A 57671-nucleotide genomic window follows, 5' to 3' on the forward strand; every position below is an offset into this window, starting at 1 on the left:
TTATAGAGATGAATGGATATGTATTTAATATAAAATATAAGCGAGATAGCTAGAGGGAAAAATGTGACAAATGCCTATTAAACAAAGTTAAATGCTATTTATATATGACTTCGACGACTATAGTACGCCTCTTTTTTTTGGGGGGGGTAAAATGTCAGCATCAAATTATTTTTCATCAGTTAAAGTATTTCAATTAATCATGGCTACAATGCTCATGCTTAGTACATCTTTAGCTTGTGCTAAAAATGACGATAGGGATGATATTACGTTAGGTCGCAACATTTTGCTTGGCATAGGTGAACATGCAGCAACTATCCCATTAATCATATGCAGACAAGCAAAAGAAATTAGTATTAAAGCAGAGCGTGATGTGTTTATCGAACGTGTAGTGGTCACTTATGGTGATGAAAAAACTCGTACTATCAACTTTGACACTGATATTGGGAAAGACAAATCCAGTAAATGGAAATCGCTTGGCTCGCGACGTTGTGTAAAGAAAATTGAAGTCTATGGCAATTCAAACCGCAGTAAAGCGGGAATTAAAGTCATGGGGCGAAAATAAATTTTTTGATGATATGAACTTCTACTCCTTATGAGGCTTAGCTTGAATATTTTCCGCTTGTTGTGCATGTTTGGATTCATGATTGTGAATCTAAGTGGTTGTATCACTTTCCCAACCGATGAATCTTTGCATGTTAAAATATTATGGGATAATCCTTTGGCCGTTAACTCTTGTACACACAAAGGAACGATTATTGGTTCACAGGGGCATTTTTATGACTATTGGCTTCATAGCGATAAAGATATGGTTTGGGGTACATTAAATGAAATGCGTATCAAAGCCCACCAATTGAATGCTGATACTGTGTACCTTTATGAGCATTTTAGTTTTTTAAGTTCTGTTACCTTGATAGGTAATGCCTACGATTGTTCACAGCTCCCCATTTTGGGAATCACATCAGTTGCTCCAGCTAATAATTAAAATGGATCGATACCAGTATCAGCAAGCACTTATGGCAGAGACAAGTAAAATATCACTGCGGCAAAGCTGTTCTGCCGCCTGATCAGCATGCGCATTCAGCTCAATACCAAGGTGTTGAACTGCACGATTTATGATTTGAATTGATACAACGTGAGTCAGACTTGCCTAGTCTGGTTCTTTTATTAAATCCCGCCATTTTGCGCTGGCTAAAGGCTAACGCGTATTTGCCGTAAAACTTGTTAGAACACCTTTGGTCAATCGCAAATTGACGGATGAGTTGCCTAAAAATCTCATCTATTAACCTTGCATTTAGCGCATTATTTGATTATTTGATTGTTTGAAACTGGATAGGTTTACAGCCGTATTAAAACCGAATGGGTTTTGAGTGTTTTTAAACTCATTAATTTACGCGTTTTGTCAGCCTAACATTAACAACATTCTTAAAAATCATTTGAACATACTTTCCCCAAATTAGTTAATAGGTTTTGAAAGCGCACATGCAGCACTAGTAAAATGTTAAGCTGTAGGCACAGTTCCTCCGTCAATTACAAACTCTGCACCAGTAATAGATGCCGCGCGTGGAGATGCAAGAAAAGCGATTAGATTTGCTACTTCCTCAGGTTTTGACGGTCGCCCAAGCGGAATGCCACCAAGTGATTCCATAATGATTTGCTTGCCGCCCTCGTAATCGGTGTCTGCTTGCTGGGCAAGCCGTTCGGCTAAGGCCACAGATGCCTCTGTTTCAACCCATCCTGGCGACACGCGGACAACCCGAACGCCTTTTGGTGAGACTTCTTTAGACAAACTTTTGCTATATGTTGACAGTGCTGCTTTAGCGGCAGCATAGGCCGTGGTTGACTCTGGTAAAGGAAGTGTATGTTGAATGGACGTAACATGAATAATAACACCTTCCCCTTGCTCCAGCATGGCGGGTAACAATAAGCGGTCTAAACGAACTGCGGGAAAAAGATTGAGATTTAACTCATGTTGCCATACGTCTTCGCTAAGCGCCGCAAAACCACCTGCAGGTGCAGAAGAACCGCCCAAAACATGGACAATTACGTCTGTGCCGCCGAGACGTTTATTGACGGCATCAACAACAGTATTACACCCTTGTGTTGTTGTAAGATCTGCGGCGACAAATAGCTCTTCGGGAAATGAGGCTGGACGGGTTCGAGCTGTCGCAAGTACGTTCGCGCCACTGTCTCTAAACAGCTTCACAACAGCATTACCTATTCCTTTCGTACCGGCAGTCACCAACACTTTTTTGTCTTTTAGATCTAAATCCATAACCATTATGAGATCTCCAGTGATTGAATTTTTCCGTCGTTAAGTACAAAGACATATTTCAGTTGTATTGGGCTGCCTGTAAAATTGCCGCTGACTTCTGCAACTACGATTTCTTGGTGACCATTTTTGGCAATACTTATAGGCTTTGAGTTGAATTGGTACTTTTTCCGAGTTTCTTGTAACCACGACTCAATAGCCGCGAGACCCTGATAAGTGCCACCCTCATCATGTACAGTCGCGCTCTGTGTGAAACAATCATTTACCCGAGCAGTCTCTATGCCATTGCTGATATTAAAATAATTGTCGAGGGATTCAGCTAACTGAATTTTCATTTATGATTCTCCGGTGCAATATTGTTTAACAGGAAGTTTCTGCTTACGATTACAAATAATCAAGAACGCACCAAAAAGTAAGTCACATACCTATGAGAAAGATTTATACGCCTGCTAGTGCAGCGGCTGAAGCGCTTGAAGCAATTAAATTACTAGATGGGCGTTGGAAACTGATTATCCTTTTCCATTTGTTTGACGGAAAAGTGCAACGGTATTCTGATTTCGAGAAGCTTATCCCTGGCATCTCGCAAAAGATGCTTGCCCAGCAGTTGAGAAAGCTGGAGACGGACGGGATTGTGCATCGCACAGTATATCCTCAGGTGCCACCTAAGGTTGAATATCGGCTAACTGAATGGGGGCAGGCTCTGTGTCCTGCTTTGGATGCGCTTTTAAATTGGGCGGAGCAGAAAGGGCCCCTTGGTGAACATGCTTAACAAACCGTTGCACCGGACGAGCCGGTGAACGGAGCGTTAGCTACCCAATAACTCACTTGGTTTGAAAGGTTATGTATGAGTGACAAGAAAACATCTAATGAGCAATTAACTAGCCTAAAAATCTTTGGCTCTATTGCCCCAAAATTCTCGCAATTAAGTGATGATGGGCTTTTTGCCGATGCATGGGAAAGAGTGGAACTATCAAAACGGGACCGCAGTTTAATTACCATAGTCGCTCTAATTTAAATGTACCGTTTGGAGCAATTACCTTTTAACCTAATGCGCGCACTCAATAACGGTTTAACAAAAGAAGAGCTTGTTGAGGCGACCACTCATTTAGCGTTTTATGCTGGTTGGCTGCGGTAGCATCCGCTTTAAATTAATAGAAAATTTAACTATTACTGAATAAGGAATCATTATGCCATATGTCCGCATTTCACTTCTTAAGGGTAAAGACCCCGAGTATATAAAAAATCTATCTGACGGCATCCATCAGTCTTTAGTCTATTCTTTCGAAGTGCCATTAGATGATCGCTTTCAGGTAATCCATCAACATGAGCCTTATGAGTTAATTTTTGATAGGAATTACATGGGAGGGCCTCGCTCAGAAAACTATGTACTTATTTGCATTACGGCGGGTCGCTTGCGAAGCACAAAAGTCAAACAGGCTTTTTATATGAATCTTGTGGAGCGGCTTAATACCCTAATAGGTATAAGACCTGAGGACGTTATGGTCGTTATAAATACCACTCAAGCAGATGAATGGTCTTTTGGTAGTGGTAATTCAATTGTGCCACTAGCCTAATCACTGGTCTCATGTAAGAAAAGCTATAGCTAACAAGTTACATCATTACGCCGCCAATCGTGGGACGCTCGTAAACTCGGGCCCATGCGCGCGGCGTTATAAACAACAAGGAGAGTTTAGTTGAATATTGGAGTTAGTAGCCAAACATATCAATGGTTTAGCCATTATTTGCAATGAAACCGTGAGCAAGTGGTGAAAGCCATTTTTTACTGGCTTTGCTAATGATTACGCATTAACACCTCGTCGGTGAGGGGTATACCCAAATTATCTTGGTATGATGTTGTTATTAATAAGTTACTCAGCAATAACCGTAATACTTCAGTTTGGTTCGAAGCTTCGTTCATGCGGCCTAGATAATCCCAAGATCTCCTTAAAAAGTTGGGAGCACTCAAATCCATGCAACAGCAACCTTAAAAGAGTATGCAACGGCATTTTTTTGATGCTTTTGTGTTAATTTTTCCGCTCGAAAAGCTAAGAGGAATTGCGAGATTTTGAGCTGTCTTGTGTGAGTTCCAAGCGCTCAAGCTCCACTCGACACCACACTTTGGGACACTTCCGAGTTACTACGAGATGGAGAGCCTTCTTTTTCAGATAAATTTTTCTACTCCAAACCACACTAGTCGCCTACAAATAGCAGATCAAATTCACTAACCCACTACAACCTTGTTTGTAAAACAGTAACTGCGACAAATGGCTCTCTAGCAATTTAATTTGCTTACTCACTGCTCCGTGAGTGATATGAAGTCTTTCTGCTGCCTTACTGTAACTCGATGACTCTGCCGTAATATGAAATACATAGAATGCTTTTAAATGTCTCATCTGTGACTTTTTCTCACATCTGAAGATCCCGAAAGATCGATGTTAGGCGAGTTATAAATGAAATGAGTTTTGAGTGATGCAACATCACTCAAGCTCACAATCGACCAATATAATTCAAAATGTTAGTTTTTTTCGATTTATTCCAGAGTCCTAGCACCCTCAATATTTATCATCTCGTTAATACAAATTTTAAACGGATGTTAAAAGTATGATGCGAATCAAATAATAATCATTCTCATTAATGTATTGTGGCACCACTTTCTATTTTACGGAGAAACGAGAGTGAAACCTACTTATCTGGCCACCATTTTAGCCATGCTACTCAGCCCACAACTGGTGGTCGCTGAAGAAGTTGATAGCGCTGAAACAGCAAATATTGAACGTATGAGTGTTATCGGAGTAAGGCAGCGGCTAGAACAAGCGGGAACACTAGCCAATACGATAATGAAAACTGAGGTCATTAACGCAACCACGATTGAAAACAAAAACGCTGTTAATTTATCAGAAGCTATAGATAATTCGCCAGGCGTCAAGGTTTCTAACGAATGCTCAATGTGTGGCGTTAAACGCATTATGCTTAACGGCATGAAAGGGGAGCAAACTACGATTTTAGTCGATGGTTTACCTGTGCATACCATGATCTCGGGCTACTATGCCGTAGATGCTATCCCTACCACAGGGATAGAACGTATTGAAGTCGCCAGAGGTGCGGGCGCGTCATTAATTGCCCCTGAGGCTATTGGCGGTACCATAAATATTATCAGTTACGAACCTACGGAAAACGGCGCAGAACTCGATGTATCAGCGGGTGAAAATGGTTACCGAAAACTGGGTTTTCTAGGAAAGGGGGTAAGTGAGGATGGCAGTACCCGTGCCACTTTAGTAGCTCAATATGATGATAGGGATCAGTTTGATGCCGATAATAACAAGGTCAACGAAGCACCACTGCAGGAGAACCGCAGCCTGACTGCCAGAGTGTCGCAGGATGTCACAGATACCGACAATCTCGTGCTACGTCTTGCCAATATTCAATCAGAGATTTTTGGGGGACCTATGTTAGGGAGTACCTTTGCTGATGGCACAGCATCAAGCATTGGTAATGTATTGTCCGGTTTTGACGATCAATTTAGCGAGCCTCAACAACTGTTTGAAGATGGCGATGTTCGCAAACCGTTTACTGGCAAAACATGGGAAACCACCGAATGGATCAAAACTGAGCGTAACGAGGCCTCATTAGCTTGGCTTAAAGAATTTAGTAATGACTGGAATATGCATTTGGCTACAAGCTATGCAGAACATAAACAAGATTCATTCTATGAAGGATTTGACTATACCGCTGAAGACAAAATGTGGTTCTTTGATGCTCGTTTTAACTACCTACTAAGCGAAAACCAACTACTTACCTTTGGTGCCGATTTACGCACAGAGGAAATGCGCTCTCATTCTAGAACTGGCAGTGCGAATCCAGATTATGCATCTGACTCCTTTGATTATGATGTGAAGGGCATTTATCTACAGGATACGTGGCAAGCAACTGACGCTCTCGAAGTCGCCATGGCCCTTCGTTACGATACGATCACCGCCGATTTTACCGATCCTAAAAAACCGGGTACCGAACTCGATGAATCTATTCTATCCCCACGGCTTGATATACGCCTGCGCCACAATGATGAATGGACATCACGCGTCTCAGCTGGGCGAGGTTATCGAGCCCCGCTTTCCTTCTTTGAGACCGATCATGGCATATTAGACGGTTCCCTTGGTTTTAATATAGATATTGATGAACTGGAACGCTCTAACTCAGCCAGTTATGCGTTAAGTTATGAGGGTGAGAAACTCACCTCTACAGCCTCTATCGCATGGACAGAAGTGGAGCATCTTGCGGCATTAACGACTAATGACCATGGTATTCCATTGCTGACTCAGCTCGACGAAAAAGCAACAGTAATCACCAGTGATATCACATTTGGTTACCGCTTAACCGAGGATATGACATTAAGTCTAACGGCTGAACATTTCGATTATGACTCAGTATTCAAATCATCGTATGCCGTTGCCCCAATTGAGGAAAGGGTAACACTCTCTTTAGATTGGGATGTAAACGACTGGGAGTTCTTCGCTAATCTTGTCTGGGTAGGTAGTCGTGATTTATCTGAATATGGCTACGATGGTTACAACCGCTTAGATGCTAATGGTCAAGTCGATCTCGATTCTAAAAAGACCACTGATGCGCCTGCTTACCTCACCCTCGACTTACGTGTTAGCTATGAGATAAACGAATATATGTCTCTTTATAGTGGTGTCAGTAATTTATTTGATTACACTCAAGCTGGCGATGAAGAAACACCGCTGTTTTACGATGCTGAAGGTGCCTTTGACGTAGGCTATATCTACGGTCCGCTGCGTGGGAGAGAAATCTACGCAGGCATGAAGTTAACCTTCTGATGTTACGTCAAATCGTATTAGTTTTAGTTTGCTGCGCTATGCCTCTACAGGCGGCGCAGCTTACTCGCGACTATCAGTTTCAAGCCCTGCGAAGCCAAAAACTGACCAACCTCTCGCATCTTGAAGGCCAACCGACTGCAATCATGTTTTTTGAGCCTGAATGCCCTTGGTGTATCAAACAATCTGTGGTGCTCAAAAAAATACATAAAGATTGCAGTCAATCTATTCACCCCGTCGCCTTGGGCGTTAATGGTGATAACTTAACACTAAAGCGCGCTTTATTTCGGCTTGATTTTCCCTTTGAAGCCTACCGCGCACCGCCTAAATTACTCAAAGAAATGGGAGGTATACCTGCGACTCCGATCTTACTTTTATTAAATGCAAACGGGGAGTTAGTGAAGGGATATCGCGGCTTTACTAGTGAAGGTGAGCTAAAAGCGCAACTTTGTCCTACGGCTTAAATCATAGCTTCGTAAATAAGGAGAACACTCATATTTGTAGCAGTATGATTGCCAACTGAAGCGATTAAACATTGATTAGTGTGAGACGTTATTGCTTTACCATATATTTCTTATGAGTGTGCCCCCAATCATAATGTACTTTAACTCCAAATTTTTCCCATGAATTACTCTAAGTGAGATTGTTTCAGTGAGTCAGACTTACCTAGAGTGATTCACGTATAGAATCCCGCCATTGTGAACTGCGACCACCACACGACTCACTTCGGGACAGAAGTGATTTAAAGCAACCTGTCGGATCTAACGTCATCGTGATTTGAATATTGATAAGTTAAGTCTAGACTAATCTAGTTCAATTGTGCGTTCAGTTTTACTTATTCTTAGACTGCTCTCTTCACCTGTAGACTTTTTACCCGATCAGGTAACGCCTCATTGCCAGTAGTTCGTTTGGTTCGACGTGCTATTGGACCGCACTATCTTCACCTGCAGACCTGTTACCTAATCCCAATGTACATCATAGTTGTGGGCAGTAATACGCTAATGCCGGTGGTCGATGATGGCCGGTTCCTAAGAGTGTTGTGGTCCTATGATCCTTCTGTGTTTACCGGCAGGTGTGTCCGCTAATCTCACGCCGGCAAATCGTTTGTTCAGATAAGGGATGGATAGGACAGATATAGACGTGCCGTGTGACGGTGGCGAGTGAGAATAGCGCACGTTTTCTCAGCCTAGTTTGTTTCTTAAATGTTGTATTTCGATAGAGGTATTACACCATTATGGTTCGCTAGTGTTTCGATGCGGCCTAGATAATCCCTAGATAGCCTCAAAAAGTTAGGAGCACTCAAACCCATGTGGCAGTAAGACTACAGGCATATCGTTGCATCAACCCTACAGGAGGATGCAACGACTCGCTTTTGTTGCTTTTGTGTTAACGCCTGAGGGCGTGAAGAGTTGGGCAAAATGCGAGGTTTTTGGCTGTTTTGGGTGAATTGATGGCGCCCAAATGGATCCTTCTATTCGGCTCACGGTTTCGGTCGTTGCCTCATCCTGCTTGGGTGCTATCCGCTCGCCGTTTTTGGTCATTAAAAGCAGGCAAAGTGGGATGATCTGCACACTGTTTCTGAGTGATTGAACGCGTTTTTAGGCTCATGCTGCCTCAACTCGAATTGTTATTGATATGTTTCAATTCAATGGGTGTTATTCAGTGTGTTGCACCAATATGGTTCAACCGTTTTTCGATGCGGCCTAGATAATCCCTAGATAGCCTCAAAAAGTTGGGAGCACTCTAGCCCATGCAGCAGTAGGGCTACAGACGAGTCATTGCATCAACCCTAGTGGAGGATGCAATAGCGTGCATTTGTTTCTTTAATGTTAATTGTTGGCGATGGGGTGAAGAGGCTAAAAGCCAAGGTTTTAGACGGTTTTAGGTGAACAGTAGCTGTCTAGGCCTAGGCTTACTTTAGCCGAGTGCCAGGCTCGTTCTCTTTACCTATATTAGTCATCCTGCATGTATAGGAATGGAGCGATGATCATGTGCAATTATGATGAATTTAGATTTTCAGATGGGCGGATTTTGTGCCTCGCCGATGCTCACGGTTTGATTGAAGCCGAACGCGACACCTTATGGTGACGAGAATCACTATCAACTCGATGTGGATGCGAACCATTATCATCACGGGTCCTTCTGGCGCGGTTGATTGCGGGGGCAGTGACGCGCAGTGCTTCACTACATATGAGGATTTTAGAGGGCTTGGTTGTTGTTTTATTAGCGGGCTTTTAAGGGACGTTCATAATTTTGAACGCTATATATGGCGTTGATTTTATTTGCTTATTACTCTAATTTTCTCAGAAGTTAAAAAAAAAGGTGTGCTCGGATATACCAACTTCAACAGATCGATTTTGTGATCCTTTGATCTTTGCTTTATGCGCCAATGTTATATCTCCATTTTTTACTTCGCAGGATGAGGTAGTGGCGATATAAGTGGAGCAAAGAGGGCTAAACCACCTTCTTAGGAAGGTGGTTTATTTCAATTTGGCTTATTTTTTAAAGAATGCTTCGTTTGTACCGTATGGGCCTAGGTTAAGATCACGTTTACGAATGGCATCAACACGATCAAAGGCTTCTTCAGCCACTCTCAAGTTTTTCACATCTTTGCGCCAATAGTATTTAAAACCATCAAAATGAGCATTATTCGGATACCAATAGAACACGCCTAAACCCTCTTTGTTTAAAATTGGCGTGTTGTGGATATGAGCCCCAGGTATGTAGAAGTATTGACCTTTAGCTAGGGTTTCAAATTTATTGTTTGCTAATGTTTTACTTGTGCCATTTACGACGTAATAACACTCAGGTTGGCCATGAAAGTGCGGCTCATGATCTGACTTGCCACCATTAGTAATACCGATAACAACTGGGCTGTCAGACAATTCTTTCCAAATATAGCCAACGGGAGAGTTTTTAGGGTCGCAGTTTTTTGCTTCTAGGACATTGCCATTATCATCCAAGGTTTTACAGAAACGTTGATCCGCGGCGATGCTGTCGTTGGGTTTAATGGTATTAAAATCGATTTTGCCTGCTTCCCAATCAGTAATATAAGCTTCAATTTCTGGGTTACGACATTGCTCAGGCATAGTATCTTGTGGGACATAAGGAGTACTGTCCGCTGGCACCGGTGTCATTTGTTGGTATGGAAGTTGTGCATGGTTACATTGTGGGCCTTGCGCCATAGCTGCCGTTGATGCAAATGCGGCGATTCCAAAAAGCATTTTTAATTTCATCATTATCTATCCTATTGTCTTAATTTTTAAAATGGCGGTATTGTGTTGGTATTATTGTTCTGTCACTAACAATAAAGAGATTGGTCTATCGCAAAGGTGAAATGGATCACGTCATGTTTTCAGTGGCAAACTTATTCGTGACTCTGCTCGCGAATAATCTTATCTGCGACCCTAGCATTAGAAATGGAATTGCAGACTGACTTGTGCATAGTTGGAGGCTCCCTGAGTTGTCCTTGGCTGGGATACTGTGGGCACAAGAGAAGTGATATTGTCTTGCATTTGATAACGACCTATTTCAGCGCCTAAAGTGAGTGATTGGGTTAAATTGGTGAATAAGTTAACCCCAAAATGACTGCGATCTGTTTGTTCTACTTTTGTGGATGTGTGCCCATAAAAGATACTTGAACGTGTGTGTTGGGTCCAAAAGTGCCTATAGGCGAACATGACGGATAAAGAATTTTCTAATTGCCCATCTGTGATATCTCTAGCTGCATCGGTTCCTACATAGCGCCCTAAATGACCATAGTGCAATTGAATACGAAGATCATCTTTCCCTATGGAATGTATTTTTGCCGCTATTGATGTACCACCACCCCATTGGGCTGTATCGGCGGAGTCTAAATATCTTAGTAAACCTGATATCGACACATTACCCCAGTCACCCGATTGGTTGTAACGAACGATCATGTCTGGCAGATAATCATGGTTGGTATCAATCCATAGCGGTTCTGTTGACGTGAGTGCTGTGGCGAATTTAGTTTGTGCACTTGCTTGTTCTGGTGCTTGAGTTCCGTAGGTGTAGGGGTTTTCTAGGGCAAACTGCCAATGGGTTGTGTCATAACGTACCAGCGCTTGTCTTATCATGGCTTGACCAACTAATGGCCCGCCTAAATCGGCCGTTTCAGCAAAGGTGCTGGTATTGACTAAGGTGGACCAAGTTTGCCCAGCCGTTACGCCTTGGTAGGATATAAATGCGTGCCTTAGGCGGGGGCTGTAGGAATTGGAGATGATCGGATTCCCCTGCGCCGAGCCAACAAAGTCGATTTCAGCAAAGGCTTGAACTTCATTTGAGGTGATCGTCATATTTACGCGACTTTCTTGCGCACTGAATTGAGTACGTTTAGTGTTATCAGCGAAAGAACCTCCACCTGTCCAACTGTCTTGAAACTTCAGATTACCTTCAACATAACGTGCGTTTGCCTTAATAAATCCCCCCATTTGTAACTCTGTTCCATAGAGTGGTGAAAACGGAATAAAAAATAGGGATAAGGCGAGTAAAGTGTGTTGCTTCATGGTTGGCTAAATCACATTGAAAAATAAAAAATGCCCTAATAAATAGGGCATAAAAAGAACGGTCGATCAAAACGGCAGGAACGTCCTGATCGACTTGATTATTACAAACAAGAGTTAGAATGGAGAGTTAGAAATAATAGCCAAAGTTGATGTTAATGCGTTTATCCCAATCATTACCGACTTCAGGTAATCCAACATGGTCGTTATTGGCGGTAGAGAAGGTCATATTTTTACCCATAACAAAGTCGATCATTGTGTAGGTAGGGCCTGCAGAAATCGCCATACCAGTGACGTTTTGCATACTGTTATCGTAGCTATCATCATCAACATCTGGCGTCATTAAACCAAAGTCGTTGTAGAACTTAATGCTACCCCAATCTGTGTTTACGGTTTTGGCAATGTTGATGTTATAGGCTTGGCCCTTAGAGGCAATTTCATACTGCCAGCTTACTACTGACACCCCAATTTTATTGGAGTCGATAGCATCTGCAGCATCGTATTCATATTGCATGGCTTGCATTTGTAAATTCCAGCCTTTGTAACTGCTGTCTAAATGCAATGCTACGGCATAGCGATCGCCATTGTTGCCCGTCTCGCTGTTGTAGATTTGGCCATACTGCACAGAGCCACCAAAGGTAGTCGAGCCGCCTTCGTATTCTGTTGTATAAGTTTGGCGCACGTTTAACTGGTTAGTCTCTTCATTGTGATACTCAGTGCCATTGATGGTACCGGTATACAAATCGGTCGAATAACGCTTGTTCTCGGTCGCACCATATTCAGCATTTTTGTAAAAGGCTAAATCAGTATGCCAGCCATTTTTTTCGTAAGTGGCTTTAAGACCGATATCATGATCATCCTCAAAACCTAAGTAGTAAGGTAGACCAAACCACCAACTGTTAGAAATAAACTCGCGATTACCAAAGGGTACCTTGTTGATACCAAATTGCAGTTGCCAGTCTGGATCAATGTTGTAGTAACCATAACCGTACTTGATATAGTTAGTGCCTGAAGTAAAACGGTATTCTGCGGCTAAACCGAAGTCGCCTTTTTTACCATCAAATTTAATTGCGGCCATATCAAAATTAAAATCGCCGCCTTTGTCTTTTGAGGCTTGGTCATAATCTTTATAACCATAGTTAACACGCACTGCACCGCCAACGTTAATACCATCTTCTTGTTGTTCTGCAGCAAAAGCGGCTGAACTCGACATGGCGATTGCAGTTGCAACCATGGACAGCATAAACCGAGTGGATTGTTTCATCATCGTTACCTTTTATTTTAGTATTTGAATTTTAATAATTAATTTACATTTCTTTGAACCAAGTACGGTGGCATTCAGCACAAACGGGGGCCTTTTTTTCGTGTTCAGCGTGGCAGGCTAAGCAGCTTGCACCTTCGTTGTAGTGCAACGATTTGTGCGGATGAGCCTCTGGGATCGGTAGCTTTTTCTCGTCAACGGGGATACTGGTTATGTCACCGTGACACTCAACGCATGCAGCGTCGGTAGCATTTTGCTTACCTGAACCTTGGTGACAGCTTTTACAGCCTTCTTGATAGAGAGACTCATGATTTACTCGGCCTTGAGTGCTGCCTTTCATTTTGACCAGCTCTCCGGCGTTTACATTGCCAGCAAATACGAATCCAATAAGGAGTGTGAGTAGTAATTTATTCATAATATTTAAGCCTGCATGTCAGATTTGATGGTTTCAGATACGATAATTCCCATCGTCAAGCACTCTAGGCATGCCGTTGAACTTAAACGTGTTCCACCATGTGTACCACCGGTCGCTTCACCAACTGCATACAGTTTCTTAATTGTCGTTAACGATTGACTGTGCATAACACGGGCACCTAAATCGGTTTTTAATCCTCCCATGCAGTAATGCACTTTTGGCCAGATCCGCGAGACGATAAAGGGCGGTTTCAGCTGTACAGCCGTATCCATCATGCGGCCAAAGAGTGGATCAACACCTTTAGGCACTTGTTGGTTGTACTCCGTAACGGTTTGTTTTAAATCATTTAGTGGGATATTAAACTGCTTAGCTAATTGCTCAAGGCTATCGACTTTCCAGGCAATTTGGTCACGCACGGCACGGGTGACGCGTTCATCGCCAACATGGTCATCATGATTAAAAAACACGACAGGATAAGCGGGGGAACCATCTGCATTACGGTTTTTCATTATGGCGTCAGAGCAGGTTTTTCTGTCGGCACGTTCATTCATAAACCGTTTACCATCAAGAACATTGACGGAAATGCCCTTATGGAAACCAATCGATAGTAACGCATTTGACCAACCGAAGCCGCCTTCATCAGGCGAACCCCAGTGGCCAGTTTGAATAAAGCTCATATGTATAGGCAGTGCACCGTGTGCCATGGCTGTAAGGGTGACTTCTCCAGTCGCTCCTAGCGCATTGGTGCAATCGAGTGTCTTATCAAGCGATGGATCAACCAGCTCACGCAGTTTTAAATTTCGAGAAAAACCACCGTGGGCAAGGATAACGGCCTTGTTAGCTTTGATATAGATTGTTTTGCCAGTTTTGAGATCGGGGAAACGATAATTTTGGCGAACTTTGAGGCCGATAATTTCCTGACCATCCATGATGAAATCTTCAACATAGTGTTGCAGACGATATTCAACTCCTTCTTTTTTACCCATTTCATAAAGTTTAGTGGTGATATCGCCGCCCACACCGTGTTGGGTACGAATCGCTCGTGCTTTATTATGGCCACCCACTTGCTGATTAAATCCTTCGCGAAACTTTACTCCTGCATTAATACACAGGTCATAGGCATCCAGTGCGCGATTAGCCATTTGGCGCAACATGTCAGTATTTTGCATACCGCGGCCAGAAATGATCTGATCTTTAACCAGTTCCTCTGGCGAATCATCTTGAATGCCTTGGGCTAATTGGATTGGATTTTTGGGAATGGCTAGCCAACCGCCATTAATCGCAGAGTTACCGCCAATGACTTGCATTTTTTCCAGTACAAGTACGGAACCAAGACCTTGGCGTTTAGAATTGAGTGAAGCAGATAAACCCGCGAAACCTGAACCCACGACGATAACATCGCGTGTTTCATCCCATTTTATGTTTGATGCGCACTCGTTAGCTGATGCTGCACTTGGCAGTGCGGCTGCAATACCGCCAATAGCTGCACCTGCACCCAGTTTTAAAAAGTTTCTTCTATTATGCATGTTGTTCACCCTCTACTTCAGTATGCAAGCAAGATAGAGGCTATGGGGCAGGCTAAAGGTGAACTAAGTCACGGCTTTTTTGGAGTGGCAAACTTATTCGTGAGTTATGTCTAGAATAATCTTTTTTGAAAATGAAAGTTTTTTGCAACAAAAATGTAAGTGAAGGGATTTTAATCTATGAAAAAAACTTGTTGTTGCAATGTATGCTTGAGGTAACTCACAAAGAACATAAATAAAATGCTCACTTGCGTGAGCTTCATCCCGATTAGTCATCCTTACCCTATAACAGGCATAAGTTAACAACGCATAATTCACGCTTACTTAGCGTTTTATTCGGGTTTAGTGCATGAAATGTCCTTCTGACACACTATCTATTTTAAGGTGCAATCAAATACTGGATGCAGCTGAGCTGTTGATTGAGTCGCAAGGCATCGTCTCTTTTAAGTTTTCTCAACTGGCCAAAGAAGTCGGTTGTTCTACTGGCACCTTGTACAAATTTTTTGAACGTAAAGAAGACGTTTTAGTTTGTCTGTTCCTAAGAAGTGCAACCTCTAATCACTTGCCAATTTTTATTAATAAAAATCCTGAATTAACGGCTAAAGAACGAGTATTGTTGCCAATTCTATTTACCTTTGAAACGATAAAACGCAGCAAAAGCTTTGCAACGTTACGTTCTGTTTCTGTTAATACCATGGTATGGCAACTTGCTAGTGATGAAAAAGTCGAACGCTTTAAAAAGCGCATCAATGCGTTCTGGGGCTGGTTTACTGACTCGCTCAATCTAGCAGTAGAAAAAGGGGAATTAGAGGCGACACCATTACAGGTAAAGGAGTTAGTACAGGGCATCACCTTTTATTTAACCGGGGCGTTAACTCAATTTGAGAGCCAGCTTATCGCGCCAGAATACCTTTCTAATCGTCGCGAAACCTGTTACCGACATTTGGCTAAATTGATGGGGCAATATAAGTGGAAAATGCCCTTAACCCCAGAATTATATGATTCTTTAGAGGCCAGAACGATTAAGTTCTTCGACCAACATTATCGTGATCATATGAGTTGTGCTGCATGTAGTGCGCTGTCTTGTACAAATGGTGTTGAGGGTTAACGGTGATTGAAATCAACAAAGCTCTGTTTCAGTAGACTTTATACTTGTGCCCAAATTCAACTCAGAAGTAATGGCTTCTTTTACGAATAATTTATCAAACTAGTGTGTTGCGGCTCTTCATAGCAATCTAATTTTTGATCAAACTTTATTATGCTCTTAGATAAAGTTGGTGAGACGTTGGCCTGAATAAAGTCATCAGGCTAGGTATGCCTGCAAATAATTCGTTCGCTGTTCATATTTTCAGCATGAAATATTCGTTTAAAAAAGTAGATTAGATTTGCTTGTGCTAAAAATAGTGCAAATTGTACGGTCAAATACAGTGTAAGCTATTGAATACACAGGCTGCACATTTCGCATTTGCATGTAAATGCACATAAATTATTAGGGTAATTAAAACGTGCAAAATTACATGATTTATGTTTAAATTTAGCAGGTTATGATTAAACGGTTCACTGTCATGGGGTGTCAGGGGTCGGAGGTTCGAATCCTCTCATACCGACCAAATTCCTCTTTTTATAAGAGTTAAAAAGCCTGCAAACTTAATAGTTTGCAGGCTTTTTATTTTTATGCGATTTTAAAGTTCTTATTAAGCATGCCAAAAGACTTAGGTATATGCATGGTAAAGTGTACTAGCTTGAATCATGAAAAAACATAACAAATATGGGCAGGCTGCGCGTAGCTACGGCTTTATTCCAGTGCTGAATCATCCCGAGGTTTGATTGGTAGGGGTGGGGTAATGGATAAGTTGTATAGTTAAATAGAAATTTGCTGAAAGCTTTGGGTAGTGCTTAGAAGATTCAGGAGTGGCATTTATTGGGAGTAAAAAATTAGTTGGACACATTTTTTGTTCCCATCTTATGGTTGAATAAACTGCATTAAAAAACCAAAATACCACGCCAACAATGAAGCCCAAGTATAACCCCAAACTGCCATCAATAGAGCTGCGGAAGCCAATCTTGGATGAAAAGCACTGGCGATAACCGGTGCTGATGCAGCACCACCAATATTACATTGGCTCGCGATTGCTAAGTACATAATAGGTAAGCGGAGAAGTACAGTAAAAGTAAATAGGATGACTATGTGTATAGCGAACCATATAAGACCAATACAGACATAATAGGGTGCGACACTTAGAGCGCTAATATCAAAGTTTAATCCCATTAGCATTATCATTATATAGATAATAAAAAGAGCTATATGCCGAGTTTCTTTGACTAAGACATGCCTTGCATTTGTCAGTGAAAATGATAACCCTAAAAAAGTAACAATTAGTACAGACCAAAAAAAATCAGAGGTGAGATTATATTTAAACAAGTATGGGAAGCTGTTAGCGATGCTGTTAGCAAGGAAAGACGATAAATTTTCACTAAAAAAAATCACAGTTAAAAAAGTACAGCTCAATATCATTATCCAATAATAGGTTGTTTGCTTATCTAATGGCTTACTCTTGATGTCATTAGGAAATATTGGTTTATAGGCTTTATTTGCTTTTAGGTATTCATCGATTTTATCTTGGCGTTCAGCAATGAAAAGTAATATGACCATCCATAAGCTGGAGAAAAGAATATTAATTGCCATCATTACTGCAAATACGGCATCACCAACATCGTGTATTTCTTTTATTGCCAATTGATTCGCGGTTCCTCCAAGCCAGTTTGCCATCAGTGTTGACATGCCTTTCCATGCCGCGTTGTCTCCCTGCCAAACGAGTTCGTATGGGAAGAATATAGAACCTAACCATAGGCTTAATGGGCCGCCAATACAGATGCTGACAGCACCTAGTACATACATGCCGAGAAGTTTTTTTCCTACTAAACTTAGAGCAAAAAAATCAGTTCCTAAAATTAACAAAAATAAACAACCGGGCATTAAATGTGTTTTTGCCATTTCGCTAAGCTGACTATTACTCGCATCTATAAAATGTAGCGAACTAAAAATGGCAGGTAGGGCATAACACATTAGCATTAAAGGAAAAATTCGATAAAAATGCTTAAAAAAATTTATTGAGGATGTATGCGTGTAAAATAAACCGCATAGTAAAAATCCTAAAAAAAGTCCTATTTCAAGATCTGACGAAATCACTTTAATTCACCGTGGGAGAGTTGTTTGCATGTGCTATTTTACAGTAGCTTGCTAAAGGCTAAGAAGTTCATGCTTAATGCAGATAATTCTTCCCCTTCACGCTGAATTGACCAATAATTTCTTTTGTAATCCCATCCATCAATCGGTAACAAGATAAGGTCTTTTCGTGCTAATTCGGCATCAATTGCTAGCAGAGGTAGCACGCTCAAGCCTATACCCGTTCCAATTGCTCTTTTAATTGCACCAATTGTTGACATGCAGATTTCATCGCGAACGTGAATATTTAAGCTTTTTAATAACTGAATTGCACGAATTCGAGAGAACGATGATTCATGGTCGAATATCCACAATTGTTCACTAAGCCAAGATTTTGTATTTAAACCATTCGCAGCAGGATGAGTTACACCACTCACAATGCAAAGATTATCTTGTAACCAATGCTCACAAATGAGATTTTTACTCGCGGGTTTAGCATCAATAAAGCCTAAGTCTAGTTCTCTTTCTGAAACCATTTTTTCAATCACTAAACTATTATCAATGACTAGTTTTATTTTTACATCGGGATATTGCTTCTTAAATAATGGAATTTTTTTAGATAATACATAGTTACCAGCAGTCTTACTGCTCCCGATAGTTAATGTCCCTTTAATACCATGCTCAGGGAATGAAAATATATTTTCTAATTCTTTTCCTTTAGATAGCATTTCATTAGCATAAGGTAATATTATTTCCCCGTGCGCATTAACCACTAAACCACCTGAGATGCGCTCAAATAATCTACAGCCTAAAGAACTCTCTAATTCTTTAAGCGCCATACTTACTGCCGGTGTTGACATATGAAGCACTTTTGCCGCTTTTGAGATCTGTTTCTCAGAATGTATGGTTTTAAAGATCATCAATTGTCTTAATGTTATCCGCATCATATGCTCCGCGAGGGGGAAGTCAGTTTACAAGCAGTATAATAGTTTGAATTGATGAATAATTAACATGATGAATGTCTAATTTTCATAAGGCGGCCAAAATGGCCGCTTTCTTTGGATAGGTTAAAATAGATATTTTGTGGATACAGACATTAGAGTGTCATCAAACTTAGTATGCCCTTTTGCATCCGTGTAATAACCATCAAAATAGGATATGCCTACTCCAAAAGTTAAATCCTTCTGAGCCTTGAAATCTACACCTAGAGAATATTGATTAGCATCACTCTCTTTTAGTGTTTTTAGATCTGCTCCAGCATTTTTTGTGATTTTACCAAGCCCTGCATCATCTTTTAAATATTGAAGCTTTATATCATATTTATCAATAGGAACGTTCAAACTTAATAGATAGGAATTCCCTTTAATATTATCATAAACACTAGACTCTGAATGCTGGTACATGGCTCCCAATTTTACTGATGAAATAGCAACACCACCAACCAGTCTTGTTGCCTCTAGCTGATTTAAACCATCTGCATAGGCTATTGAGATGTAATGATTATTACTTTTAAGTGATGCGTCGCCGAGGGATAAGCTAACTGCATAATTGTTCTGTTTGTCAGATAGTTCAGGATTCTTTTTATTGAAATCCTTATCAAAAACATAACTAACACCCATAGTCATACCTGCAACTTTGGCACTTTTTAATGTTACCGAATCACCAAGTCTATCGTTGCCTGCAATGAGCATATTCATATCGCTTGAGGTAATGTTAAATAAATCCACTTTCCCTTCAGCACTTTTAAAAACGGTATCATTTCTTCCGAAAACAGCCGAACCATAGCTAGTTTTAAAACCTAAGTAAGAGTTTCTAGGTTTAAAAATGTTGGAGTCATCATTGTCAAAACTTTCTATCCCTGCTTCAAATTTATATAACAGGCTAAAATTCTCATACACACCATACTCACCTTTAACACCTAAATATGATGCATAGTTTTCAAGGGAAACCCCATCAACTTTTTCATTACCAGAAAGACCGTTGTTCGAGTTCGCAACACCAAGCCATAGTCTTCCATAGAAATCTAGTGGCTCAGATAAAACCTGATTTGAACAAATTAAAATAAGACCAAAACCAATATATTTAGCTGTTTTCATTAACATCACCTTTTTAGAATGTAAAAGCAATGTCATGTTAAAGATTTAATGGGACACGTCTCCGCTTTGGATCACATCCAGTCAACAAATAAATCGAGTTAAGAATAATTTAATGTCTGTTAAGTTGTTCTTAATTAATTCAATTTATTGCGTAGTATCACTATTTCAAATGAATAAACAACTATCATCATGGGAAATCTTACCAAATAAAACTGGAGAATTGTATGAAGGTAAAATGCTTGAGTGTTATTATTTTTTCTATGTTAACATTTTCATCATTAGCTGCGGATAATAAAAATGATTTGGCTTCATTTCATAAAAGCATGAATGGTTGTAAAACATGCCATGCATTACCCAATAAAGTAAGCGATAGTGAGACATTTGAAAATAAACAATGTAAATCTTGCCATGGTGATTATGAGAAGTTGGCGAACCCCAAACTAGAAATTGACCCACATTCTTCCCACTTAGGTGATATTAATTGTACGTCTTGTCATAAAGGGCATGAGCAACCAAAGTTATATTGTAATGAATGTCATTCATTTAAAGGGCTCGATATGCCTTTTAATAAAGCAAAATCCAAAGAACCGTGGGACAAAGGTTGGGATAATGAAGCAATAAATAAAGCGATAGCTGCAGGTCCTAAAGAAACAACGGATGTGATTGTTGTTGGAGCCGGTAGTGCAGGATTTAATGCTGCGATTGCAGCTAAAAAGGCGGGGGCGAACGTTATATTGCTTGATAAAGCACCATTTAGTGGTGGTAACTCTATGCTCGCTGCAGGTGGATATAATGCAGTAGGGACTGTCCAGCAAAAAGACCATAAGGTCGATGATAAAATCGAATGGTTTGTTGAAGACACTATGAAAGGTGGACGTTACGCGAATGATCCAAAGTTGGTGCAAATACTCGCTGAGCAATCTGCCGATGGTATTAAATGGCTAGAATCTTTAGGCGCCAATATGGATGATTTAAAACGCTCTGGCGGCGCTAGAGTCGATAGAACACATCGTCCATCTGGTGGGTTAAGTGTTGGTCCACATATTATTGATGTACTTAGAAAAGCATCGGATAAAGAAGGGGTTGATACAAGACTCAACTCTAAAGTTGTAAAACTTGTCGTTGATGAAGACCAAAACATTGTTGGTGTTGTCATCCACGGTAAACACTCTGGTCACTATATGGTTGCAGCTAAGTCGGTTGTTTTAGCCACAGGTGGTTATGGATTTAATAAAGAAATGGTTGCATTTTATCGCCCAACATTTAAAGGAATGACCAGTTCGAATAATATCACTTCTACAGGTGATGGCATTGAACTTGCCAAAGCGATTGGAGCGAGTATGACTGACATTGACTGGATACAAGCTCATCCTACTGTTGGAAAGGACAGCCGTATTTTAATCTCGGAAACGGTTAGGGGAGTAGGGGCCATTATGGTGAATAAAGATGGCAATCGTTTTATCAGCGAATTAACGACTCGCGACAAAGCATCTGATGCCATTCTAAAGCAACCTGAACAATATGCTTGGTTAGTCTTTGATAATGAGCTTTATAAAAAGGCAAAAATGGTTCAGGGGTATGACCATTTAGGCATGCTGGAAAAAGCAAATACAATTTCAGAGCTTGCAAAAATCACAGGTATGAAAGAAAGCGCGTTAGAAAATACGGCTTCAAACTACAACCGTTACTTTAAGCAAGGGAAAGATGAGGAGTTTGCCCGCGAACAAATGCCATTACCACTGGCGAAAGCTCCTTTTTATGCAGTAAAAGTGGCTCCTGGTATTCACCATACTATGGGTGGTGTTGCAATTGATACAAAGGCAGAGGTGCTGGATATTCAGAGTAAACCATTGATAGGTTTATTTGCTGCTGGCGAAGTAACGGGTGGTGTGCATGGTTATAATCGTTTAGGGGGGAATGCCGTCGCAGACACCGTTATTTTTGGTAAAATTGCAGGTGCAAATGCTGCCAAGCATGCTCTAAATACAAAGTAACGCTAAATCAGTGAGAGACTCGTTATTGTCTCTCACAACATCTCAAGTTTTATTCATCGTAAATATTAGCAATAAAATTATTGCTTGAGTTAAAGTGCTCCCCTGCTATTTTTTGAGAGGCTAATTTAGCCTCTCTTTTTTATTTTTCGGCAGAATTAGATTCGATGGATTTTGCTCACTTTTCGATGGCTTCATCTTTTTAGATCGCGCGAATATTGGCGAAATGTACTTACTCTTTCCATGAATCGAATAATACACTGTCGGCGAGTCCAGCATCGCACGGCTTCTTAGAGAACCGATTACAGATATGAGCGTCGGAACCATAAGCCGGATACGCAGTAACGATTACTATCACTGAACCTATATTTCCAGTGTTTAAAATTATTACACATATATTGATCAGCTTTAATGCTCAATAGGATGGTGTTGTTAGACTTTCCTACAGAGCATCAAAGCGGGTGAGGCTATTTGGCAGTATTACGCCGCGCAAGCCTGGCACTCAAGCGCTCTTGTGTGCCGATGACAAAGACAAAAAACGCCGGTACGAAGAATATTGCCAGCAAGGTGCCACTGAGCATGCCACCAAATACGCCAGTACCGATTGCATGCTGAGTTTCGGCGCTGGCACCGCTCGCAAGCATTAAGGGCACCACTCCGAGAGTAAATGCCAGAGACGTCATCAGAATGGGACGTAGACGCAAGCGTGCAGCTGTCACTGCAGCATCTATCAGCGTATGGCCCTCGGCGTGCAATTGGCGGGCGAACTCGACGATGAGAATGGCATTTTTTGCCGATAGGCCGATGATGGTGATCATTCCCACCTTGAAAAACACATCGTTAGGCATATCACGCAACATTACAGCCGCTACCGCGCCTAGCTGCCCCAGCGGTACGACCAACATCACCGACAGTGGGATCGACCAGCTTTCGTACAATGCAGCGAGTACCAGAAATACTACCAGAGCGGACAACAACATCAGCAATGGTGCCTGTGCCGCCGATTGGCGCTCTTGCAATGATGCCCCCGTCCACGCTACCGCGAACCCTTGCGGCAATTGCGCCACTAAGCGTTCCATCTCGGTCATCGCTGCGCCGCTGGAAACGCCAGCTGCAGCACCCCCGGAAATACGCATAGCAGGGAAGCCCTGAAAGCGCATCATTTGCTGTGGCGACTCTTTCCATTCAGCTGTCACTACTTCCCGTAGAGGCACCATGCCACCACTTGAATTACGCACGCGGAGGCTGAGCACATCGTCCAATTGCATTCGTGCCGTAGCGTCGGCCTGCAGGATGACCTGCTGCATACGTCCATTATTTGGGAAATCATTGACATACAGTGATCCCATGGCCGCCGAAAGTGTGCTGCTTACCGCGGCGAAGGACAGACCCATAGCCTCGGCTTTTGACCGATTGATATTCAGGCTAATGCTCTCACCGGGCGGCAGGCCATCTGGGTAGACATCGCTGACCACCTTGCTCTGGGCAGCTAGTGCCAGCAATTGTGCCTGTGCAGCTATTAATGCAGCCTCGCCCCGATTGGCTCTATCCTGCAGGAACAGAGTGAAACCGGAGGATGTGCCCAACTCGTCAATGGCTGGCGGCATCATGGTCATCACTGTGCCTTCAACGTTATCAGCCATTGCTTGCTGCGCCAGTGCCGCTTCTTCGGCAGCTGTGGCGCCATTTCGTTGATCCCAATCTTTGAGCATAGTGAAGGCCATGGCTGCATTGGGGCCGGAGCCTGCAAAGCTAAAGCCCAACACTACCATATTTGCATCCAGCGTTGGGCGCGATGCGACGTGCGCCTCGTAGGCCTTGACCACATCCAGCGTGCGCTCGCTGGTAGCGCCTGTGGGTAATTGGATGGAGGTCATGAAATAGCCTTGATCCTCTTCTGGTAGAAAGGATGACGGCAATTGCCCAGCAGCGAGGATCAGCACTGCGCAGAGTACGGCAAATGCCGCCATCATGCGTCCACTGCGTCCAACTAATCGTGCTACGCGTTCACTGTAGCCTGCGGTGAGTTGTTCAAATCCACGGTTGAAGGCGCCGAAGAAACCGCCTTTTTGATGGTGATCAGCACTAACTGGGCGCAGCAGCGTGGCGCATAGTGCTGGCGTTAGGGTCAGCGCGAGGAAGGCCGAAAACAGAATCGACACCGCCATCGACAATGTGAATTGCTGGTAGATCACTCCCACTGAGCCGCTACCGAAGGCCATGGGAATGAATACGGCAGTGAGCACTAAGGTGATACCGATCACCGCGCCGGTAATTTCCTTCATCGCCTGTGAGGTTGCCTCCCGCGGCGACAGTCCTTGGGTAGCCATCAGTCGCTCAACGTTTTCCACCACCACAATAGCATCGTCAACAATAATGCCAATGGCCAGCACCATGCCGAACATGGTCAGCGAGTTGATTGAGAAGCCTGCCAGTAACATCACCGCGAAGGTACCGAGTAGCGCTATGGGCGCGACGATAGCTGGTATAAGTGTGTAGCGCAGGTTCTGCAGGAACAGGAACATCACCATAAAAACCAGTGCCATAGCTTCAAACAGGGTATAGATTACTTTTTCGATAGACACTTTGACGAAGGGGGCGGTATCGAATGGCACTGAGTAGTTCATGCCAGCAGGCATACTCAGCGCCAGTTCGGCTAGACGTTCACGTACCGCAGAAGCCGTGCGTACAGCGTTGGCTCCTGGCGAGAGCTGGATAGCAGCACTGGTCGCCGCCACACCATTTTCACGGTTAGAAAAACCATAGGACTGAGCGCCAAGCTCGACCCGTGCCACATCAGAGAGCACCAATTTTGCGCCATCGGCACCGGCACGTAGGACGATAGCAGCGAACTCCTCGGGTGTGCTGAGTTGTCCTTGCACTGTTAAGGGAACCGTCAGTCGTTGTCCCTGTAAGACAGGTTCATCACCGAGTCGCCCTGGGGCTATTTGTGCGTTTTGCTGCTCAATAGCGATAGCAAGGTCGTTCATTGTCAGACTATAGGCGGTGAGTTTATTCGGGTCTACCCAGACGCGCATGGCTTGCTCGGCACCGAATAATTGCACGCGACCAACACCGTCGATTCGGCGCAGTTCCTCGACAATATTGCGTGCTAAATAGTCGTTTAGCGCGATTTCGTCGAATTGGCCGTTTGGAGATGTCATACCAATCATCATCAAAAAGCTTGAAGCGGCCGACTCAACCTGCAGACCGCTCTGCCGTACAACTTGAGGTAGGCGTGGTTCAACAGCCTTAATACGATTTTGCACATCAACTTGGGCCATTTCCGCATCAGTGCCTGGTTTGAAGGTGGCGGTTATTTGTGCACTGCCCGAGCTGTCCACCGATGATTCGAAGTACAGTAGGTTTTTTACCCCCGATAGTTCACGCTCGACAAGGCTTACTACAGAGTCATTAAGTGTCTGTGGCGTGGCTCCAGGATAAGCGGCATAAATGCTCACCGACACGGGTGCCACTGATGGGTAGCGGGAGATGGGTAATTTGGGAATGGCGATGACGCCAATCAGTACGATAAATAAGGCTATCACCCAAGCAAATACTGGGCGGTTGATGAAAAACTGGGGCATGGCGACTTCTCCAAATTCAGTGCACGACGGCGCTAAGTTGCTGAGGAACGACAGAGGGTTGCCAAGGTCGCGCATTCACTTGTGCTGCAGGGCTTAGGCGTTCGATACCTTCAACAACTATCTGCTGCCCAGCACTAAGGCCGGATACTACGTGATAGCGACCTGCCACCAATTCATCGACCTTAACGGCCACAGGTTGCACTTTAGCTTGCTCATCAAGCACCCACACTTGGGATTGACCAGCCTTGCGAGTCACTGCCTGCTGAGGCACGTTCAGAGTCGTAGGATAGTAAGCTTGTGGAATGCGAGCTTTTACAAAGAGACCGGGCAACAGACGATGCTGCGGGTTATCTACCAGCACGCGCAGCAGTACATCGCCTGTACCTGCATCTACCTGAATACCTGAAAATAAGATATGCCCTTGCATGCCAAGAGGCTCGCCACCACTGCTTAGGATCTCAACAGCCAACTCTGGGAGCCCTGAGCTTGCCAACTGACGCATCGCTTCCAGCATTGATGCTGGAAGACGTACATCAACGTACACTTGGTTGATTTGTTGGATCCTCGCCATGGGTGTGGCATCGGTGGGTGAGACCAATGCACCTTCACTCACTAATGCTTCATCTATACGTCCAGAGATTGGGGCCTCGACGCTGGCAAACTGTAGATCTAACTGACGCTGTGCCAGCGTCGCTTTGGTTTGGGCTACATCTGCGGCAGCCTGATCGCGCAGGGAAATCGCATCGTCATGCATTTGTTGGCTGACGGCCTTGGTTTGTATCAAAGAGGCTAAGCGATCGGCTTCTTGACGAGCCCGAACCCATACTGCTTCGGCACGCTGTAACGCTGCAGCAGCAATATCGACATCCGCTTTAAATGGCGCTGGATTTATTTGAAATAGCACAGTGCCAGATGTTATCTCGGCGCCCTGTTCGAAGAGACGACCTTGCACTATGCCGCTAATTTGCGCGCGGATCTCAGCGCTGCGAACCGCAGCGACACGACCGGGCAGATCTTTAGTCACCAATAGTGCTTCATTTTCTAATGTCATCACTGACACTTGAACCGGAGCGGTTGTCTCTTCATCCTGTACTGCTGAATCACAACCTACCAATCCCAACACGGCAATTCCTACAAATAACACAAAGCTTAAGTGCCGCTGTTTGATGTACATAACCTACTCTCCTCAATGTACAGCGATCTCACTAATGGCGTTTTATCAAACGCTAGAGAACTAATGCTGAATTATGACGAGTCAGTATTGCGAATTATTCGAGACATTGTGGAGAATGTATGGAGGGGATGATAAAGTTCAGCCATTTTAACGTTGGGGCAATCCATGGCTAATCTCAATGAGCCCGTAAGTTCTATGACTTCGGCACTGGTGTTAATTGCAGAGGATGAAGCAGAGATTGCCGATATCCTTATCGCTTATTTGCAGCGCAGTGGGCTACGAACCCAACATGCTATCGATGGTATCCAAGCGCTAGCTATGCACCAAGCATTTAAACCCGATCTATTGCTGCTCGATGTACAGATGCCGAATCTCGATGGCTGGAATGTACTGAATGAAATTCGCTCCCGTGGTGACACGCCGGTGATCATGCTTACCGCGCTTGATCAGGATATTGATAAATTAATGGGATTACGCCTCGGTGCTGACGACTACGTGGTTAAACCATTCAATCCCGCCGAAGTGGTGGCTAGGGTGCAGGCGGTACTGCGACGCGCTCGCACTAACACACCTATAAATACCCAAATGTTGCGCGTCGGCACGTTCCAAATCGACTTAGACAGCCACGAGGCTAGCGTAATCTGTAACGGTCAGCAGCAGGCACTGGATCTGACCTTGACCGAGTTCAAATTGCTCGCTTGCTTGATGCGTACACCGAAACGTGCTTTTAGCCGCGAGGAGCTGTTAATTAATTGCTTGCCTGAGGGCGATACTCAGGAACGAACGGTAGACAGTCATATCAGTAAGTTACGTAAAAAGCTTGAAGCGCTCGATATTCAAGGAGTGCCGCTCAGTGTCTGGGGGGTTGGCTATCGCTTTGGTGGTGAAGTATGAGGCAAGCACCGGGTTTGCGCAGGCAAATAATCCAGTCCTTAGCAGTAATGACGTTAGGCATCATTTTCCTGTCAGTGTTTGGCTCCTATGTATTCTATGCCATTGCGGTGGCCTACCTGCCAGGCAGTATATCTGAAACCTGGATGCCTTCTCAGATGGAAATGTTATGGATAGTTTGCACTATCATAGCCGCGTTGGGGATGGCGCTATTTGTTGCCATTCGCCTGTCACGGCGCATTCTTACTCCTCTGAACTCTGTGGCATATAGCCTACGCGAAGTCGCCCAAGGCAAGCTTAACGCGCGTGCGCGAATGGACCAACATGCGATGGGGGAGACGGCGCAATTGGTGAGTGACTTTAATGCTATGGCCGAGCGCCTAGAGTATATGACTCGCGAGCGGGAGTTTTGGAACGCGGCAATCGCTCACGAACTTCGTACCCCAGTCACTATTCTGCGTGGTCGGTTGCAGGGGTTAGCGGAAGGTGTTTTTAGCCCCAGCAGTGAGCTCTTCGAGGGACTGTTACGGCAGGTTGAAGGCCTTAATCACCTGATCGAAGATTTACGAGTGCTGAGCCTCAATGACAGTGGACATCTAGAGTTACAGCGGGATGAGGTCTGTTTAGCCGAGGAACTTAGTGCGGTGATTGAGACTTTCGCTGCGGTGTTAGACGCTAAGGGACTCATACTGAAGCAGGAACTTGATACAAGACTTAAAGTTTACTGTGATGCTATACGAATACGGCAGGCGCTGATGGCGCTGCTGGAAAATGCACGCCAGCATGCTGATCCTGGCACTTTGACTGTACGATTTTACCGCTCGGGGGCAAGCTGTTATCTCAGCGTCGAAGATGAAGGCCCTGGTATCCCTGATGAGGCAGCAAGCTACGTATTCGAAGCATTTCGCCGAGTAGATCCGTCTCGCTCTCGAAAAAGTGGTGGCAGTGGACTCGGCCTCGCAGTGGTTAAAACGATTGCTGAAGCTCACGGCGGCCACGTGGCCTGCCAGCCATCGGGTCGTGGAGGAACAATATTCGTCCTTTCTTGGCCTGTTAAGGCAAGTTTAGAGCCCCTTTCTTAATTTGTTTGGATGTTGGAATTATCTATAGGAAAGGTGACGTCCTGAGTGATTCCTGCACGTATGGCCACCGAGCTAGAGCATTGTTTAATCGGGAAATGCAGGTATTCCCTAATGCCCATTCGTTGTTATCCGAAATTGATTACAACTAATAGGATGTTATTTTGTTTGAATTCGCTCAATTTGCTGTACTTGTCGCCTTGATATCGTATTTTCGTGTAAGTGTACATAAATTGTTGAGGTAATTAAAACGTGCAAAATCATATAATTTATGTTTAAATTTAGCAGGTTATGATTAATCGGCTTACTGTCATAGAGTACAAGGGAGTGGAGGTTCGAATACTTTCATACCGACCAAATTATATGCATTCGCCATTTATTATTTAAGTGATTATTGAGTAGGACATTTACCTATGCGCGCGTTTGTTTTACGAGCAAGATCTGCACCTACTGACAGTCAGTTGTTTTTGGCTTCTGTCGGCCAAGAGGCGCACACCGAGATTTTGGCTCATACCCTGATGAACACTATCTTTGTGGCTCAGTCTCATCGAAACGATGTTGTCGTTTATCTAGTGTTAGAAAGTACCCATGATTTTTCCCGCACTATTTGCTTTGATACTCGAAATATTTGCCATATTGGCGGTTTTCACGAACAAGCTTTGCTGACGAAAATTGCCAAGGCCTTAGATATTTCTCGGGGCATGACGAAAGAGCAAACTCGCGTTGTGGATGAGGGCATAACTGTGAGCACCATCAGTTTTGAAAAGCTGGTGCAGGACCTCGCGGTGGATTATCAATTGTTTATGATGGATAAGAAGGGCACTTCTATCCGTGAGCAGGAGTTTGTGGGTAATCCGTGTTTTTTGCTGACCGATCATATTCCTATGCCGAAGAAAAGTTTTAATACCTTGAAACGACTCGGTGCGCAAAAGATCAGCCTTGGGCCTAAGATGCTGTTTGCTTCCCAGTGCGTAGTACTGATCCATAATGAATTGGATATCAATCAGTAGCCAGTAGCCGCTGAGCCCTATCTATATCTTGCCCTTTAAAAACGCGATCGCTTTTTGGGCTCTGCGTGACAAGGGCCATTCCGCGCGGTGGATAAGCCAAATGGTGTCTACAACTTGGCTGCCACATTCAACAACATAGATATCTTGTTGTCGTTCAAAGGCTTTGCGGGCGTATTGCGGGATGACTGTAAATCCGAGCCCTTTCGCGACAGGTTCGAGGATCAGGCTGATTTGGTTAGTAAATCCCCTACAGGGAATGTCTTGAATACCGGGATGACTTGGATATTTACGGCTAAGTAACCGAGTTGCCATGGCTTCGCCATCGGGATGGGAGATAAACCCTAGCCGTTGTAAATCAATCCACTCATGTTGTTTATGGCTTGCAGGTACCACAAGCTCAAGCGGCTCTTCGGTGAAATGCGTGCTGTGAATACGAGGATCGGAAGGTTTTAAGGTCACCATGCCGATTTCATGTTCATTGGCTAGCACTGAGGCGACTATTTCACTGTCAGGGGCAAAACGGTGGTGAATGTTTAACGCCGGAAAGGCTTGTTGTAGTTCGATTAATAGCGGAAAGAGTGTTAAACCAATGCTCCCCGGAGTGATAAGGCTAATATCGCCGACCTCAGCATCATCATGGATCAGTTTCTGCTGTAGGCGTTTTTGCGCGCATTCGACGTCTTTAACGTAGGTCAGCAGGTTTTCGCCAATCGGAGTGATTTCAAGTTGACGGGGGCGGCGTAAAAACAGTGTGCCGTATTCTTCTTCTAAGCGACTGATATGTTGGCTCACGGCCGCTTGGGTGATACCAATGGCTTCGGCGGTTCGGGTGAAGTTACCTTTCTCGACCAGAACAGCAAAGGTGTGTAACCACTGTGGATTTATCATAAGCAAACTTTATCAACTCTATAATCTGTGCGTGCTTTTAATTATGACACGATAAGGCTAGTCTGTCGTCATTCAGTATTCCATTCCTTTTTGATTCTATTTGACACAGGAAACACCCATGGCCGATCTATTTTCACCCTTCGAACTTAAAGACATTACCCTCAAAAATCGTATTGCCGTTGCGCCCATGTGCCAATATCAAGCCACGGACGGACTCATCAACGACTGGCATCAGGTGCATTACACTAGCCTTGCCCGTGGCGGAGCGGGTCTTGTTGTGGTTGAAGCCACTGCGGTTTCTCCTGAAGGACGTATTACCCCAAAATGCCTCGGACTGTGGAATGAAGAGCAAGCCAAAGGCCTCGCTAAGGTGGCCAGCGCGATTAAAAATGCGGGTGCTGTTGCAGGCATTCAGATTGGTCATGCAGGCCGTAAAGCGAGTGCCAATATTCCGTGGGAAGGGGATGACCATATTGCCGATGATGACGCGCGAGGTTGGCAACCGATTGCGCCATCAGCCGTCGCATTTGGCGCAAACTTACCTAAAGTGCCTACCGCTATGACGATTGAGGACATTGAGCGGGTTAAAGCCGACTTTGTGGCGGCGGCAAAGCGTGCTTTAGCGGCAGGATTTGAATGGTTAGAACTGCATTTCGCCCACGGTTATTTAGCCCAAAGCTTCTTTTCAACCTATGCCAATGAACGCACCGACCAATATGGTGGCAGTGCAGAAGGGCGGGGACGCTTTTTGCTCGAAACGGTTGCAGCGGTAAGAGACGTTTGGCCACAGCATTTACCCTTAACGGCGCGATTTGGTGTGATTGAATTCGACCATAAAGATGAAGAAACGCTAACTGAATCAATCGCCTTGGTGAAGCAATTTAAACAAGCTGGGCTCGATATGCTAAACGCAAGCATTTGTTTCTCAACGCCGACGGCAAATATTCCATGGAGCCCTGCATTCTTAGCGCCTATTGCTGCGCGAGTTCGACAAGAAGTGGGTTTCCCTGTTGCGACGTCTTGGGGCATGGATAATCCACACCATGCCAATGCTGCTATTGAAGATGAACAAATGGATTTAGTGATGATAGGTAAAGCCTTTTTAGCGAATCCACATTGGCCATATCAAGCGGCACAAATCTTAAAGATTGCGCGCCCATCTTGGGTATTACCCGCTTCCTACGCCCATTGGTTGGAGCGTTACGCCACGGTTAAAGCCGATTGATTTTGAGCTGACGTGATTGCGAGCTGACATTATTCTGAACTGGCATAATTGCGATTTAACTTGAGAGTGAGCTGACTTTTATCGTTTATGCATGATAGATAACAGGCTTAATTGTGTACAAGGTAAAGCAGGCCTCAAGATTCAGCACAAGTCTTAAAAGCCGTTATCCATGGATAGCGGCTTTTTGCTTTGGGGATAAAGCTTAGGTTGCAGGCTCCGCGAGGCTGTAGCTTATATCAGACCCAGACCCAGACCCAGACTCAGACTCAGATACTGTACTCTGATATTAATCTCTTATAGTGAGCTTTGAGCTGGGATTAGTGCCGTATTGAGAACTGGACTCTGACTTTTAGGCACTCATCCTGCCGTGTAGGGAATAAAAAAGCCCCAATCCGCAGGGAGTGGGGCTTCTTCAAGCAGAGGATGAAGATTAGTGATTATAGAAACGTCGACCTTCGCGCATCACTTCAATCAACTCAGGCGCACTCATTTTCTTATTGAGCCTATGTTCATAGTTTTCATCGTAAATACGGTATTTGCCGTGGCGGTCAATCACTGTCACTTCCGCTTCTTGATAGATAGCAAAAATACGGCTATCACCTATGTAGATCCACGTTTCTTTACTCGGTTGCAATAAGCTGCGGCCAGCGCTGTAATCTGTGGTGTTATTGGTGCAGCCGAGCACGTGGGTCATCAAAGTCGGCGCTATGCCGTAATGGCTGGTGCGGTATTTGACCTTAGACGCGCCCGTATTAGGCCAGTGGATCACTAAGGGCACTTTGACACTCTGTGGTGACAGGTTGCGATTCGCTTCGTCACTGTTACTGGTGAACATCTTGCCATTCACCCCAGTGATAATCACTAAGGTGTCGTTGGGCACATTGGCCAGCATTGCCTTAAGTTGCTGATCGACAAAATACAGTGATTGGCGATATTGATTAAACAGCACCTTTTGTGCAGGCATAAGGTCGGGATTGGCTTTCACGGTTTCAATGCCAAGGAAACCCACAGGAGTATCGAAATTTTCCGGCGCTTTTAAATTAACGAGCGCAAACCAAGGTTTATTTTGGATGCTGTGCCACTCGTTAAAACTGGCCACTGTGTGCAAGTCGGCATCGGCGCTGCCATTGGTTTCTTTAGCTATCACAGGATTGAAGTCATTAAACATTGCCTGTGAAGAACGCAAATTAAGATTGGTTTCTGGCAGGAACAATCCCAGTTCATAACCCGCTTGCTGGAAGCTTCGGGTCATTAGCGGACTGGTGCTATTAAAAATGCGCGCATCGCCATAACTGCCTTGCAGGCCGTAGAGTAGCGAAAACATGCCGGTTCTAAATTGGTTGCCGCCGCTGAAATGCTGGGTATAAGACTGATTATTTTCAGTGTATTGCTGCAAGAATGGCATGCTTTTGCCATCGACCATATCGGCACGCAAACTATCGATGGTGATCATCAACACATTGATTTTAGTGTCAGCTTGGCAGGTCAGTGGCTGCTCTGGATAATTGAGTACACTGGTATTGTGATTGACATCATCTCCTTGTGACGAGCCATCAATACCGTGACTTTCCATAAAGGAGCGCGCAGTAGCAGGGTACGATAAAGGATAAGTATCATCGAAACGGGTAATTTCAGTGATGTCGGCGGCATCGGCCCAAATGTGGATCAAGTGGCTGCTGATAAAACAGATACACACTAAGGTGATAACTTTATTGCCTAAATTGAGTTTTTGGATTTTCTCTATGCGTTTCCACAAAAAATTGGCCATGGTCAGTTCAATGGCGATGATGGCCAGCGGTGTGACGATATAAGAAGTACCACGGAGCAGGGCATTGAGATCCGCCCAAGCTAAATCGAAGGCGAAGGGGCTCAAGTGCATGCCGTAATCGGCGTAAACAATGGTATCGTACAATAAGATACAAAGACTTAGGGTCGCGATCACCGCCGCGACACCTCTTAATATCTTTGAATAGGGCAATATCAAGGTTAGTGGAAATAGGCAGATCAAATAGGCGATAAAGGCGAGAAAGCTAAACTGACCAATAGTGCTGACGCTCAGATAAAACCAGCCATACCAAGTTTCTGGATAACCTACGCTGCCAAGGTATCGGCTTCCGACTATCATGGCTAATAAGCCATTGAAGAAGGCGAACCAATGCCCCCAGTTGATGAGCCGGGAAACCCGATCGCGGCTCATTTGCTTTTTTCGCTCGACCATAGTGATCCGCTTATTCCTAAAAGGCCTTGTATCTTATATTCTTTTGATGATTATTACCCAGTTAACTTACTGGGATTTAACCGATTGTGCGAGTGCTTTTGCAAATTGTTCGGCCACGGCTTGGCGCGATTCGCTGGGCACTTTACGTTCTAGCAGGTTTGTCACGCAGTTACCCAATGCCATCAGGCTCAGGTCAGTCGGTGCTTTATGCTTTTCTAACACAGCCAATATTTCGGCGATTAATGATTCAACTTGGGTGTTTGAGTATTTCGATTGGATTGCCATAATCAAAAAATGTTTCACTTTGGAATGGATTAGCGGCATATAATAGCGGATTTATCCCAGTATCACTATCAGGGCTTATGAGTATTAACATCGAACACGCAATTATTCACGAGATTTCTCAGGACAGTCAGGGGCAATTACGCTGCCGTTTGCGTCCTCAACCTCTGCTGAACGGTCAGGCGGTCGAGGTGATGCTCGACGAGTTGCATCAGACATATACGGGAAAGGCCGGTAAAGGTTTTGGCTATTTTGGGGTCCATGGCGACGACGGCGAGGCCAATCCCGCCTTTGCCAATGCGCTAACTCAATACCGTGGCGGCGATTTAGGGTTTGTGGAGTTTTCCGGTCAAGCCAGTAAATTACTACAAGAAGAATTGTCAAAGTACGACTTCAGTCAAGGCGGTTTCCTGTTGATGTCTTGCTATACCAGCATCACCAGCGATTATTTGTTTGTGGCTTTATTAAGTGCTAAGTCGTCGATGACAGTATTAGACGATATGGAACTGTCGCAAAATAATCATTTGGATTTAAACAATATCCAACTGGCGGCGCGTATCGATTTAACCGAGTGGCAAGCTGATAGAGACTCGCGTAAATACATTTCCTTTATCCGTGGCCGCGCGGGACGTAAAGTGGCCGACTTTTTCCTCGACTTTATGGGCTGCGTAGAAGGCGTCAACACTAAGGCGCAAAACAAAACCTTAATGAATGCGGTTGAAGATTTTGTTGCCAGCAGTGAGTTGACGAAAGACGAGCGTCAGCAGTGCCGTAATAAAGTGTTTGAATATTGCAGTGAGCGCTTCGATGAAGGCGCTGACATTGAGATCAAAGACTTGGCCGATGAGTTAGCCGATCAAGGTATGGATTCTTTCTACGATTTTGCCCGTGGCGGCAGCTATGATCTCGATGAAGAGTTTCCGGCCGACAAATCGACTCTGCGCCAATTGAAGAAGTTTTCTGGTACGGGCGGCGGCGTAACCTTAAGTTTTGATGGCGGCCACTTAGGCCAACGGGTGATTTACGATCCCATTTCGGACACGATTTTAATCAAAGGCGTGCCAGCTAACTTGAAAGATCAGCTCGATCGTCGTCTTAAAGGCGAATAGCACTTAATTAATCCATCGTTTTTTAAGCGAACGAATAACCCAAGGCCGAGAGTTTTTACTCTCGGCCTTTTTGCTAACTAAATCACCAAATCACTAAGTGTCGCGCTGACTCAGTTTCTAAGTGAGAACTTATTAGTCAGTGACTCGTTGCCTATGTTAATTATTGGAGCTAAATGGCACTGGACGTGGCGTATCTTTATTCGATGGTGGCAAAATCGGCAGCGTGATTTGTGGCTGTTCGCCTGTTAAGGCTTCAAGGAAGGTGACCATTTCTTTCACTTCTTGGTCAGAGAGTTTTTTCCCTAATTGAATGTCTGCCATGGTATTCACCGCTTCTTCTAAGGTCCAGACGCTGCCATCATGGAAGTAGGGATAGGTGAGCTCAATATTGCGTAGTGTCGGCACTTTAAACACAAATTTATCAGCTTCTTTACCTGTGACGCCCTTACGACCTTCTGCAGGATTATTGGTGTGGAACGGTTTGATGAGGCCCATTTTCATATACATAGTGCCACCGACGGCGGGGCCATTATGGCAACTCACGCAACCTTTATCCTTGAAGAGTTGGTAACCCGCTTTAGCATTCGCGCTGATGGCATCTTGTTTGCCCAGAAGAAATTGATCGAAGGGGCTATTAGGGGTGACTAAGGTTTTTTCAAAGGTGGCAATTGCATCGGTTAAACGGTCAATTGTGACTTTGTCATCGCCATAGACCTTGGCGAAGTGCGCTCTGTAGGCTGGCATAGAGGCGATAGTTTCAGTTGCGAGTTCATGGGTAAAGCCCATCTCTTTCGGGTTGGCGATAGGGCCCGCGGCTTGCTCTTTCAAATCACTGGCACGACCATCCCAAAATTGAGCCAGCATAAAGTCGGCATTTAGCACTGTGGGGGAGTTAATTGGACCTTCCTGCCAATGGTGACCAATGGATGTGGGTAGAGCATCGACACCACCAGTGGATAAATTATGGCAAGAGTTACAAGAGATAAAGCCAGATTTAGACAGTCTGGGTTCGAAGAACAGCATTTTACCTAATTCAACTTTTTCAGGTTCAGTGATCTTGGCTGCTGTAATGACTTCGATGGGTTCTGCACTGATAGCATGGGTACTGGCTAACATACCTGCGATGAAAATGGCGATAGTTGTAAGTTTGGTCATCTTATTTCTCCCTATATAACCTTGGTATTTGTATGGTTTAATTGGGATGCTAGCGGTTAATAAGGCTGAGTGATAATGCTTTGTTTCGATTGGGTCTATCGCTGTTGCGGATTAAGCTTTTGCGATCTAATTCTCTGTTTTTATTCTGTTATTTTGCTAGATTGAACTGTGTTCCTGTTAAGGCTTTATCTGTTAATCGACAAGGTCGATGCATTGTTGCTTTCTGTCTAACGACATTTGATGGTTGCAATGAGTTACATTGCTGGATTTTCGACTACCTAATACACAGATCTGATACAAACATCTGAGACAAAATATTGAGCCGAGTGGATTCATTTGTCGCGACAACAGACGGAATTGATTAGAATCTCTGTTCATGTTGAGTTGACTCGTGTTGAGTGCCTCAAGTTAGCACGTTCGGCCATCGCCAAGCGGTGCTATAAAATTACATAGGTGGACTGTTTTTCTGCCGAGGAGCGTTAATGCAATTGTTTGTCAAAGATTTAACTGTGATCGATTTTTCCTATTTGTGCCCAAAGCGCGGCATGGTGGGGGAGAGTTGGATTGTCGATGTTCTGCTTGAGGGCGGATTAGACGAGCAAAACATGGTGCTCGATTTTGCTAAAGTCAAACGTACGATCAAGCAGACCATAGATGCGGTGGCCGATCATCGTTTATTAGTGCCTACGGCCTGCAGTAGTGTGCGATGGCAGCAGCAGGGCGATAGAGTGTGGATGGATTTTGATAGTCAGTTAGGTGAAATTCATTTGGCCTGTCCTTCCCAAGCCTTTGCCTTAGTGCCGACCGAAGAGATTGATATTCCCAGTGTGAATGCCTTTTTACAGAAAGCGTTACGTGAAGCTTTACCTAAGAATGTCGAAGGGATCACGCTCACCTTGAGACATGAAATCCTCGATACGCCTTACTACCATTACAGCCATGGTTTACGTAAACACGATGGTAATTGTCAGCGTATCGCCCATGGACATCGTAGCCCTATTCACGTTTATGAAAATGGCAGCCCAGCACCAAAGTGGGATGAGTATTGGGCCAAGCGATGGCACGATATTTATTTGGGCAGTGAAGAGGATTTAGTTTCAGTTGACACTCTCAATCTTTCGTCGCAAACACGGATCACCGATAGCAGCCACTATGGTTTTCACTATCAAGCGCCCCAAGGGGATTTCCAATTGGCAATGCCAAAGGAATGCTGTGATTTAATTCCCCACGACACCACGGTTGAGTTGTTAGCCGATTATATTGCCACGACATTAGTCGCTAAAGTGCCAGGAAGTCAGTTTAAAGTGGTGGCGTTTGAAGGTGTAGGTAAAGGCGCGATTGTGTCTAAGGGATAAGCGCTAAGTTTGGGTAACTAAGTTTAGGTAAATAGAGCCGAGTAAATATAAATTACTTGCTGAATGAGCCTCGGCAGATTGTCGGGGCTTTTTTGTGTCTTCATAACCTTAGATAAAGCGCGATTGCTATTGTATGCAATACATCATTAGGTATTTGCGCCGCTGTGGATCGATTTTTAGGGCGGGTTAGGTTAACGTGACGCATGGATTTAATCGGTCAGAGTATAGTGATTCAGTGTTAGCGATGAGTTAGTGGTGTGCTGGTGATGTGTTAGTGTCGTGCAGAACGCATTCAATGGGCATTGCCCTGAGTTGACCATCGAGAAGATTTTTTGTGAAGAGGTTTAGGGTTATGATGTTCGAGGCTAAGATGCCCGATAATAGAATATTAGGAACTCAGATTTTGGAAACTATTGGTTTGGGAAACGTTTCGGGAAGAAATAAGATGTTGGGAAATCGTTTAACGGCATGGTTAACCTTGGGCCTAGTGCTCATTGCGCCTCAGGTACAAGCTGAGGTGAGTTTACAGGGTAAGTTAGAGCAAGGCGCATTAATGCGGGGTCAAGCGCCAGCGGGCACTCAGATTAGCTTAAATGGTGAAGCCATTAAGGTCACGCCTGACGGTCATTTTGCCTTTGGTTTTGATCGCGACGGTGAATTGAGCCAGCAGCTAACCTTGGTTTATCCCGATGGTTTGATTGAGGTTAAGCCTTTAACTTTGGCCAAGCGTGAGTACGATATTCAAAGTGTCAAGGGCATTAGTTCTAAGATCATGAAGCCCGATCCCGTCGCGCAGGAAAGAGCGGCGAAAGACACGGCGCAGGTAAAAGCGGCGCGGGCAACATTTAGCGAGCAAACGGCTTTTTTACAGGCGTTTATTTGGCCGCTGACGGGGCGTATTTCCGGGGTTTATGGTAGCCAACGTATTTATAACGACGTACCCGGTAATCCACACTTTGGTGTGGATGTGGCGGCGAAAACCGGCACTGTCGTGGTAGCGCCCGCCGATGGTGTGATAAGCCTTTCTGTTCCAGATATGTTTTATTCGGGTGGGACTATGGTGATCGACCATGGCTATGGCGTAAGTTCGAGCTTTTTGCACTTGAGTAAGCTGTACGTCAACGCGGGTGAAGCGGTTAAGCAAGGTCAAGCCGTGGCAGAGGTGGGCGCAACAGGTCGTGCTAATGGCCCGCATTTAGATTGGCGAGTGAACTGGTATCAAATGCGCCTCGATCCCACAACCATAGTGCCACCCATGGCAACAGTGCTAGCGAATGAGAAAGCCAGTAAAGCGGCTAAAAAGGGCTAGGTTCGATATCCAGCTCTGGCTCAATTAAATGGCGCTATGATGCGCCATTTTTTATGATTCTTATCGTTAGCACTCAACAAGTTGGATTCTTTATATTTGCTTTCACTGCCCGCTTGCAGATAATGAGTTTCAACCGCTTAGCTCAAAAAGATTACTTCAATAATGGATGATCGGCAGGTAGCTGGCGGGTGATCCATAAAATCAGTTTGTGTTTCATGTTTGGCCCATCTTCTTTATCTTTGGCCAGTGGCTGGATTAAGTTGTCTGTGACCAATAAACGGTAAATACATTCCACTTTATCTTTGGGCGAGATGCCCTTGTCGAAGTCCGCATATCCGCGTTTTTTGGCATAGCCAATACCGATTTCCATGGCGAACTTCAATATTTGCGCTTCGTTCTTGTGTGGTTTCATTGGCGATCCTCTGTTTGCACATCGAATCCATCAAGTGGACTCGATAATGTACGTCTGATGGCATCTGCGAGTTATACGTCCTAAGTTACGCTAAATATGCTGTTTTCGAGATTTAATTTTGGCAATTTTTGACAAAACTACCAAAAAAAGGGCCTAAAGATGATCTGGATACTGAGTCTGAACACTGAACCTGATTGATATAGTCATCAACAGATTTGTTCGTTAAGACAAGTGCGGTAAGTGCCAATGGAAATCTAAGCTCAATGCTATCTTCTTGCAGATATTAAGCTCGCCTAAAATAGGCTGCCTACGTTTGCTCGCTGGCGATCACTGCTTTTATGCCATGGGGATGCACTTTAATGCACACATCATCGCGCTTAAAGGCAATCGTCGGATTGGCTAAACGCTCTTTATCCCCTTTGGGCGAGCTCATCTTAATTTTTATCCCAGCAAGGGATGCTAAGCTTTGTGAGATCAAGCCTTGTGAACTTAAGCCTTGTGAGCTTGACTGAACGGGCTCTGCAGTGTGATCCAATGGCAGTAAAGCGCTGAGTTTGGGATATAGTGCGAGTAAATCTTGGCTCAGGGTATCGCAATCTTTGGCTTTAGAATCAATGACTAGCTCTATGTGTTCCCAGCCTTCCTGCGGATAGACTTTGTCGCTGGGGTAGGGAAGTTCGACACAGGCAATGCTAAATTGCCCCAGCGTAAGTGGGATATCCAGTTCGATAATCAGAATCGTTCGACCATTGATGATATTGTCTGAAATGATCTTACCGACGCGGCTAAAGGCATAGCGCAGCGCATCGGCACTGGCGATGGAATTGACGCGCAGCGCGACATGATCGCAAACCAGTGCTTTATCCGCTAAGTCTAAGGTTTCAAGCAAGGCTAAAATTTGTGCTTCGAAGGCGGGCCAGCTTTGGGTTAATTGCTCATAGCTGATGATTTTGCTCTGCGGCGTGGCAGCTTCATTGGATGATGACATATAGGCTCCAAGGCATGTGTATTGCCGTTAGTTTTTATCCCTTACACAAAATCACGGGGATATAAAAACGCCCATTAAGCTGGGCGTGTTTGATGTTGTGACATTATCTATTCGGCGTGTTGCCATGGCTAAGTAGGCTTAGGTTACGGCCAAATTTCAATTGGCGTTCCTTCATCGACCACTTTCCACACTTCATCCATTTCGGCGTTGGTTATCGCAATACAACCGTCGGTCCAGTTGTATTGCTGGGCTTGTTCTGGCGGCAACGGCGACTTAGGGTTCTGACCGTGGATCATGATCATGCCTCCGGGTCTAATGCCTAAGGCTTTGGCTCTGAGTTTATCTTCTTCATTGGGATAGGAAATATGGATCGATTTATAATAGGCACTGTCGGGCTTTTTATAATCTAAGGTATACCGTCCCTGTGGTGTGCGTTGATCGCCTTCCTTTAATTTGTGTCCTGCGGGTAAGTCACCCATGGCAATGCGATATTGTTTGAGTATTTTGCCATCGCGCAATAAAGCCATACTGGATTCGGATTTTGTGATCACCACAAGATCCACTTTACCCATGCCTGAGGCATGTAATCCGGGTGAAACGAGTGCCGCGATAGTCACAGTGAGGGTGGTCAATGTGGAAAGTAGGGTGGCGCGCATGAATTCCTCGAAAATTAACACTAGTTGTTGGCTTTTTTCGGCATCATACCGCAATTTTATCCTGCTGTGAGTAGATAATTTTGAGCTGAATGCAATTGCATGGCAGACTCGTGGGATATTTATGATGTAATCCCAGAGCTACTCAGTTTGTTGCAAGGAAGTAAAAGCTTTTATGTCTGAAAACATTGAATCCGAAAGCCCACTAAAACGTCAATTACGCACCATTATTTTTGGCACTGATACCCCCGCTGGCCGCTATTTTGATATTGCCTTAATGGTGTGCATTGTGCTGAGTGTCGCTCTAGTGTTTCTCGATACGGTAGAAGTGTTTCATCGTGAATACGGGCAGATTATTCGCGTCTTGGAGTGGGTCTTTACGATTATATTCACCCTTGAATATGGCCTACGTTTGTATTGTGCGACTCATCCCGTGTTATATGCCCGCAGCTTTTATGGCATAGTCGATTTGTTATCTGTATTGCCAAGTTATCTGGCGTTACTGATCCCTGGCGCTAACTTTACCTTAGTCATCCGAATTCTCAGGTTATTCAGGATTTTCCGCGTACTCAAATTACTGCGTTATTTGAGTGAAGGGAATGTGTTGCTTAGAGCCATGATGCAGTCGAGTCGTAAGGTCTTTATATTTTTCTTCTCGGTCAGTTTGATCGTTATGGTGCTCAGTGCGGTAATGTATGTGGTTGAAGGGCCTGATAATGGATTTAGTTCAATACCTAAATCTGTCTACTGGACAATTGTGACTATTACCACTGTCGGTTACGGCGACATTACCCCTAAAACAGGATTAGGACAGGCGATTGCCGCTTTTACTATGCTGATTGGTTACTCAATTATCGCGATCCCTACGGGGATTTTAACCGCGGAGATATCCCAAGAAGTGGGGCGCCATCGAGATTTACGCTCGTGCAATCAATGCCATAAAACCGGCCACGATCTTGATGCCATGTACTGTAGCCGCTGCGGATGCGAGTTAGATAGCCTAGATGCCCCCGTTGAAAATGACGCTTAGTCATTGTTTTAGCTAACACTTATTATTTATGCAGGTAACACACACGTATGACGCAAGCCAAGTTTGTTGAAGGCCCCATATTACGTCACATCTTAGTGATGAGTTCGACTGCCGCTGTGGGGATTTCTGCCTTATTTGTGGTGGATTTACTGGATATCTTTTTCCTGAGTTTATTGGGGGAGCATGAGCTTGCGGCGGCTGTGGGTTATGCTGGCAGCATCTCCTTTTTCACGACATCCATTGGGATAGGCTTATCAATTGCTTTAGGCGCTTTAGTGTCTCGCTCGATTGGCGCAAAAGATGTGGTGTTAGCAAAGCGGCTATTGCTCAATAGCGCTGTTGTGACAACGCTGATTAGCGTGCTGGTGGCCACCGTGGTCACTACTTTCATCCCTGAGTTGGTTGCCTTAGTAGGCGCAAGTGGCCATACGGCTGAGCTCGCTGCCAGCTACTTGTATATCTTAGTGCCTTCCTTGCCTTTTATTTGTCTTGCGATGGCGTTCGGCGGGGCTTTGCGCGCCGTGGGTGATGCAAAGTTATCCATGATGTCGACCTTAGCGGGCGGCGGCGTTAATGCTGTACTCGACCCGATTTTTATCTTCTTGTTCGCCATGGGGATTGAAGGTGCGGCATTGGCATCCGTTTTAGCGCGGGTGGCGGTATTTTTAATTGCTGGCCGCGGCGTTGTAGTTAAGCATAAGTTGTTAGGTCATTTCGATAAGGCGCATTTTATCGCCGATCTAAAACCCATCTTTGCCATAGCGGGACCCGCGATGTTAACCAACGTGGCGACGCCTATCGGTAATGCCTTTGTGACCCGAGCCATTGCCGATTTCGGTGACGCTTACGTGGCGGGCTGGGCGGTGTTAGGGCGTTTAATCCCTGTGACCTTTGGGATGATCTTTGCGCTTTCGGGTGCGATTGGCCCTATTGTTGGTCAAAATTTTGGTGCGGGACAGTTTGACCGAGTGCGCGAGAGTTTAACGCGGGCGATTCAGTTTTGTGCTGTGTATGTGCTGGTAATGTCTCTGTTGCTGTTTGCGCTTAAGTCACATTTGGTCAATGTGTTTGATATGAAGGGCGATAGCGCCGATCTTATCCACTTTTTCTGTAGTTATATTGCGGTATTCTTTATCTTTTCGTGGATTTTATTCGTGGCGAATGCGTCCTTTAATAACCTCGGTAAGGCTAAATATTCCACCTTGTTTAATGTTGGTAAAGCCACCTTAGGCACAGTGCCCTTTGTGTATTTGGGTGCACTTTGGGGCGGGGTTTATGGCGTGTTGATTGGGCAAGTTTTAGGGTCTATTTTGTTTGGTACTTTAGGTGTGTGGGTTGCCTACCGTTTAGTGGATAAAGTGGCGGCGCAGGCCCAGTTGTCCGCGATGGCGAATGTTGGCGGTATCAATGCCGCTCCCCGTAATGTTGCGCTGAGTGAAGAGGAGGAAATCGCGAACTGTGTGGCGGAGAACCTGCCGAGTGCGACCAATCCACTTTCATCTTCTTGCGTGCAGATGGCGCAATTAACCGAGGAGCAAGAGAGTGAGTCGGTATTGCCAATAACGTATTTAGAAGAAGGCAAAAAGCCGAACTGACTTTAGCGGTTAATGGTTCACCTGTTTTAGTGCTGATACAAACTGTCAAATAACGATATTGAATCAAACATAAACACTCAAGCTGGTTCACCGCGCGCCGTTAGGAATACAGAAAAACAAAAATGCCACAAGATTGCTTGTGGCATTTTTGTTTTAAGCGGCGTTTGCAGTTAATCGAGTCGGGTTAACAATGCAAAAATAGGCCGCTAGAAAGCGTTATTCTGCGGTACGCCTATTCTTCAGTACTGCTTATTCTTCAATGCTTGGCGCGTCTTGTTGGCCTTCGACTTGTTCAGTCGTGGCTTCTAATGCCGCCATTTTTGCGCGATCGGCCTTAGAGATGTAACCTGATTTCGCTGGTGAGCCGATAGTCACGGGATCGACTTTATTCAGTCTGGCCTTAGCGCGTTTAGCTATTTTCTTGATGATCTTTTGTTTCTTGTTCATGACGTCTCTAATTTCGTTTCGCACCCGCTATGCGCAGGAATATGAGGCCAAGGGCTCAATTGAGGGCGGATTCTAACTCAATCTGAGCTAACTGACTATGTTTTGCTGAATTGTTTTACTGAAAACTGTCGAAAAGAACTGCAACTTTTTGTCGACTAATTTGGCGGTCAATTTGGTAATAGCCCGTTTTCACGTGAGTTTGACTCAAAGGGCTGTACAGGGATGAGTGCAATCGATGTCGAGTATTTTGCGCTATATGCTGTCAGTTGGCGTTAAAAGCCATTATATTGCCCCGGATTATTAGTGCAATAAACTGACGCCAATGTCATTTTTATTGCTCCTGTACTACCCGAGGATAAGCTGTGTTACTCACTAAAATCACTTTTTTCGAGCGTTTTGAACACGATATCTTAAGTGGCACGAAAACCATTACCCTGCGCGATGAAGCCGAATCCCATGTGATAACGGGGCAAATTCTGCCTGTGTCCACCTTCGAAACTGACCGCTGGTTTTGTGATATCCAGATTATCGATGTCACGCCAGTAAAGTTAACTGAGCTCACCGAGATGCATGCCAAACAAGAGAATATGACTCTGCCACAGCTACGCGATGTGATTGCAGAGATTTATCCCGGCCTTGAGCAATTGTTTATGATCCGCTTCAGGATTTTGTCGCAGTAATCTGTCACAGTAAAATGTGCAGTGAGACATTCTCGCTCAATTCTAAATAAAAAAGGCTGCGCTGCAGCCTTTTTGTTCATTGTTTTAATGTCACTTGCTTCAAAAGCATATTCAGTTGTTGAAGCTTGCTACACTGTCCAAGGTAGTAGCTTTTGAGCTACGCGGTCGGCTTGGCCTAAACGAATGGCGGCACGATGGCGCATTCGATACAAGGCTTGGTAGCACAAGGGTACTAAGTACAAGCTAGTCAAAGTCGAGAACGACAAGCCACCAATAATGGCGATTGCCATGGGCGAATACGGCGGGCCGCCGCCACCGATTTGGGTTTCACCCATCGCCAGTGGCACTAAGCCCAACACTGTGGTGCCCACTGTCATCAATACTGGGCGCAAACGCGTGATACACACATCTCGAATGGTGGCGGACAATTTGTCGAGATCCGGCGTCATCTGGTTAATTTGATCCACCAGAACGATGCCGTTATTCACCACAATTCCCATTAAAATCAAGATGCCTATCATGGCCATCACAGAAATAGGCGTGCCCGTGATGAACAGCGCCCAGAATACACCTGTGATAGAAAATAGGATTGAAGTGATAATCGCCGTCGGTAATAACAGAGACTCAAACAGCGCCGCCATCACGATGTAAATCATCGCGACAGCCAATAGCATATTGGTTGCCATCACATTCTGATCTTCATCTTGACGCTCGAATCCACCGCGTAATGAATAGTCGTAACCATTAGGGAAATGGATATTTTCCATCACTTGCTTGATCTTAGTTTGCGCTTCTTCCGTGGTGAGGTTTTCTAAGTTAGCGCCAATCGACAAAGAGGTTTGGCGATTAAAGTGCTTGATCGTATCGAAGCGAGGTTGGATTTCAATCTTCGCTAAGTTATCTAAGGTGTACACCCTTTGGTCGATGCGCACTATCGGTAACTGCTTGAGTTTTTCGAGCGACTTTTGCCACTCTTTCTCATAGGCCATTTCGATGCGCAGTTCGCCATTAGGATCGTGACGGAACGATCGCAGCGGTGAACCGCGCAGTGCCATAGAGATACTCGAAGCGATTTCATTGAGTTTTAAATCTAACCGCGCCGCCATTTGCCTATCGATGCGGATAACCACTTCCTGTTGCGCACCGTTAAGCTCAGAGCGAACATCTTGCATTCCTTTGATATTTTGCAGTAAAGGGATTACTTGTTCGCTTAAGTTAATCAGCTCAGAGGTTGAGCGACCTGTGAGCGTCACGCGCACACCAGAGTTGTCATTACCCCAACCAAATTGCGGTTTGGCGATCGAATACTTAGGGAAGCCGCTGCGGATTTTCTTTTTCAACTCATCCAGTGGCATAGGCAAGTCTTTCTTCAGCAATATCACTGATGAACCGTCGTCGGATGAGTAGTAGCTGTAGACAGAATCAATATGAAATTCCTCTTTATTCTTATAAAGATACTCTTCCATTTGATTGACCATTGCCTCAGTGACATTGAGATTATGCCGACCTTCCACTTGATAGTTGATGTAAATCCGCTCCTTGCTCTGGCTGTCTTCTTGATCCTGTTTAACCATCGACAGCGGCAGGGCGGTAGACGCGAGAATGGCCACCGCAATAAAGCCTGAACGCCAAGGCCTCAGCAATACCCAGTTAAGCGTATTGTTGTAGAAGCGCTGTAACTTACCGGCATCCTTCTCGGGCGCGATGTCGAAGTGGAACTTAGTCAACATCAAAGGGATCAAGGTTTTAGCAACCAGTAGCGATGCCGCAAGCGAGATACAAATCGCGATGGCAACATGCTCTAGGAAAATTGTCAGCTCCACTTTCACGCCAAAAATATTGGGTAAAAATACGATGGCAGTGGTCATAGTGCCCGCCAATACGGCGAGGGACACTTTATCGACCCCAGTCATCACTGACTCTTCATTATCCTTGGGTGATTTGCCTTGTTTCTCCTGCAGCACGCTCTCGGTCACCACCACAGCGTTATCAATTAACATACCAATGGCGAGCAAGAGTCCCATCATAGACAGGATATTCAAGCTGTAACCGAGTAAATACATGGCGGCGAGCGTCATACCGATGGAAATCGGCACAGACGACACGACCACTAAGGTCATTTTCAGATTACGCAGGAATAAGTACAGCACCACAAAGGACAGCAGGGCGCCAATTAAACCCGAAAACAGTAAGTCCATCAGCGAAGATTTAACCCCAGAGGCTTGATCTTCCATGATAAACAGCCGAATACCTTGGAACTGTTGATCTTGCTTCGCTAGTTCGATGACTTTTAGTACGCGTTCAGACACTTCGACTAAGTTAGCACCTGATTCCTTAAACACATCTAAACCGACAGCATAGTGCTGATCTAAATGGCGACCTTCGATACGCTCTGGCAAGGCAAACTGCACATCTGCAATATCGCCTAAGGTCAATCCTGGGATCAGCACCAGTGCTTTGATATCTTCAAGGTTTCTAAACTCGCCCTTCGGCGACACTTGGTAAACGATGTTACTGGCCCTAAGCGTGCCAGCACTAATCACAAAGTTTTCTCTGCCGAGGCGGGCTTGCAAGTCGGTAGCGGAAAATCCACTGGCGGCAAGACGGTCGGCATTGATGCGCACTTCAATTTGCTTTTGTTCAACGCCGTACAGGCTGACCTTAGAGACACCTTCAACACGTTCAAGCGGACGTTTAAGCTGTTTATCGAGTAAATCGAATGCGCCTGACAGCTCGCGGTCGCTCGATATACGTATCGTGAGCACAGGCATGTCGGCGGTGGAGAATTGGCGGATAAAGACCCGCTCAACATCCTTTGGCAATAAATGCCGCACCGCATCGATTTTTTCCCGCGCTTCTAGGCTCTTAGTGGCAACGTTTTCACCCCACTTCATGTTGATTTCGATTTCAGAGCCTTCTTGGGAAGATTCTGATTCGAGCTCATCAATCCCACCCATAGTGGCGAGGGATTCCTCCAGCACTTTGGTGATATCGCGCTCGACTTCAGCGGGGGTCGAGCCCTTGTAGGGCACTTGCACCACAATCTGCGGAATATCGATACCAGGGAACATTTCCAGCGGTAACAAACGACTCGAGGCGAGACCAAATAGCAAGATAGCAAAGAAGAACATGCTGGTGGTCACGGGACGCTTAATGGCTAAACGGGTGAGGTTCATGGGCGAGCCTCCTCAACGTCATGCGCGATATCTGTGGCTGCAACGTCATACACTTTACGGTCGAACAGGGCGTAGAGCACTGGTAGCACAATTAAGGTCAGTAAAGTCGATAAACTCAGACCAAAGATCACTGTAATCGCCATAGGTGCACGCACCTCTGAACCATCGCCTAACCCCAGCGCCATCGGCAATAAGCCTAAGGTGGTGGTGAGCGTTGTCATCATAATGGGGCGTAGGCGCGATTTAGCGGCGGCGCGAATGGCATCGAGTTTTTCAACACCTTCGCTACGCAGTTGGTTGATGCGATCCACAAGCACAATCGCGTTGTTCACTACGATACCCGCCAACATGATAAGACCGATAAACACCACCACACTCAAATGGGTTTGGGTGATATACAGGCCCAGCACGCTACCCGCCAATGCCATAGGCACGGCAAAGAGGATAAGCAAGGGATGCAACAGTGACTCAAACTGACTCGCCATCACTAAATACACTAAGAAAATCGCTAAGATAAGGGCAATTTTGAGTGACTGGAATGAGTGCTCCATTTCCTCATTTTGACCACCAAAGCGGGCTTGTACCGATGCCGGTAGCACCTGTTGCGACAGTATTTGCTGCGCCTGTGCCACCGCATCGCTTAAGTCACCGTAGGCGAGGTTAGCCGACACCAGTGCCACACGTTGCTGGCTGATACGGTTAATCGCCGAGGGGCCTAATTGTAATGACACTTCGGCAACCGCACTTAAAGCAATAGGTTGATTGCTGTTCGGGTTGATGATTAAGGCATCGATATCGCTGATTTGATCGCGCTCGGCGAGTTCACTGCGCACCAGAATATCAATCTTACGATCACGTACCGTGTATTGGCTGGCAATGGTACCGCCAACGCGCTGGGCAATGCGGTTCGCAACTGTTGGCGCATCCATTCCGAGCGCCGCTAACCTTGCATGATCGAAACGGATACTCAGCTCAGGTTGACCATCGCGCAGACTGGTATTCACGTCAGCAAAACGATCCGATGCGGATAATGCTTTGACTAGGCTATCGGCACTGCGCTTGAGCAAGTTCAAATCGTAACCCGTGAGCTCAATCTCCAGTGGCGTTTTGAAGCTGAATAACTCAGGTTGCTCGATTTTTGCTTCAAGTTCAGGAATGCGGCGCGCGGTATCACGCAGCACTTGAGTGATCGCGTTATAGGCACTGTGATCTGTCAGTACCACTTGTAAACGGCCCCAGTTTTCACCACCGCGAGCGGTATCCGAGGTCATCAAACCACCGCTACCGGCTTGGCTATAGGCATGTTTGACTTCGGGTCTGTCCTTGATAGACAACGCGAGTTGTTGCAAAACCTTATCGGTTTCACTCACCGCCGTACCTGGTGGCAGTAGGATCTCCACATAAAACTCGCCCTGATTCATTGGCGGAATAAGCTCCATACCTAGGCGAGGTAACAGGCTAATACATGCGCCCGTTATCGCAATGGTGAGCAGCAGTGTGGTCATTTGTTGACGCAGCGCCGAGGCTAGCAGCTTGTGATAAACCTTCTCGATACTGTGATAGACAAAGTTAAATCCTGAACTCAAAGGACGCATGATTAGACCGATAAGCCACGAGAAGAAGCGGCCTAAAATCAGCACTAAGGTCAACAATGCACTTGGTAAGTAACTAAACATTAATAGAATAGGGAAGGAAAACACAGTCGCGCTATAGTGTTTAAACTTACCCATTTTAGTGGTGGGTTTATCCTTAGGTGTGGTTTTTATCAGTGCGGGTAAGGTTTTAAAGCCTTCGCGCGATGCCAGCATAGGGATAGAGGTTAAGGCGACTAATAGCGAGGCCAACAGGGCAAACGTGACTGTTAGCGCTTGGTCAGAGAACAGAGCGCCGGCAATCCCATCGACAAAGACTAAGGGCACAAACACCGCAAGTGTCGTCAGTGTGGAGGCGAAAATCGCGCCTGCTACTTCTTTAGTTCCAGTGACTGCGGCGTCTAACTTACTCATGCCTTCGCTGCGACAGCGGTCAATGTTCTCTAATACCACAATGGCGTTATCGACTAATAGACCAATGGCCAGCGCGATACCGCCTAATGACATGATGTTTAAGCTGATATCGGCAAAATACATCATGTTAAAGGTCGCGATAACCGAGAAGGGGATCGAGATGGAAATAATCAGCGTTGGGATGATGTTACGCAGGAACAGGTAAATCACTAGCATAGATAATAAACTGCCCATCAGCGCCGAAGACGTGACTTCACTGACCGCACTTTCGATAAACTCGGATTGATCGTAAATCACTTCGAGTTTGTTTTGCTTAGGATCTTGATTAATTTTGACGAGTTCATCGCGCAGTTTTTTGGCGACGGCGACAGTGTTAGCATCACCTTCTTTATAAATCGCCAGTTCAATCGATTCTTGGCTACCGATGCGGGTGATATCACTGCGTTCTTTATAGGCATCCGTAATCGTAGCGACTTCGAATAAACGTACTAAGGTTTGCTCGTCGCGATAGACGATCACTTGACCAAGTTCATCTAGTGAATTGAATTGGTTTAGCGTCCGCACTAAGTATTCGCGATCACCTTGGATCACTTTACCCGCAGAGAGGTTAATGTTTTCCTCATTAATGCGACGTTTAATGTCGTCGGCATTGAGGTTAAGTTGCGATAGTTTTTCTTGATTGAGCTGAATGTGTACTTCTTGCTCTAAACCACCGGATAAACGCACGGCGGCGACCCCAGAAAGCGCTTCTAAGCGACGCTTAAGCTCTTCTTCTGCGTAGGTGCGCATTTGCTTAAGATCGGCTTCTGAGGCATTGGGCACAGACAACGCGAGACGCATGATTGGGTCAAGGTTGGGGTTAAAGCGCAGTAATAATGGCTTTTTAACATCCAAAGGCAGGGCGATAGTGTCGAGTTTTTCGCGCACATCTAAACTCGCCATGTCCATTGTGGTGCCCCATTCAAACTCAAGCACTACATCTGACATGCCTGAGCGCGAAATAGAGCTGATTTTACGTAAGCCTTTGACCACGCCAACGGCTTCTTCAATCGGTTTAGAGACGAGCTGTTCAACTTCTACTGGCGCCGCACCGTCATACATAGTGCGAATGGTTAATGTGGGATAGCTTAAGTCTGGCAGTAACTTCACCGCTAAGCGGGAAAATCCCACCATACCGAATAAAATCACCGCCAGCATGAACATCCACACCGTGACTGGCCGTTTAACGGAAGTGCTGATAATTGACATGAAAGGCTCCTATCAGTTCTTAGCGGAAGCAAGATCGAGTGGGGTGATCACTTCGACTAAGGATTGGTCTTTCAAGTTTTGCTGGCCACGGGTCACGACTTGTTCACCTGGGTTAATGCCTGCAATCACTTCTACAGAGTCACCTTCACGGTAGCCAATTTCGACTTCACGGCGGTTAGCATTAGTGCCATCGATAACATACAGAGCTTGCCTGTTATCTTGGTTAATCAGGGCGCTATAGGGAACGGTAATCACGTTTTCATGGGTGTCATACTTAAGCTCAACACGGGTAAACATGCCTGCTTTTAGGCGCGCCTCTTGATTCGGTACGGCTAATGTCACTTTGAACGTGCCACTTTGTGGGTCAACAATCGGGCTTATCCGCAGCACTTTGGCATGGATAGCATTTTTACTTTGTTGATTGCTGAACACTTGTGCTTCTTGGCCGAGTCTTAAGCTGGCAAGTTGTTGCTCTGGCAGATGGACTATACCGTGGAGTTCATCTTGATTAACGATATAAAACAAATCGCCAAATTCCTTCGCCATGTTGCCTGCTTTCACATAACGTTTAGCGACGACACCGCTAATAGGGGACAGTACGCGGCTTTCTTTGACTTGTAGCTCGGCAAGGTCTTTCTTGGCGATGGCGGCTTGCAAGTTATATTCAAGTTTGGCCATCGAATCTGCGCTGATAAATTCTTTGTTGCCCATTTTCTTCAGACGATTCAATTCCTGCTCAATGATTTTAACTTCGGCTTCTGAGCGGTCTAAATCGTATTGCTGTCTTTTGGCATCGATAACGGCGAGCACTTGACCCTTCTGCACGCGGTCACCTTCTTCAACGGCTAGTGATTCAATGAGTCCAGAAATGCGGCTGACGACATTGGCTTCTTGAGGCGCTTCTAAGGTGGCTGTTGTGCTGTAGAAAGATGAAACGTTTCCTTGCATCACTGTGGTGGTTTCGACGGGAATGGCATATTTTTCTTCTTTTTTAGCCATTTCTTCCTTACCACAGGCTGCTAGCATTGAAATCATTAGCAGGGGTAGGGCGAATTTAGCAATGTTTGACTTTTCCATAAGTGTGTTACCTGTTGTCTTTATTGTGATGCCATTTGATAGCAGAAACCGTGCCAACATTAAATATAGCTTAATTTCATATAGTTAAGCTATATTTAAGTTAAGGCTAATGTGCGAATTCCACTAAATGTAGCTAAAAAGTTTAAAAAGTGATGAGAATAACTAAAGGCGGTTAACAGCGGTTACGCAAGTAGGCAATTGCAACAATGTATTTTGTCTAACAAGGGGAGTGTCAAAGGGGATTTTTTGATATGAAAAAAGCGCCCTCAGGCGCTTTTTAATGCGTAAGTCGTGGGACTTAGCGTTTGTCTTGTGCGACGAAATCACGCGCAGTTTCGCCAGTGTATAACTGACGTGGACGGCTGATTTTGTGGCCTGGTTGATCTAACATTTCTTTCCAGTGTGCAATCCAGCCTACAGTACGTGCCAGTGCGAACAGCACAGTGAACATACTGGTTGGAATACCAATGGCTTTCATGATGATGCCAGAGTAGAAGTCGACGTTTGGATACAGCTTCTTAGAAATGAAGTATTCGTCTTCAAGCGCAATGCGCTCAAGCTCCATTGCCACATCCAATAGTGGATCCTTAACTTTCAGTTCTTTCAGCACTTCGTGACAGGTTTCACGCATAACTTTGGCACGTGGGTCAAAGTTTTTGTAAACACGGTGTCCAAAGCCCATCAGACGGAATGGATCGTTCTTGTCTTTAGCACGTTCAATGAATTCAGGAATGCGGTCAACTGAACCGATTTCTTCTAACATTTGCAAACAGGCTTCGTTAGCGCCGCCGTGTGCAGGGCCCCAAAGAGACGCGATACCCGCTGCGATACACGCAAATGGGTTAGCACCTGAAGAACCGGCTAAACGTACGGTTGAAGTCGATGCATTTTGTTCATGATCAGCATGTAAAATGAAGATCCTGTCCATTGCACGTTCAACGATAGGGTTAACTATGTATTCTTCACATGGCACAGCAAACATCATGCTTAAGAAGTTGCCCGCATAGCTTAAGTCATTACGTGGGTACACGAATGGCTGGCCTGAAGAATACTTGTAGCACATGGCTGCTATCGTAGGCATTTTTGAGACTAAGCGATAAGCGGCGATTTCGCGGTGACGTGGATCGTTAACATCCAGAGAGTCTTGGTAAAATGCAGATAATGCACCCGTCACACCACATAACATGGCCATAGGATGAGCATCACGACGGAAACCTCTAAAGAAGAAGGCTAGCTGCTCGTGAACCATAGTGTGGGTTTTAACTGTATGTACAAACTCAGTATATTGCGCTTTTGTCGGCAGTTCACCGTAAAGCAGCAGATAACACAGGTCTAGGTAATCGGAGTCAACGGCGAGTTGATCGATTGGATAGCCACGGTGTAACAATATACCCAGATCACCATCAATATAGGTAATTGCAGATTCACAGGAGGCAGTCGCAAGAAAACCTGGATCAAAAGTGAAGTAACCTTTGCTGCCAAGTTTACTGATGTCGATTACGTCAAAACCAGCGGTTCCCTGCTTTACTGGCAATTCTATCGAGTCGTTCCCTGGTAATTCTAATTTGGCTTTTAAATCAGCCATACCCCGTTCTCCTTACTTAGTTCTTATCTGTGAGTGCGGCATGTCAAACCGCCATTACTTTACAGCCATTCTAGATCACATTTCAATTTAAATAAGCGTTTTAATTTGTTAGACCATGGTATAAATGCCTTTACTTTCCCATGCGGAACTGGCACTTACAGTAAAAAATCGTCAAAAAAACATAATTTGCATTCTGTGATGTTTGTATTTGACATTTGCCGCGAGTATACTTGCCTCGCCCAATAAGGGCCGCAAACAACGATTATAAAGCACCCTTTGTTTACATGTTAAATGAGTGCGTGCTCAGATAGTTAACTGTTTGTTTAAACTTTGCTTTTGTGTTTACTTTTGCCGTGATTCACATCCCAGTTTAAAGTTTGTACAAAAGCGGTTCACATAACAAAAAAAATGCTCAATGGAGCTGAGTGAGCAGAACGTGAAAAAGCAAAGACCTGTCCATTTAGATCTGCAGACCATTCGCTTTCCTGCAACAGCGATTGTGTCAATTCTTCACCGTGTTTCCGGTGTCATTATGCTGTTCGCAGTTGGCATTCTCATTTGGTTGCTAAATTCATCTTTAGCATCAGCTGAAAGTTTCGCTGGCGTACAATCTCTATTTGATAACTTCGTTATGAAGTTCATCATGTGGGGCATTATGACTGCACTGGCGTATCACTTGTTCGGTGGCCTGCGCCACTTAGTAATGGATACCGGTCGTTGGGAAGAATTGTCATCGGGTGCCGCATCAGCGAAAGCTGTATTTGCCTTAACGGTAGCCTTTTCAATCATAGCGGGGATTTGGGTATGGTAACCAATGCAGCAAGTTTTGGACGCAGTGGTGTTCATGACTATATTCTACTACGCGCTAGTGCAGTGATCCTCGCCTGTTACACCATTTTCTTGGTTGGCTTTATTGCATGTAGTTCCCCTCTCACCTACGACGTGTGGCATAGCCTTTTTAGCGCTCTGCCGATGAAAGTGTTTACACTTCTGGCGCTGGTAGCATTATTAGTACACGCTTGGATTGGTGTATGGCAAGTGCTGACAGATTACGTCAAGTGCACGTCGTTACGTGGTGTTTTACAGTTCACCTTTGTCGTTACCGTATTTTGTTATTTAGCGGCCGGCATTGTTATTGTGTGGGGTGTCTAAGTGAGTATTCCAGTACGCGAATTTGATGCTGTAGTGATCGGTGCCGGTGGCGCTGGTATGCGTGCAGCGCTGCAGATTTCCAAAGAAGGTAAAAGCTGTGCGCTTTTATCAAAAGTGTTCCCAACTCGTTCTCATACCGTATCTGCGCAGGGTGGTATCACCGTTGCGTTAGGTAACGCCCATGAAGATCATTGGGAACAGCATATGTACGATACCGTTAAAGGTTCCGATTTTATCGGTGACCAAGAAGCGATTGAGTTCATGTGTAAAACCGGTCCTGAAGCCGTTATTGAACTTGAGCAAATGGGTTTGCCTTTCTCTCGTTTCGAAAATGGCACGATTTACCAACGTCCGTTTGGTGGTCAATCTAAGAACTTTGGTGGCGAGCAGGCTGCACGTACTGCGGCAGCTGCCGACCGTACTGGTCATGCTTTGCTGCACTGTTTATACCAACAAAACGTTAAGCATAAGACGCAAGTCTTCTCAGAATGGTATGCATTAGATCTCGTTAAAAACGATGATGGCGCCGTTGTGGGTTGTACTGCGATTGAAATTGAAACGGGTGATATCGTTTATTTCAAAGCCAAAGCAACGATTCTAGCGACCGGTGGTGCAGGGCGTATTTACGCTTCTACTACTAACGCGCATATCAACACCGGTGACGGTGTCGGTATGGCAATGCGTGCTGGCGTGCAAATGCAAGACATGGAAATGTGGCAATTCCACCCAACTGGCATCGCCGGCGCGGGTGTACTTGTGACTGAAGGTTGTCGTGGTGAAGGCGGTTATCTGCTGAACAAAGACGGCGAGCGCTTTATGGAGCGTTATGCCCCTAACGCGAAAGATTTGGCATCACGCGACGTGGTAGCGCGTTCAATGATGACTGAAATCCGCGAAGGTCGTGGTTTAGACGGTCCATTAGGTCCACACTGTTTACTCAAGCTTGATCACTTAGGTAAAGAAACATTAGAAGCACGTTTACCAGGCGTGTGTGAATTGTCTCGTACCTTTGCCCATATCGATCCGGCCGATGGCCCAATTCCAGTGTTGCCAACCTGTCACTATATGATGGGCGGTCTGCCAACTAAAGTCAGTGGTCAAGTTATTCGTAAGAATGAAGACGGTACTGAACAAGATGTTATCGGTCTGTTTGCTGTGGGTGAGATTGCCTGTGTATCTGTTCACGGTGCAAACCGCTTAGGTGGTAACTCATTGCTCGATTTAGTGGTCTTTGGCCGCGCAGCGGGTCAGCATTTAGGTAAAGCTTTGGATGAGACTGACGATCCAAAAGACGCAAGCGATGCGGATATTCAAGCATCACTGGCTCGTCTAAATCGTTGGGAAAGCAACAAAGATGGCGAAGATCCAGCGCAAATCCGTAAGGATCTGCAACTGTGTATGCAATTAAACTTCTCTGTATTCCGTCGTGGCGATGCTATGGCTGAAGGTTTAGAGCAGTTGAAAGTCATCCGCGAACGTCTTGCAAAGGCGAAGTTGTCTGATAACTCTCGTGAATTCAACACTCAACGTATTGAATGTTTAGAGTTAGATAACCTAATGGCAACAGCAATCGCTACGGCCTATGCTGCTAACTTCCGTACTGAAAGTCGCGGTGCTCACTCACGTGAAGATTATTTAGAGCGTGATGATGAGAACTGGTTATGCCACAGCTTATTTGACCCTGTGACTGAAACGATGGATCGTCGTGCAGTGAACATGGCACCTAAGTTACGTGAAGCATTCCCACCGAAGAAACGTACCTACTAGGAGTTGCAAAGATGAAATTGACATTTGCAGTTTATCGCTACAATCCTGACGTAGATACTAAACCGTATATGCAGGATTACAGCTTAGAAGTAGCTGACGGCTCTGACATGATGGTGCTCGATGCACTGATTAAGTTGAAAGAGCAAGATCCAACTCTGTCATTCCGTCGCTCATGCCGTGAAGGTGTGTGTGGTTCTGACGGTGTGAACATGAATGGTAAAAATGGTCTGGCGTGTATTACCCCAATTTCAACCTTCAAAGGCAAGAAATTAGAAATACGCCCATTACCAGGTATGCCAGTTGTTCGTGACTTAGTTGTTGATTTAACTCAGTTCTATAAGCAGTATGAGAAGATCAAGCCTTACCTCATCAATGATGAGAAAGCACCAGCCCGTGAACACTTACAATCACCTGAAGAGCGTGCTCATTTAGATGGTCTGTACGAATGTATCATGTGTGCCTGTTGTTCTACGGCTTGCCCATCATTCTGG

Annotated in this window: 48 protein-coding genes and 1 pseudogene (1 of these 49 running past the window's edge); 24 read left to right on the forward strand and 25 right to left on the reverse strand. The window is 45.0% G+C overall.

All coding sequences use genetic code 11. The features are described from left to right. Window positions 1–151: 151 nt before the first annotated feature. Both NE536_RS14330 and NE536_RS14335 read left to right on the forward strand, forming a co-directional pair. Window positions 152–562, forward strand: coding sequence for a DUF2541 family protein (locus tag NE536_RS14330; protein ID WP_261273101.1), 411 nt, complete (start codon window positions 152–154; stop codon window positions 560–562). A 42-nt stretch (window positions 563–604) separates the two neighbouring features. Next, the gene (locus NE536_RS14335; protein WP_425347535.1) at window positions 605–982 is read left to right on the forward strand and encodes a DUF4156 domain-containing protein; all 378 of its coding nucleotides are present in this window, start codon (window positions 605–607) and stop codon (window positions 980–982) included. 516 nt (window positions 983–1498) lie between these two features. On the opposite strand, the gene NE536_RS14340 is transcribed toward NE536_RS14335, so the two are convergent. Next, window positions 1499–2278 (reverse strand): SDR family oxidoreductase, encoded by a 780-nt coding sequence (locus NE536_RS14340; RefSeq protein WP_342455084.1) that lies wholly within the window; start codon window positions 2276–2278, stop codon window positions 1499–1501. Beyond that, window positions 2278–2604 carry a nuclear transport factor 2 family protein gene (locus NE536_RS14345; protein ID WP_261273102.1) on the reverse strand — a complete coding sequence of 109 codons (327 nt, stop codon included), beginning with the start codon at window positions 2602–2604 and terminating at the stop codon, window positions 2278–2280. Before NE536_RS14345 ends, NE536_RS14340 begins: the two co-directional genes overlap by 1 nt. 92 nt (window positions 2605–2696) lie before the next feature. On the opposite strand from NE536_RS14345, the gene NE536_RS14350 reads away from it, so the two are divergent. The 4 genes from NE536_RS14350 to NE536_RS14365 all read left to right on the forward strand — a co-directional run bounded on the left by NE536_RS14350 (window position 2697) and on the right by NE536_RS14365 (window position 3843). Then, on the forward strand, window positions 2697–3038 hold the full coding sequence (locus tag NE536_RS14350; RefSeq protein ID WP_261273103.1) for a winged helix-turn-helix transcriptional regulator: 342 nt from the start codon (window positions 2697–2699) through the stop codon (window positions 3036–3038). A 75-nt stretch (window positions 3039–3113) separates the two neighbouring features. Beyond that, window positions 3114–3284: a carboxymuconolactone decarboxylase family protein gene (locus NE536_RS14355; RefSeq protein ID WP_261273104.1), complete on the forward strand. Its 171-nt coding sequence runs from the start codon at window positions 3114–3116 to the stop codon at window positions 3282–3284. A gap of 33 nt (window positions 3285–3317) precedes the next feature. Then, window positions 3318–3404 (forward strand): carboxymuconolactone decarboxylase family protein, encoded by an 87-nt coding sequence (locus NE536_RS14360; protein ID WP_261273138.1) that lies wholly within the window; start codon window positions 3318–3320, stop codon window positions 3402–3404. Window positions 3405–3456: 52 nt separating this feature from the next. Further along, entirely contained in the window at window positions 3457–3843 is a 387-nt protein-coding gene (locus NE536_RS14365) for a tautomerase family protein (protein WP_261273105.1), read from the forward strand. A gap of 660 nt (window positions 3844–4503) precedes the next feature. Here NE536_RS14365 and NE536_RS14370 read toward each other — a convergent pair. Then, a pseudogene (locus NE536_RS14370) lies at window positions 4504–4662 on the reverse strand (helix-turn-helix domain-containing protein); the annotation flags it as partial. 282 nt (window positions 4663–4944) lie between these two features. Here NE536_RS14370 and NE536_RS14375 point away from each other — a divergent pair. Continuing rightward, window positions 4945–7107 (forward strand): TonB-dependent receptor plug domain-containing protein, encoded by a 2163-nt coding sequence (locus tag NE536_RS14375; RefSeq protein ID WP_261273107.1) that lies wholly within the window; start codon window positions 4945–4947, stop codon window positions 7105–7107. Continuing rightward, the gene (locus NE536_RS14380) at window positions 7107–7568 is read left to right on the forward strand and encodes a TlpA family protein disulfide reductase (protein WP_261273108.1); all 462 of its coding nucleotides are present in this window, start codon (window positions 7107–7109) and stop codon (window positions 7566–7568) included. The genes NE536_RS14375 and NE536_RS14380 overlap by 1 nt, the downstream gene beginning before the upstream one ends. Window positions 7569–9599: 2031 nt before the next feature. Here the strand turns inward: NE536_RS14380 and NE536_RS14385 are convergent. The 5 genes from NE536_RS14385 to NE536_RS14405 all read right to left on the reverse strand — a co-directional run bounded on the left by NE536_RS14385 (window position 9600) and on the right by NE536_RS14405 (window position 14832). Next, complete coding sequence (locus tag NE536_RS14385) at window positions 9600–10343, reverse strand: cupin domain-containing protein (RefSeq protein ID WP_261273109.1); 744 nt, start codon at window positions 10341–10343, stop codon at window positions 9600–9602. A gap of 174 nt (window positions 10344–10517) precedes the next feature. Continuing rightward, on the reverse strand, window positions 10518–11633 hold the full coding sequence (locus tag NE536_RS14390; protein ID WP_261273110.1) for a hypothetical protein: 1116 nt from the start codon (window positions 11631–11633) through the stop codon (window positions 10518–10520). A gap of 127 nt (window positions 11634–11760) precedes the next feature. Next, complete coding sequence (locus NE536_RS14395) at window positions 11761–12897, reverse strand: hypothetical protein (RefSeq protein WP_261273111.1); 1137 nt, start codon at window positions 12895–12897, stop codon at window positions 11761–11763. Window positions 12898–12937: 40 nt separating this feature from the next. After that, window positions 12938–13306: a cytochrome c3 family protein gene (locus tag NE536_RS14400; RefSeq protein ID WP_012089430.1), complete on the reverse strand. Its 369-nt coding sequence runs from the start codon at window positions 13304–13306 to the stop codon at window positions 12938–12940. Window positions 13307–13311: 5 nt separating this feature from the next. Further along, the gene (locus tag NE536_RS14405; RefSeq protein ID WP_261273112.1) at window positions 13312–14832 is read right to left on the reverse strand and encodes a flavocytochrome c; all 1521 of its coding nucleotides are present in this window, start codon (window positions 14830–14832) and stop codon (window positions 13312–13314) included. 346 nt (window positions 14833–15178) lie between these two features. Here NE536_RS14405 and NE536_RS14410 point away from each other — a divergent pair, with 346 nt between their 5' ends. Further along, window positions 15179–15937 (forward strand): TetR/AcrR family transcriptional regulator, encoded by a 759-nt coding sequence (locus NE536_RS14410; RefSeq protein WP_259520258.1) that lies wholly within the window; start codon window positions 15179–15181, stop codon window positions 15935–15937. A gap of 855 nt (window positions 15938–16792) precedes the next feature. Here the strand turns inward: NE536_RS14410 and NE536_RS14415 are convergent. From NE536_RS14415 to NE536_RS14425, 3 genes are all read right to left on the reverse strand, one after another. Further along, window positions 16793–18019 carry a DUF819 family protein gene (locus NE536_RS14415; RefSeq protein ID WP_261273113.1) on the reverse strand — a complete coding sequence of 409 codons (1227 nt, stop codon included), beginning with the start codon at window positions 18017–18019 and terminating at the stop codon, window positions 16793–16795. 38 nt (window positions 18020–18057) lie between these two features. Next, window positions 18058–18915: a LysR family transcriptional regulator gene (locus tag NE536_RS14420; protein WP_261273114.1), complete on the reverse strand. Its 858-nt coding sequence runs from the start codon at window positions 18913–18915 to the stop codon at window positions 18058–18060. Between the two features lie 147 nt (window positions 18916–19062). After that, a complete protein-coding gene (locus NE536_RS14425; protein WP_261273115.1) occupies window positions 19063–20091 on the reverse strand; it encodes a porin in 1029 nt (342 codons plus the stop codon). Between the two features lie 224 nt (window positions 20092–20315). On the opposite strand from NE536_RS14425, the gene NE536_RS14430 reads away from it, so the two are divergent. Then, on the forward strand, window positions 20316–22085 hold the full coding sequence (locus tag NE536_RS14430; protein WP_261273116.1) for a flavocytochrome c: 1770 nt from the start codon (window positions 20316–20318) through the stop codon (window positions 22083–22085). A 464-nt stretch (window positions 22086–22549) separates the two neighbouring features. Here NE536_RS14430 and NE536_RS14435 read toward each other — a convergent pair whose 3' ends face one another. Together NE536_RS14435 and NE536_RS14440 are read right to left on the reverse strand one after the other, a co-directional pair. Beyond that, window positions 22550–25669, reverse strand: a complete 3120-nt coding sequence (locus NE536_RS14435) for a multidrug efflux RND transporter permease subunit (protein WP_261273117.1) — start codon at window positions 25667–25669, stop codon at window positions 22550–22552. 16 nt (window positions 25670–25685) lie between these two features. Continuing rightward, a complete protein-coding gene (locus tag NE536_RS14440; protein ID WP_261273118.1) occupies window positions 25686–26843 on the reverse strand; it encodes an efflux RND transporter periplasmic adaptor subunit in 1158 nt (385 codons plus the stop codon). Window positions 26844–27008: 165 nt separating this feature from the next. Between NE536_RS14440 and NE536_RS14445 the strand changes: the two genes are divergently transcribed. The 3 genes from NE536_RS14445 to trmY all read left to right on the forward strand — a co-directional run bounded on the left by NE536_RS14445 (window position 27009) and on the right by trmY (window position 29823). Then, entirely contained in the window at window positions 27009–27737 is a 729-nt protein-coding gene (locus tag NE536_RS14445) for a response regulator (protein ID WP_107947929.1), read from the forward strand. A gap of 47 nt (window positions 27738–27784) precedes the next feature. Beyond that, window positions 27785–28816 carry an ATP-binding protein gene (locus NE536_RS14450; RefSeq protein ID WP_234420948.1) on the forward strand — a complete coding sequence of 344 codons (1032 nt, stop codon included), beginning with the start codon at window positions 27785–27787 and terminating at the stop codon, window positions 28814–28816. Between the two features lie 410 nt (window positions 28817–29226). Next, window positions 29227–29823: a tRNA (pseudouridine(54)-N(1))-methyltransferase TrmY gene (trmY, locus tag NE536_RS14455; RefSeq protein ID WP_006086220.1), complete on the forward strand. Its 597-nt coding sequence runs from the start codon at window positions 29227–29229 to the stop codon at window positions 29821–29823. A 21-nt stretch (window positions 29824–29844) separates the two neighbouring features. On the opposite strand, the gene NE536_RS14460 is transcribed toward trmY, so the two are convergent. After that, window positions 29845–30711, reverse strand: a complete 867-nt coding sequence (locus NE536_RS14460; RefSeq protein WP_261273119.1) for a LysR family transcriptional regulator — start codon at window positions 30709–30711, stop codon at window positions 29845–29847. Window positions 30712–30829: 118 nt separating this feature from the next. Here NE536_RS14460 and NE536_RS14465 point away from each other — a divergent pair, with 118 nt between their 5' ends. Beyond that, window positions 30830–31936: an NADH:flavin oxidoreductase/NADH oxidase gene (locus tag NE536_RS14465; protein ID WP_261273120.1), complete on the forward strand. Its 1107-nt coding sequence runs from the start codon at window positions 30830–30832 to the stop codon at window positions 31934–31936. A 430-nt stretch (window positions 31937–32366) separates the two neighbouring features. On the opposite strand, the gene NE536_RS14470 is transcribed toward NE536_RS14465, so the two are convergent. Together NE536_RS14470 and NE536_RS14475 are read right to left on the reverse strand one after the other, a co-directional pair. After that, complete coding sequence (locus tag NE536_RS14470; RefSeq protein WP_261273121.1) at window positions 32367–34154, reverse strand: DUF3413 domain-containing protein; 1788 nt, start codon at window positions 34152–34154, stop codon at window positions 32367–32369. Window positions 34155–34220: 66 nt separating this feature from the next. Next, window positions 34221–34439, reverse strand: a complete 219-nt coding sequence (locus NE536_RS14475; protein ID WP_011847036.1) for a YejL family protein — start codon at window positions 34437–34439, stop codon at window positions 34221–34223. Between the two features lie 77 nt (window positions 34440–34516). Here NE536_RS14475 and yejK point away from each other — a divergent pair, with 77 nt between their 5' ends. Further along, window positions 34517–35545, forward strand: a complete 1029-nt coding sequence (gene yejK / locus NE536_RS14480) for a nucleoid-associated protein YejK (RefSeq protein ID WP_261273122.1) — start codon at window positions 34517–34519, stop codon at window positions 35543–35545. Between the two features lie 156 nt (window positions 35546–35701). Here yejK and NE536_RS14485 read toward each other — a convergent pair whose 3' ends face one another. Beyond that, the gene (locus tag NE536_RS14485; protein WP_261273123.1) at window positions 35702–36700 is read right to left on the reverse strand and encodes a cytochrome-c peroxidase; all 999 of its coding nucleotides are present in this window, start codon (window positions 36698–36700) and stop codon (window positions 35702–35704) included. 482 nt (window positions 36701–37182) lie between these two features. Here NE536_RS14485 and NE536_RS14490 point away from each other — a divergent pair, with 482 nt between their 5' ends. Then, on the forward strand, window positions 37183–38055 hold the full coding sequence (locus tag NE536_RS14490) for a 6-carboxytetrahydropterin synthase (RefSeq protein ID WP_106650772.1): 873 nt from the start codon (window positions 37183–37185) through the stop codon (window positions 38053–38055). 445 nt (window positions 38056–38500) lie between these two features. Further along, entirely contained in the window at window positions 38501–39364 is an 864-nt protein-coding gene (locus NE536_RS14495; protein ID WP_261273124.1) for a M23 family metallopeptidase, read from the forward strand. 151 nt (window positions 39365–39515) lie between these two features. Here NE536_RS14495 and NE536_RS14500 read toward each other — a convergent pair whose 3' ends face one another. The 3 genes from NE536_RS14500 to NE536_RS14510 form a co-directional block, all read right to left on the reverse strand. After that, complete coding sequence (locus NE536_RS14500) at window positions 39516–39776, reverse strand: DUF5062 family protein (RefSeq protein ID WP_106650770.1); 261 nt, start codon at window positions 39774–39776, stop codon at window positions 39516–39518. Window positions 39777–40083: 307 nt separating this feature from the next. Further along, the gene (locus tag NE536_RS14505) at window positions 40084–40764 is read right to left on the reverse strand and encodes a VOC family protein (protein WP_261273125.1); all 681 of its coding nucleotides are present in this window, start codon (window positions 40762–40764) and stop codon (window positions 40084–40086) included. Window positions 40765–40907: 143 nt separating this feature from the next. Then, complete coding sequence (locus NE536_RS14510; protein WP_106651838.1) at window positions 40908–41420, reverse strand: L,D-transpeptidase family protein; 513 nt, start codon at window positions 41418–41420, stop codon at window positions 40908–40910. Between the two features lie 172 nt (window positions 41421–41592). On the opposite strand from NE536_RS14510, the gene NE536_RS14515 reads away from it, so the two are divergent. Both NE536_RS14515 and NE536_RS14520 read left to right on the forward strand, forming a co-directional pair. Next, a complete protein-coding gene (locus NE536_RS14515) occupies window positions 41593–42447 on the forward strand; it encodes an ion transporter (protein WP_106650768.1) in 855 nt (284 codons plus the stop codon). A gap of 47 nt (window positions 42448–42494) precedes the next feature. Next, entirely contained in the window at window positions 42495–44042 is a 1548-nt protein-coding gene (locus NE536_RS14520; RefSeq protein WP_261273126.1) for an MATE family efflux transporter, read from the forward strand. A 249-nt stretch (window positions 44043–44291) separates the two neighbouring features. Here the strand turns inward: NE536_RS14520 and NE536_RS14525 are convergent, their stop codons facing one another. Next, complete coding sequence (locus tag NE536_RS14525) at window positions 44292–44489, reverse strand: DUF2986 domain-containing protein (protein ID WP_011847029.1); 198 nt, start codon at window positions 44487–44489, stop codon at window positions 44292–44294. Window positions 44490–44851: 362 nt separating this feature from the next. On the opposite strand from NE536_RS14525, the gene yqfB reads away from it, so the two are divergent. Beyond that, window positions 44852–45169 carry a N(4)-acetylcytidine aminohydrolase gene (gene yqfB, locus NE536_RS14530; RefSeq protein WP_126491762.1) on the forward strand — a complete coding sequence of 106 codons (318 nt, stop codon included), beginning with the start codon at window positions 44852–44854 and terminating at the stop codon, window positions 45167–45169. Between the two features lie 128 nt (window positions 45170–45297). On the opposite strand, the gene NE536_RS14535 is transcribed toward yqfB, so the two are convergent. The 4 genes from NE536_RS14535 to NE536_RS14550 all read right to left on the reverse strand — a co-directional run bounded on the left by NE536_RS14535 (window position 45298) and on the right by NE536_RS14550 (window position 54261). Next, window positions 45298–48345, reverse strand: a complete 3048-nt coding sequence (locus NE536_RS14535; protein WP_011847027.1) for an efflux RND transporter permease subunit — start codon at window positions 48343–48345, stop codon at window positions 45298–45300. Beyond that, window positions 48342–51599, reverse strand: coding sequence for an efflux RND transporter permease subunit (locus NE536_RS14540; RefSeq protein ID WP_115334448.1), 3258 nt, complete (start codon window positions 51597–51599; stop codon window positions 48342–48344). The genes NE536_RS14535 and NE536_RS14540 overlap by 4 nt, the downstream gene beginning before the upstream one ends. Before the next feature lie 12 nt (window positions 51600–51611). Next, window positions 51612–52676, reverse strand: coding sequence for an efflux RND transporter periplasmic adaptor subunit (locus tag NE536_RS14545; RefSeq protein WP_107947900.1), 1065 nt, complete (start codon window positions 52674–52676; stop codon window positions 51612–51614). 298 nt (window positions 52677–52974) lie between these two features. Beyond that, entirely contained in the window at window positions 52975–54261 is a 1287-nt protein-coding gene (locus NE536_RS14550) for a citrate synthase (protein WP_006081983.1), read from the reverse strand. A gap of 415 nt (window positions 54262–54676) precedes the next feature. Between NE536_RS14550 and sdhC the strand changes: the two genes are divergently transcribed. The 4 genes in view from sdhC to NE536_RS14570 are tightly spaced (at most 11 nt apart) and all read left to right on the forward strand, a layout consistent with a single transcriptional unit that may run on beyond the window. Beyond that, on the forward strand, window positions 54677–55072 hold the full coding sequence (sdhC, locus tag NE536_RS14555) for a succinate dehydrogenase cytochrome b556 subunit (protein ID WP_006081982.1): 396 nt from the start codon (window positions 54677–54679) through the stop codon (window positions 55070–55072). After that, window positions 55066–55413: a succinate dehydrogenase, hydrophobic membrane anchor protein gene (gene sdhD / locus NE536_RS14560; protein ID WP_006081981.1), complete on the forward strand. Its 348-nt coding sequence runs from the start codon at window positions 55066–55068 to the stop codon at window positions 55411–55413. Before sdhC ends, sdhD begins: the two co-directional genes overlap by 7 nt. After that, window positions 55414–57180: a succinate dehydrogenase flavoprotein subunit gene (gene sdhA, locus NE536_RS14565; RefSeq protein WP_106650760.1), complete on the forward strand. Its 1767-nt coding sequence runs from the start codon at window positions 55414–55416 to the stop codon at window positions 57178–57180. A gap of 11 nt (window positions 57181–57191) precedes the next feature. Further along, window positions 57192–57671 carry the 5' portion of a succinate dehydrogenase iron-sulfur subunit gene (locus tag NE536_RS14570; RefSeq protein WP_106650759.1) on the forward strand. Its footprint extends 228 nt past the window's final position, so the window shows 480 of its 708 coding nt (coding positions 1–480); the start codon lies at window positions 57192–57194; its stop codon lies beyond the right edge, outside the window.

It is taken from the genome of Shewanella septentrionalis (assembly GCF_025370265.1).
Lineage (GTDB): Bacteria > Pseudomonadota > Gammaproteobacteria > Enterobacterales > Shewanellaceae > Shewanella > Shewanella hafniensis.

Excerpts from the sequence above, each read along its gene's own strand:
- NE536_RS14460 (WP_261273119.1), bottom strand. The coding sequence starts at position 30,711 with ATGATAAATCCACAGTGGTTACACACCTTTGCTGTTCTGGTCGAGAAA.
- NE536_RS14395 (WP_261273111.1), bottom strand. The coding sequence starts at position 12,897 with ATGATGAAACAATCCACTCGGTTTATGCTGTCCATGGTTGCAACTGCA.
- NE536_RS14540 (WP_115334448.1), bottom strand. The coding sequence starts at position 51,599 with ATGTCAATTATCAGCACTTCCGTTAAACGGCCAGTCACGGTGTGGATG.
- NE536_RS14440 (WP_261273118.1), bottom strand. The coding sequence starts at position 26,843 with ATGTACATCAAACAGCGGCACTTAAGCTTTGTGTTATTTGTAGGAATT.
- NE536_RS14340 (WP_342455084.1), bottom strand. The coding sequence starts at position 2,278 with ATGGTTATGGATTTAGATCTAAAAGACAAAAAAGTGTTGGTGACTGCC.
- NE536_RS14410 (WP_259520258.1), top strand. The coding sequence starts at position 15,179 with ATGAAATGTCCTTCTGACACACTATCTATTTTAAGGTGCAATCAAATA.
- NE536_RS14465 (WP_261273120.1), top strand. The coding sequence starts at position 30,830 with ATGGCCGATCTATTTTCACCCTTCGAACTTAAAGACATTACCCTCAAA.
- NE536_RS14445 (WP_107947929.1), top strand. The coding sequence starts at position 27,009 with ATGGCTAATCTCAATGAGCCCGTAAGTTCTATGACTTCGGCACTGGTG.
- NE536_RS14500 (WP_106650770.1), bottom strand. The coding sequence starts at position 39,776 with ATGAAACCACACAAGAACGAAGCGCAAATATTGAAGTTCGCCATGGAA.
- NE536_RS14425 (WP_261273115.1), bottom strand. The coding sequence starts at position 20,091 with ATGAAAACAGCTAAATATATTGGTTTTGGTCTTATTTTAATTTGTTCA.
- sdhC (WP_006081982.1), top strand. The coding sequence starts at position 54,677 with ATGGAGCTGAGTGAGCAGAACGTGAAAAAGCAAAGACCTGTCCATTTA.
- NE536_RS14330 (WP_261273101.1), top strand. The coding sequence starts at position 152 with ATGTCAGCATCAAATTATTTTTCATCAGTTAAAGTATTTCAATTAATC.
- NE536_RS14515 (WP_106650768.1), top strand. The coding sequence starts at position 41,593 with ATGTCTGAAAACATTGAATCCGAAAGCCCACTAAAACGTCAATTACGC.
- NE536_RS14535 (WP_011847027.1), bottom strand. The coding sequence starts at position 48,345 with ATGAACCTCACCCGTTTAGCCATTAAGCGTCCCGTGACCACCAGCATG.
- NE536_RS14380 (WP_261273108.1), top strand. The coding sequence starts at position 7,107 with ATGTTACGTCAAATCGTATTAGTTTTAGTTTGCTGCGCTATGCCTCTA.
- NE536_RS14545 (WP_107947900.1), bottom strand. The coding sequence starts at position 52,676 with ATGGAAAAGTCAAACATTGCTAAATTCGCCCTACCCCTGCTAATGATT.
- NE536_RS14400 (WP_012089430.1), bottom strand. The coding sequence starts at position 13,306 with ATGAATAAATTACTACTCACACTCCTTATTGGATTCGTATTTGCTGGC.
- NE536_RS14390 (WP_261273110.1), bottom strand. The coding sequence starts at position 11,633 with ATGAAGCAACACACTTTACTCGCCTTATCCCTATTTTTTATTCCGTTT.
- trmY (WP_006086220.1), top strand. The coding sequence starts at position 29,227 with ATGCGCGCGTTTGTTTTACGAGCAAGATCTGCACCTACTGACAGTCAG.
- NE536_RS14355 (WP_261273104.1), top strand. The coding sequence starts at position 3,114 with ATGAGTGACAAGAAAACATCTAATGAGCAATTAACTAGCCTAAAAATC.
- NE536_RS14525 (WP_011847029.1), bottom strand. The coding sequence starts at position 44,489 with ATGAACAAGAAACAAAAGATCATCAAGAAAATAGCTAAACGCGCTAAG.
- NE536_RS14490 (WP_106650772.1), top strand. The coding sequence starts at position 37,183 with ATGCAATTGTTTGTCAAAGATTTAACTGTGATCGATTTTTCCTATTTG.
- NE536_RS14435 (WP_261273117.1), bottom strand. The coding sequence starts at position 25,669 with ATGCCCCAGTTTTTCATCAACCGCCCAGTATTTGCTTGGGTGATAGCC.
- NE536_RS14345 (WP_261273102.1), bottom strand. The coding sequence starts at position 2,604 with ATGAAAATTCAGTTAGCTGAATCCCTCGACAATTATTTTAATATCAGC.
- NE536_RS14420 (WP_261273114.1), bottom strand. The coding sequence starts at position 18,915 with ATGATCTTTAAAACCATACATTCTGAGAAACAGATCTCAAAAGCGGCA.
- NE536_RS14475 (WP_011847036.1), bottom strand. The coding sequence starts at position 34,439 with ATGGCAATCCAATCGAAATACTCAAACACCCAAGTTGAATCATTAATC.
- sdhD (WP_006081981.1), top strand. The coding sequence starts at position 55,066 with ATGGTAACCAATGCAGCAAGTTTTGGACGCAGTGGTGTTCATGACTAT.
- NE536_RS14485 (WP_261273123.1), bottom strand. The coding sequence starts at position 36,700 with ATGACCAAACTTACAACTATCGCCATTTTCATCGCAGGTATGTTAGCC.
- NE536_RS14405 (WP_261273112.1), bottom strand. The coding sequence starts at position 14,832 with ATGCATAATAGAAGAAACTTTTTAAAACTGGGTGCAGGTGCAGCTATT.
- NE536_RS14505 (WP_261273125.1), bottom strand. The coding sequence starts at position 40,764 with ATGTCATCATCCAATGAAGCTGCCACGCCGCAGAGCAAAATCATCAGC.
- NE536_RS14550 (WP_006081983.1), bottom strand. The coding sequence starts at position 54,261 with ATGGCTGATTTAAAAGCCAAATTAGAATTACCAGGGAACGACTCGATA.
- NE536_RS14450 (WP_234420948.1), top strand. The coding sequence starts at position 27,785 with ATGACGTTAGGCATCATTTTCCTGTCAGTGTTTGGCTCCTATGTATTC.
- NE536_RS14470 (WP_261273121.1), bottom strand. The coding sequence starts at position 34,154 with ATGGTCGAGCGAAAAAAGCAAATGAGCCGCGATCGGGTTTCCCGGCTC.
- NE536_RS14360 (WP_261273138.1), top strand. The coding sequence starts at position 3,318 with ATGCGCGCACTCAATAACGGTTTAACAAAAGAAGAGCTTGTTGAGGCG.
- yejK (WP_261273122.1), top strand. The coding sequence starts at position 34,517 with ATGAGTATTAACATCGAACACGCAATTATTCACGAGATTTCTCAGGAC.
- NE536_RS14430 (WP_261273116.1), top strand. The coding sequence starts at position 20,316 with ATGAAGGTAAAATGCTTGAGTGTTATTATTTTTTCTATGTTAACATTT.
- NE536_RS14495 (WP_261273124.1), top strand. The coding sequence starts at position 38,501 with ATGTTGGGAAATCGTTTAACGGCATGGTTAACCTTGGGCCTAGTGCTC.
- NE536_RS14385 (WP_261273109.1), bottom strand. The coding sequence starts at position 10,343 with ATGATGAAATTAAAAATGCTTTTTGGAATCGCCGCATTTGCATCAACG.
- NE536_RS14365 (WP_261273105.1), top strand. The coding sequence starts at position 3,457 with ATGCCATATGTCCGCATTTCACTTCTTAAGGGTAAAGACCCCGAGTAT.
- NE536_RS14350 (WP_261273103.1), top strand. The coding sequence starts at position 2,697 with ATGAGAAAGATTTATACGCCTGCTAGTGCAGCGGCTGAAGCGCTTGAA.
- NE536_RS14520 (WP_261273126.1), top strand. The coding sequence starts at position 42,495 with ATGACGCAAGCCAAGTTTGTTGAAGGCCCCATATTACGTCACATCTTA.
- NE536_RS14510 (WP_106651838.1), bottom strand. The coding sequence starts at position 41,420 with ATGCGCGCCACCCTACTTTCCACATTGACCACCCTCACTGTGACTATC.